53 protein-coding genes and 1 tRNA gene (2 of these 54 running past the window's edge) are annotated in these 57,671 nt (G+C 34.1%); 21 read left to right on the top strand and 33 right to left on the bottom strand.

Annotated elements, in window-relative coordinates; translation table 11 throughout:
* From ACFQ1Q_RS04505 to hemB, 6 genes are all read right to left on the bottom strand, one after another.
* Window positions 1-141, bottom strand: the 5' end (the start) of a protein-coding gene (locus ACFQ1Q_RS04505; RefSeq protein ID WP_386128415.1) for a penicillin acylase family protein. 2,280 nt of this gene lie to the left of the window's left edge; only the first 141 of its 2,421 coding nucleotides appear in the window; its start codon is at window positions 139-141; its stop codon lies beyond the left edge, outside the window.
* A 121-nt stretch (window positions 142-262) separates the two neighbouring features.
* Complete coding sequence (locus ACFQ1Q_RS04500; protein WP_386128413.1) at window positions 263-1,420, bottom strand: serine hydrolase domain-containing protein; 1,158 nt, start codon at window positions 1,418-1,420, stop codon at window positions 263-265.
* Window positions 1,421-1,428: 8 nt separating this feature from the next.
* A complete protein-coding gene (locus ACFQ1Q_RS04495; protein ID WP_386128411.1) occupies window positions 1,429-2,064 on the bottom strand; it encodes a hypothetical protein in 636 nt (211 codons plus the stop codon).
* Window positions 2,065-2,072: 8 nt separating this feature from the next.
* Window positions 2,073-2,546 (bottom strand): methylated-DNA--[protein]-cysteine S-methyltransferase, encoded by a 474-nt coding sequence (locus tag ACFQ1Q_RS04490; RefSeq protein ID WP_386128409.1) that lies wholly within the window; start codon window positions 2,544-2,546, stop codon window positions 2,073-2,075.
* The gene (locus ACFQ1Q_RS04485) at window positions 2,547-3,623 is read right to left on the bottom strand and encodes a CNNM domain-containing protein (protein WP_386128407.1); all 1,077 of its coding nucleotides are present in this window, start codon (window positions 3,621-3,623) and stop codon (window positions 2,547-2,549) included.
* A 30-nt stretch (window positions 3,624-3,653) separates the two neighbouring features.
* Window positions 3,654-4,643: a porphobilinogen synthase gene (hemB, locus tag ACFQ1Q_RS04480; protein WP_386128405.1), complete on the bottom strand. Its 990-nt coding sequence runs from the start codon at window positions 4,641-4,643 to the stop codon at window positions 3,654-3,656.
* 75 nt (window positions 4,644-4,718) lie between these two features.
* Here hemB and ACFQ1Q_RS04475 point away from each other — a divergent pair, with 75 nt between their 5' ends.
* Together ACFQ1Q_RS04475 and ACFQ1Q_RS04470 are read left to right on the top strand one after the other, a co-directional pair.
* Entirely contained in the window at window positions 4,719-7,049 is a 2,331-nt protein-coding gene (locus tag ACFQ1Q_RS04475) for a DEAD/DEAH box helicase family protein (protein WP_386128403.1), read from the top strand.
* Between the two features lie 90 nt (window positions 7,050-7,139).
* A complete protein-coding gene (locus ACFQ1Q_RS04470; RefSeq protein WP_386128401.1) occupies window positions 7,140-7,355 on the top strand; it encodes a hypothetical protein in 216 nt (71 codons plus the stop codon).
* On the opposite strand, the gene hemF is transcribed toward ACFQ1Q_RS04470, so the two are convergent.
* The 6 genes from hemF to hemA all read right to left on the bottom strand — a co-directional run bounded on the left by hemF (window position 7,356) and on the right by hemA (window position 13,664).
* Entirely contained in the window at window positions 7,356-8,258 is a 903-nt protein-coding gene (gene hemF, locus ACFQ1Q_RS04465) for an oxygen-dependent coproporphyrinogen oxidase (RefSeq protein ID WP_386128399.1), read from the bottom strand. It lies immediately after the preceding gene.
* On the bottom strand, window positions 8,248-8,790 hold the full coding sequence (locus ACFQ1Q_RS04460; protein ID WP_386128397.1) for a GNAT family N-acetyltransferase: 543 nt from the start codon (window positions 8,788-8,790) through the stop codon (window positions 8,248-8,250). The genes hemF and ACFQ1Q_RS04460 overlap by 11 nt, the downstream gene beginning before the upstream one ends.
* On the bottom strand, window positions 8,790-9,578 hold the full coding sequence (locus ACFQ1Q_RS04455; protein ID WP_386128394.1) for an EI24 domain-containing protein: 789 nt from the start codon (window positions 9,576-9,578) through the stop codon (window positions 8,790-8,792). The genes ACFQ1Q_RS04460 and ACFQ1Q_RS04455 overlap by 1 nt, the downstream gene beginning before the upstream one ends.
* Before the next feature lie 78 nt (window positions 9,579-9,656).
* Window positions 9,657-10,688, bottom strand: coding sequence for a uroporphyrinogen decarboxylase (hemE, locus tag ACFQ1Q_RS04450; RefSeq protein WP_386128392.1), 1,032 nt, complete (start codon window positions 10,686-10,688; stop codon window positions 9,657-9,659).
* 158 nt (window positions 10,689-10,846) lie between these two features.
* Entirely contained in the window at window positions 10,847-12,424 is a 1,578-nt protein-coding gene (gene hemC, locus ACFQ1Q_RS04445; protein WP_386128390.1) for a hydroxymethylbilane synthase, read from the bottom strand.
* Window positions 12,417-13,664, bottom strand: coding sequence for a glutamyl-tRNA reductase (hemA, locus tag ACFQ1Q_RS04440; protein ID WP_386128388.1), 1,248 nt, complete (start codon window positions 13,662-13,664; stop codon window positions 12,417-12,419). Before hemA ends, hemC begins: the two co-directional genes overlap by 8 nt.
* A 211-nt stretch (window positions 13,665-13,875) precedes the next feature.
* On the opposite strand from hemA, the gene ACFQ1Q_RS04435 reads away from it, so the two are divergent.
* From ACFQ1Q_RS04435 to ACFQ1Q_RS04400, 8 genes are all read left to right on the top strand, one after another.
* Window positions 13,876-14,778 (top strand): AraC family transcriptional regulator, encoded by a 903-nt coding sequence (locus ACFQ1Q_RS04435; protein WP_386128386.1) that lies wholly within the window; start codon window positions 13,876-13,878, stop codon window positions 14,776-14,778.
* A gap of 97 nt (window positions 14,779-14,875) precedes the next feature.
* Window positions 14,876-15,913 carry a ferrochelatase gene (gene hemH / locus ACFQ1Q_RS04430; RefSeq protein ID WP_132704765.1) on the top strand — a complete coding sequence of 346 codons (1,038 nt, stop codon included), beginning with the start codon at window positions 14,876-14,878 and terminating at the stop codon, window positions 15,911-15,913.
* Window positions 15,913-17,259, top strand: coding sequence for an MATE family efflux transporter (locus ACFQ1Q_RS04425; protein ID WP_386128384.1), 1,347 nt, complete (start codon window positions 15,913-15,915; stop codon window positions 17,257-17,259). The genes hemH and ACFQ1Q_RS04425 overlap by 1 nt, the downstream gene beginning before the upstream one ends.
* A gap of 54 nt (window positions 17,260-17,313) precedes the next feature.
* Window positions 17,314-20,400, top strand: coding sequence for a WD40/YVTN/BNR-like repeat-containing protein (locus ACFQ1Q_RS04420; RefSeq protein WP_386128382.1), 3,087 nt, complete (start codon window positions 17,314-17,316; stop codon window positions 20,398-20,400).
* A gap of 11 nt (window positions 20,401-20,411) precedes the next feature.
* Window positions 20,412-20,873, top strand: coding sequence for a VOC family protein (locus ACFQ1Q_RS04415; protein WP_386128380.1), 462 nt, complete (start codon window positions 20,412-20,414; stop codon window positions 20,871-20,873).
* Between the two features lie 61 nt (window positions 20,874-20,934).
* A complete protein-coding gene (locus ACFQ1Q_RS04410; RefSeq protein WP_386128378.1) occupies window positions 20,935-21,498 on the top strand; it encodes a CopD family protein in 564 nt (187 codons plus the stop codon).
* Window positions 21,499-21,541: 43 nt separating this feature from the next.
* On the top strand, window positions 21,542-22,996 hold the full coding sequence (locus ACFQ1Q_RS04405) for a sensor histidine kinase (protein WP_386128376.1): 1,455 nt from the start codon (window positions 21,542-21,544) through the stop codon (window positions 22,994-22,996).
* An 84-nt stretch (window positions 22,997-23,080) separates the two neighbouring features.
* Complete coding sequence (locus tag ACFQ1Q_RS04400) at window positions 23,081-23,863, top strand: enoyl-CoA hydratase/isomerase family protein (protein WP_386128374.1); 783 nt, start codon at window positions 23,081-23,083, stop codon at window positions 23,861-23,863.
* A 36-nt stretch (window positions 23,864-23,899) separates the two neighbouring features.
* Here ACFQ1Q_RS04400 and ACFQ1Q_RS04395 read toward each other — a convergent pair whose 3' ends face one another.
* On the bottom strand, window positions 23,900-27,865 hold the full coding sequence (locus ACFQ1Q_RS04395; RefSeq protein WP_386128372.1) for a T9SS type B sorting domain-containing protein: 3,966 nt from the start codon (window positions 27,863-27,865) through the stop codon (window positions 23,900-23,902).
* Window positions 27,866-28,014: 149 nt separating this feature from the next.
* On the opposite strand from ACFQ1Q_RS04395, the gene ACFQ1Q_RS04390 reads away from it, so the two are divergent.
* Together ACFQ1Q_RS04390 and ACFQ1Q_RS04385 are read left to right on the top strand one after the other, a co-directional pair.
* Window positions 28,015-29,325: a vanadium-dependent haloperoxidase gene (locus ACFQ1Q_RS04390; protein WP_386128370.1), complete on the top strand. Its 1,311-nt coding sequence runs from the start codon at window positions 28,015-28,017 to the stop codon at window positions 29,323-29,325.
* Between the two features lie 7 nt (window positions 29,326-29,332).
* A complete protein-coding gene (locus ACFQ1Q_RS04385; protein WP_386128367.1) occupies window positions 29,333-32,695 on the top strand; it encodes a VCBS repeat-containing protein in 3,363 nt (1,120 codons plus the stop codon).
* 2 nt (window positions 32,696-32,697) lie between these two features.
* Here ACFQ1Q_RS04385 and ACFQ1Q_RS04380 read toward each other — a convergent pair whose 3' ends face one another.
* The 3 genes from ACFQ1Q_RS04380 to ACFQ1Q_RS04370 form a co-directional block, all read right to left on the bottom strand.
* Entirely contained in the window at window positions 32,698-33,351 is a 654-nt protein-coding gene (locus ACFQ1Q_RS04380; RefSeq protein ID WP_386128365.1) for an HD domain-containing protein, read from the bottom strand.
* Window positions 33,348-34,085 (bottom strand): lysophospholipid acyltransferase family protein, encoded by a 738-nt coding sequence (locus ACFQ1Q_RS04375; protein WP_386128363.1) that lies wholly within the window; start codon window positions 34,083-34,085, stop codon window positions 33,348-33,350. Before ACFQ1Q_RS04375 ends, ACFQ1Q_RS04380 begins: the two co-directional genes overlap by 4 nt.
* A 153-nt stretch (window positions 34,086-34,238) precedes the next feature.
* Window positions 34,239-34,649, bottom strand: a complete 411-nt coding sequence (locus ACFQ1Q_RS04370; protein WP_386128361.1) for a BrxA/BrxB family bacilliredoxin — start codon at window positions 34,647-34,649, stop codon at window positions 34,239-34,241.
* Window positions 34,650-34,990: 341 nt separating this feature from the next.
* On the opposite strand from ACFQ1Q_RS04370, the gene ACFQ1Q_RS04365 reads away from it, so the two are divergent.
* Window positions 34,991-35,782, top strand: a complete 792-nt coding sequence (locus tag ACFQ1Q_RS04365; RefSeq protein WP_386128359.1) for a TerB family tellurite resistance protein — start codon at window positions 34,991-34,993, stop codon at window positions 35,780-35,782.
* A 5-nt stretch (window positions 35,783-35,787) separates the two neighbouring features.
* Here the strand turns inward: ACFQ1Q_RS04365 and ACFQ1Q_RS04360 are convergent, their stop codons facing one another.
* Genes ACFQ1Q_RS04360 through ACFQ1Q_RS04335 form a run of 6 tightly spaced genes read right to left on the bottom strand, consistent with a single transcriptional unit; the run spans window position 35,788 to window position 41,166 of the window.
* Window positions 35,788-36,948, bottom strand: a complete 1,161-nt coding sequence (locus ACFQ1Q_RS04360) for a metal ABC transporter permease (RefSeq protein ID WP_386128357.1) — start codon at window positions 36,946-36,948, stop codon at window positions 35,788-35,790.
* The gene (locus ACFQ1Q_RS04355; RefSeq protein ID WP_386128355.1) at window positions 36,941-38,068 is read right to left on the bottom strand and encodes a metal ABC transporter permease; all 1,128 of its coding nucleotides are present in this window, start codon (window positions 38,066-38,068) and stop codon (window positions 36,941-36,943) included. Before ACFQ1Q_RS04355 ends, ACFQ1Q_RS04360 begins: the two co-directional genes overlap by 8 nt.
* Window positions 38,068-38,805: a metal ABC transporter ATP-binding protein gene (locus ACFQ1Q_RS04350; RefSeq protein ID WP_386128353.1), complete on the bottom strand. Its 738-nt coding sequence runs from the start codon at window positions 38,803-38,805 to the stop codon at window positions 38,068-38,070. The genes ACFQ1Q_RS04355 and ACFQ1Q_RS04350 overlap by 1 nt, the downstream gene beginning before the upstream one ends.
* Entirely contained in the window at window positions 38,805-39,713 is a 909-nt protein-coding gene (locus ACFQ1Q_RS04345; protein ID WP_386128351.1) for a metal ABC transporter solute-binding protein, Zn/Mn family, read from the bottom strand. The genes ACFQ1Q_RS04350 and ACFQ1Q_RS04345 overlap by 1 nt, the downstream gene beginning before the upstream one ends.
* 3 nt (window positions 39,714-39,716) lie before the next feature.
* On the bottom strand, window positions 39,717-40,520 hold the full coding sequence (locus ACFQ1Q_RS04340; RefSeq protein WP_386128349.1) for a transporter: 804 nt from the start codon (window positions 40,518-40,520) through the stop codon (window positions 39,717-39,719).
* Window positions 40,507-41,166: a metal-dependent transcriptional regulator gene (locus tag ACFQ1Q_RS04335; RefSeq protein ID WP_386128347.1), complete on the bottom strand. Its 660-nt coding sequence runs from the start codon at window positions 41,164-41,166 to the stop codon at window positions 40,507-40,509. The genes ACFQ1Q_RS04340 and ACFQ1Q_RS04335 overlap by 14 nt, the downstream gene beginning before the upstream one ends.
* Window positions 41,167-41,293: 127 nt before the next feature.
* On the opposite strand from ACFQ1Q_RS04335, the gene ACFQ1Q_RS04330 reads away from it, so the two are divergent.
* Entirely contained in the window at window positions 41,294-41,710 is a 417-nt protein-coding gene (locus ACFQ1Q_RS04330) for a hypothetical protein (RefSeq protein ID WP_386128345.1), read from the top strand.
* Window positions 41,711-41,983: 273 nt separating this feature from the next.
* Here ACFQ1Q_RS04330 and feoB read toward each other — a convergent pair whose 3' ends face one another.
* From feoB to ACFQ1Q_RS04315, 3 genes are all read right to left on the bottom strand, one after another.
* The gene (gene feoB / locus ACFQ1Q_RS04325; RefSeq protein WP_386128343.1) at window positions 41,984-44,083 is read right to left on the bottom strand and encodes a ferrous iron transport protein B; all 2,100 of its coding nucleotides are present in this window, start codon (window positions 44,081-44,083) and stop codon (window positions 41,984-41,986) included.
* Window positions 44,076-44,306, bottom strand: a complete 231-nt coding sequence (locus ACFQ1Q_RS04320) for a FeoA family protein (RefSeq protein ID WP_386128341.1) — start codon at window positions 44,304-44,306, stop codon at window positions 44,076-44,078. Before ACFQ1Q_RS04320 ends, feoB begins: the two co-directional genes overlap by 8 nt.
* Window positions 44,307-44,472: 166 nt before the next feature.
* Window positions 44,473-45,153, bottom strand: a complete 681-nt coding sequence (locus tag ACFQ1Q_RS04315; protein WP_386128339.1) for an SCO family protein — start codon at window positions 45,151-45,153, stop codon at window positions 44,473-44,475.
* Between the two features lie 178 nt (window positions 45,154-45,331).
* Here ACFQ1Q_RS04315 and rseP point away from each other — a divergent pair, with 178 nt between their 5' ends.
* The 3 genes from rseP to ACFQ1Q_RS04300 all read left to right on the top strand — a co-directional run bounded on the left by rseP (window position 45,332) and on the right by ACFQ1Q_RS04300 (window position 47,392).
* A complete protein-coding gene (gene rseP / locus ACFQ1Q_RS04310; protein WP_386128337.1) occupies window positions 45,332-46,672 on the top strand; it encodes an RIP metalloprotease RseP in 1,341 nt (446 codons plus the stop codon).
* An 84-nt stretch (window positions 46,673-46,756) separates the two neighbouring features.
* Window positions 46,757-46,830, top strand: a tRNA-Asn gene (locus tag ACFQ1Q_RS04305).
* A gap of 259 nt (window positions 46,831-47,089) precedes the next feature.
* Window positions 47,090-47,392: a hypothetical protein gene (locus ACFQ1Q_RS04300; protein ID WP_386128335.1), complete on the top strand. Its 303-nt coding sequence runs from the start codon at window positions 47,090-47,092 to the stop codon at window positions 47,390-47,392.
* Window positions 47,393-47,679: 287 nt separating this feature from the next.
* Here the strand turns inward: ACFQ1Q_RS04300 and ACFQ1Q_RS04295 are convergent, their stop codons facing one another.
* Complete coding sequence (locus tag ACFQ1Q_RS04295; RefSeq protein ID WP_386128333.1) at window positions 47,680-48,651, bottom strand: NAD-dependent epimerase/dehydratase family protein; 972 nt, start codon at window positions 48,649-48,651, stop codon at window positions 47,680-47,682.
* Between the two features lie 185 nt (window positions 48,652-48,836).
* Here ACFQ1Q_RS04295 and ACFQ1Q_RS04290 point away from each other — a divergent pair, with 185 nt between their 5' ends.
* A complete protein-coding gene (locus ACFQ1Q_RS04290) occupies window positions 48,837-49,361 on the top strand; it encodes a hypothetical protein (RefSeq protein ID WP_386128331.1) in 525 nt (174 codons plus the stop codon).
* A 115-nt stretch (window positions 49,362-49,476) separates the two neighbouring features.
* On the top strand, window positions 49,477-51,540 hold the full coding sequence (locus ACFQ1Q_RS04285; protein WP_386128329.1) for a M13 family metallopeptidase: 2,064 nt from the start codon (window positions 49,477-49,479) through the stop codon (window positions 51,538-51,540).
* 64 nt (window positions 51,541-51,604) lie between these two features.
* On the opposite strand, the gene ACFQ1Q_RS04280 is transcribed toward ACFQ1Q_RS04285, so the two are convergent.
* Both ACFQ1Q_RS04280 and ACFQ1Q_RS04275 read right to left on the bottom strand, forming a co-directional pair.
* Complete coding sequence (locus ACFQ1Q_RS04280) at window positions 51,605-52,297, bottom strand: hypothetical protein (protein WP_386128327.1); 693 nt, start codon at window positions 52,295-52,297, stop codon at window positions 51,605-51,607.
* Between the two features lie 69 nt (window positions 52,298-52,366).
* Window positions 52,367-53,179 carry an NAD(P)H-binding protein gene (locus ACFQ1Q_RS04275; protein ID WP_386128325.1) on the bottom strand — a complete coding sequence of 271 codons (813 nt, stop codon included), beginning with the start codon at window positions 53,177-53,179 and terminating at the stop codon, window positions 52,367-52,369.
* A gap of 110 nt (window positions 53,180-53,289) precedes the next feature.
* Here ACFQ1Q_RS04275 and ACFQ1Q_RS04270 point away from each other — a divergent pair, with 110 nt between their 5' ends.
* Entirely contained in the window at window positions 53,290-53,769 is a 480-nt protein-coding gene (locus tag ACFQ1Q_RS04270) for a CBS domain-containing protein (protein WP_386128323.1), read from the top strand.
* Here ACFQ1Q_RS04270 and ACFQ1Q_RS04265 read toward each other — a convergent pair.
* Together ACFQ1Q_RS04265 and ACFQ1Q_RS04260 are read right to left on the bottom strand one after the other, a co-directional pair.
* Window positions 53,766-54,116, bottom strand: coding sequence for a hypothetical protein (locus ACFQ1Q_RS04265; RefSeq protein WP_386128322.1), 351 nt, complete (start codon window positions 54,114-54,116; stop codon window positions 53,766-53,768). The two genes, ACFQ1Q_RS04270 and ACFQ1Q_RS04265, sit on opposite strands and share 4 nt — an antisense overlap.
* Entirely contained in the window at window positions 54,113-54,616 is a 504-nt protein-coding gene (locus ACFQ1Q_RS04260) for a GNAT family N-acetyltransferase (protein WP_386130155.1), read from the bottom strand. Before ACFQ1Q_RS04260 ends, ACFQ1Q_RS04265 begins: the two co-directional genes overlap by 4 nt.
* 222 nt (window positions 54,617-54,838) lie before the next feature.
* On the opposite strand from ACFQ1Q_RS04260, the gene ACFQ1Q_RS04255 reads away from it, so the two are divergent.
* A complete protein-coding gene (locus ACFQ1Q_RS04255; RefSeq protein ID WP_386128320.1) occupies window positions 54,839-55,171 on the top strand; it encodes a single-stranded DNA-binding protein in 333 nt (110 codons plus the stop codon).
* Between the two features lie 308 nt (window positions 55,172-55,479).
* Here ACFQ1Q_RS04255 and ACFQ1Q_RS04250 read toward each other — a convergent pair whose 3' ends face one another.
* The 3 genes from ACFQ1Q_RS04250 to ACFQ1Q_RS04240 all read right to left on the bottom strand — a co-directional run.
* On the bottom strand, window positions 55,480-56,868 hold the full coding sequence (locus ACFQ1Q_RS04250; RefSeq protein ID WP_386128318.1) for a T9SS type A sorting domain-containing protein: 1,389 nt from the start codon (window positions 56,866-56,868) through the stop codon (window positions 55,480-55,482).
* A 120-nt stretch (window positions 56,869-56,988) separates the two neighbouring features.
* Window positions 56,989-57,378, bottom strand: a complete 390-nt coding sequence (locus ACFQ1Q_RS04245) for a cupredoxin domain-containing protein (RefSeq protein ID WP_386128316.1) — start codon at window positions 57,376-57,378, stop codon at window positions 56,989-56,991.
* Window positions 57,379-57,408: 30 nt separating this feature from the next.
* A protein-coding gene (locus ACFQ1Q_RS04240; RefSeq protein ID WP_386128314.1) for a carboxymuconolactone decarboxylase family protein crosses the window boundary here: on the bottom strand, window positions 57,409-57,671 show its 3' end. Its footprint extends 286 nt past the window's final position; 263 of the gene's 549 nt are visible here — the last part of the coding sequence; the start codon falls outside the window, past its right edge; the stop codon is at window positions 57,409-57,411.

Below are 57,671 nucleotides of genomic sequence, written 5' to 3'. Positions count from 1 at the left end.
TTCATCACCTTCGTTTTGCCAAATGCCTTGGTTGGGTGCGAGGAATTTTCCTAACGCAGGAATCTCTCCAAATTTGTTGTTGAGTCCGTAAAAAACGGCTGCGGTTATGGCTGCGATTATTAGGAGTTTTAGGTATTTCATAAGGAGCTAATTCTAATTATGCTGTAAAATACAAAAAATGCTGTCTCCTCAAGCGTACTCGAGAGGTTTTAGTAATCACAGCTTTAAGGTTTCGACTGAGCTCAACCAAAAAGAAAATCTGTTATTCCTCAAGCATTTTATAACCTTCTTCAATATACAAACTAATATCATCTGTAAAAGTTTTAGCATTGAGATTATCTGGCGATTTTTGATGGCCTAAACGTATGATAATAACATTGTCTTCCGGTTGTACAAAAACGTATTGCCCTAAGTGTCCGCGCATCATAAAAAAGTCTTTTCCTAGATGATTTTTAAGCCACCAACCGTAACCATATTCTGGACTTTCAGGAAAACGTGGTTTTACAGATTTAGCCACAAAAGCCGAATCTAATATCTGTTTGCCATTCCATTTTCCATGGTCTTTGTAGAGTTTTCCAAAACGCGCGAAGTCTTTTGCATTACTGGCTATACAACAATAGGCTTTTACCAAATCGTGGTCGTCACTATCAACTTGCCAAAGGGTTTCGTTTTCGCTGCCAAGTGGTTTCCAAAAGCTTTCTTCAAAATAATCGTATAGTTTTTTGCCTGTGGCTTTTTCAATAATCATAGCGAGCATTTGCGTATCGCCACTTGCGTATTTAAAGGCTTGTCCAGGTTGGTTTACAACTTTAAGACCGTTCATCACTTTGGCCAAATCGTCATCAAAATAAGCACGTGTTGTAATGCTTAATGGTGAATAATAGGCTTCGTCCCAATTGGTGCCAGAAGCCATACTACTTAAATCGCCAACGGTCATTTTCGCTGCTTTACCATCGCAAAATGCAGGAAGAAAATCGCAAACAGGCTGGTCTAGACTTTTTATATGACCTTCCATAATGGCTTTCCCCATTAAGCCAGACACATAACTTTTTGCCATTGAAAAGGAGTTGGATTTTGAATCTTCGTTAAACCCATCGTAATAGTTTTCAAACCAAATACTGTCATTTTTTATGATGACATAAGCAATCGTTCCCCAATCTTTATTGGCTTTTGCTAAACGGTCTGTTTCTTTAGCTGAATTATAATCAATATGATTTGGCCAAGGTTGCGGATTATTACTGGCTTCAATTTCTTGGTTATCGAAGTGTTTGTAATCTTCTAAATAAGCTGTGGTATGACCTTTTAAATAAATTGTTCTTACAGCTTTCAGTAAATAATCTGTATCAGTGATGTAGAGAATAGCTATTAACAATCCAAAGAATATGACTAGGAATTTAAGTAGCTTTTTTAGGAATTTCATATAAAAAATTAATTATAGGTTTGTTTAATTTCAGCAAAACGATTTTTGATTTCGAGCAGTTCAAAAATCAATTTAATTAATAAAAATGGAACAATAGCAACAATAGTTTTATAACTGCCAAATTCTATTGGATTGTTGCCCATTTTTCCGTTAATAATTGCCCATAGAAATACGCCTAAAATTAAAGAAACATGCAGCGTGATGAGTCCTTTAGAAAAGATAGAATGTGCTGGTGCATTAAGTGCCTTTTTGTACGATATAAAATGAAAAACTTCCCGAAGCAAAAAGCTAAACACGCATAGATTAAAAAGCGAATTTTTAAAGAAAATAATACTAAAATTTGTAATAACTGCATCTTCGGTTTTCCAATCAATCATTAAACCAAAAAACACCAAAATAAATATCAAATAAATAAATAACATAAAAAATCTCGAATGGCTGAGTTGTTTATATACTTCAGGATTTTCTATGTTTTTTCTATTGAAATAGAAGTTTATGAGGTCGAAAATGGTTTTTATAAATTCATCTATCCAAAACAAATAAATGAGATAAAACATGGTAATTTTACCATCTTTAAGTGCAATTAAAGTGATGATAGTAAAGGCTACCAAAGAGATAATTTCTGTCCATTTGTAACGTTTCATTTCCATCGTTAAAACAGCATTTGTTGTTTGTTCTGCCTTTCGTGATTAATGAGCCATTGTTTTCTATGTAAACCACCAGCATAGCCAGTTAAACTTCCGTTGCTTCCAATAACACGATGGCATGGAACTATAATCCAAAGTGGATTTTTACCATTGGCGTTAGCCACAGCTCTAATAGCCTTTGGGTCTCCTAATTGTTTTGATATATCTAAATACGAACAGGTTTTTCCAAAAGGAATCTGCTGTAAGTGTCGCCAAACTTTTTTCTGAAAATTAGTGCCTAAAGAATTTAGTTTTAAGTCAAAATGCCGCTGTTCTTCTCTAAAATAGGCTTTGAGTTGCGTTACACAATCTAACAAATCTTTTGGGATAATTTCTGAAAGTTTTTGACAGGTATCACCAATAGAAACTGAAGAAATACCATGAGCATCACCAGAAATCGTGGCATGACCTAATGGCAATTCGATGGTGCAGGTTTTCATTTATTCGTCAGTATTCTCGTCTTCAATAATGCCGAGGCGTTTGGCTCGTGTTTCCCAACTTTTCCTGGCTAACATTTGAAGGTCAGAAACGTTATCACTTTCGTCCATAATTTCAAGACCAAGAAGTGTTTCAATAACGTCTTCCATAGTTACCAAACCACTTACTGAACCGTATTCGTCAACAACTAAAGCCATGTGATTTCTACTTTCGACTAATTGTTCAAACAATTTTGGAATTGGTAATGTTCTATTAACAATAATAATATCCCGTTTTAATTCTGATAATAATTTTCCGCCATTACCAAATGCCATTTCTTTAAAAACGTCGTCTTTAAGAACTAGACCTGAAATGTTATCTGAGTTTTCTGTATATACTGGGATTCTAGAAAATCGAATGTTAGAATTAGCATTGAAAAAATCTTCAACAGTCATGACTTCATTTTCGGTTTTCATCACTGTTCGAGGCGTCATAACATCTTTAGCCTGTACATCTTTAAAGTTAAGTAAGTTTTTAATAACCTTACTTTCACTTTCTTCAAAAACCCCTTCTTCGTGAGCAATTTCTGTCATGGCAACAAAACCTTCACGACTTAAAACACTACCATGCCCTTTGCCACCAATAAGTTTTGTAGTGAGTTGCATAAGCCACAAAATGCCTGTCCATTTCAAAGGAAAAATCAATACATGCAATGCTTTGGTTGTAAAGTTTGCTAAACCTCTCCAATAGGTTGCGCCAATGGTTTTCGGGATAATTTCTGAAGCTACTAAAATTAAAAACGTCATTACCGCAGAAACGATAAAAACACCGTAGCTATCACCATCGCCATAAAGTGTTTCGGCTTGTTTACCAACCAAAATAGCACCAACAGTATGTGCAATGGTGTTTAAGGTTAGTATGGCGATTAGCGGTCTGTCAACATCCTTTTTTAAACTCTCTAAGTCTGAAGCATAGGCTTTGCCTTCATTCTTTTTTAGATTGAGAAATGTAGGTGTAATACTTAAAAGAACAGCCTCGAGAATAGAGCATAAAAATGAAAAGAAAATAGATATAAGCGCGTAAAATATGAGTAAACCCATTAATGGAATTTTGAATTAGTTAGCGCTAATTTACGAAATCAATTTAACAACATCCTTAGCAAAATAAGAAGCGATGATATCAGCGCCAGCACGCTTTATTGACGTCACTTGTTCTAGCATTACGCTATCATGGTCTAGCCAGCCTTTTTCTGAGGCTGCTTTTAGCATTGCGTACTCGCCAGAAACTTGGTAAACAGCAATTGGTACATCAAAACTATTTCTAATATCACGTACAATATCTAAGTAGCATAATCCTGGTTTTACCATAACAATATCAGCACCTTCGTTAATATCCATTTCGGTTTCTCGGATGGCTTCTTCACGATTGGCAAAATCCATTTGGTAGGTTTTTTTATCCTTTGGGATATTTTGAATATCCACAGGCGCAGAATCCAAAGCATCTCTAAATGGCCCATAAAATGAAGATGCATATTTTGCTGAGTAACTCATGATACCAACGTCGATTAAGTTAGATTGGTCCAAAGCTTCACGAATGCCCAAAATACGACCATCCATCATATCGCTTGGTGCCACAAAATCGGCACCAGCTTCGGCATGAGAAATGCTCATTTCGGCTAAAACTTCAACTGTAGCATCGTTAATTATTTTTCCATTTTCAATAATACCGTCATGCCCATAAACCGAAAATGGGTCAAGCGCCACATCGGTCATTACCAACATTTCTGGGCAAACGTCTTTAACGGTTTTTATAGCACGTTGCATTAATCCGTTAGGGTTTAGCGCTTCTGTACCTTTGTTATCTTTTAAAGCGTCTTCAACTTTTACAAAAAGTAATACCGACTTTAAACCTAAGCTCCAAAGTGTTTTTACTTCATCTTTTAGTAAATCTAGACTGTAGCGGTAATAGTTTGGCATTGATGCTATTTCTTCTTTAATGCCATTACCTTCAATAATAAAAAGCGGTACCAAAAAATCGTTTGGTGAGATAATAGTTTCTCTTACCAAACTTCTTATCACTTCATTGGTTCTTAGTCTTCGGTTTCGTCTTATTGGGAACATAGTTTTTTATAAAATAACGGTTGAATATGCTTATTTTTAGTGCTCACAAATTTAATCATTTAAACCCACAATCTATTGATAGATGCGTTCCGTGTTTTAGAGTTTCGGTTTCCATGGCGAAGCTATCAAGATAAACTTCTTCAAAATTTCTACAGTCATATTGCAGATAAGCATTTTCATGTTATTGCGCCGCCAGGTTCAGGAAAAACTATACTTGGTATTGAAATTTTAAGACGATTAGGTAAAAAAACACTGGTGCTCGCTCCGACGATTACTATTAGAAATCAGTGGCTAGATAGACTTCAGACTTTTTTTACGGACGACACGCCTTTTTTAGAGACCTCATTAGATATTAAAACGCCGAATACTATAACATTTTCGACGTATCAGTCTTTACATTCGTTTTATAAATCTTTTGAAAACAAAGATGACTTCTTAGAATTTTTCAAAAAACATAATATCGAAACCATTGTGCTTGATGAAGCACATCATTTAAAAAATGCATGGTGGACTTGCCTGATTGCCTTAAAAAAGAGCTATCCGTTTTTTATTGTGGCGTTAACCGCAACGCCGCCGTATGATAGTAGCCGACTTGAAATCAACAAATACTTTACACTATGTGGCGAAGTTGATGACGAAATTTGTGTGCCCGATTTAATTAGGGAAAATGATTTGAGTCCACATCAAGATTTTGTCTATTTCTCAAAACCTTATGATTCTGAGCTGAATTTTATAAACGATTACAGAAATAATATTGCCGAATTTAAGTCGAATCTTCTGTTGAGTGAGAATTTTATAAACTTGCTGAAAGCCTATCGGCTATATCAAAATCCGCAGGATTATCTCGACGAAATCTATTCGAATACCGCTTTCTTTTCTTCAATTTTAATTGCTCTAAATGAAGTCGGTATTCGAATTAACAAAGAGAAAATGCAAGTTTTAGGAATCGAAACGTTTGATAAAATTCGTTTACCAAAATTAGACCTGCATTGGTTTGAAATACTTTTGCAAAACCTTTTGGTTGAAGAACGTGAGAATTTGATTGAACATGAAGATTTTCTTTCAGATTTAGAAAAGAAATTAAGACGACTACACGGCTTCGAAAAAAATAAAGTCAATCTTACGGGAAACGAAACTTTATACAGGTCTTTAGCGTTTAGCCCAAGTAAATTAGAAAGCATCGTTGAAATTGTAAATGCCGAACGTTTATCGCTCCAAGACGATTTAAGTTGTGTTATTCTTACCGATTATATCAGAAAAGAATTTTTAAACACATCTGCCGAAGATGTTATGTATATTGATAAAATTGGTGTGCTACCAATATTTCATTACATCAGAACAAGTTCTATAAGTAATAAAGATTTGGCAGTGCTTACAGGCAGTTTGGTTATTATACATCATTCTAGAATTCGTGCGGTAAACGGTTTAAAAGGCGAAGAATTTTTCAACTTTTCGCCATTAAAAAGTGATGAAGATTTTGTAAAAGTAAATGTTTCTAATAGTTCAAGCAAAGCTATTGTGAGCATTATGACGCAACTCTTCGAAGAAGGAATTATTAAAGTACTAATCGGTACAAAAGCCTTATTAGGCGAAGGTTGGGATGCGCCTTCAATAAACAGTCTTATTTTGGCATCTTTTGTTGGGTCGTTTGTGTCTTCAAATCAGATGCGCGGTCGCGCGATTAGAATAGATGCAAATAATTCAAAAAAGACGAGTAACATTTGGCATTTAGCTTGTATTGACCCAACGGATATTCACGGCGGAAAAGAAGTCGAGTTATTAAAACGTCGTTTTTCTGCATTTTTAGGAATAACGAATACAACGATTCCTTTTATTAGCGATGGTTACGAGCGTTTAGGAATTCCTGAAACTATAAATTCTGAAGATGTTGATGATTTAAACGCTGAAACTTTAAATTATTCAGCACACAGAACTGAGACTTATCTTCAATGGAAACAATCTATTGGAAGAGGCACGAAATTGACCCGACAAATTCAGCTTGAAGATTATAAAGAACCAGAATTTAAAGCGCAACGCAGCGTCTTTTTCGCTAAAGCAACGCAATTGGTGGTTTTAGAAATATTCCTCATTCTGTTTATATTTTTGGCTCCAGCATTAGCAACAATTTTAGAACTTACGATCAATCAAAAGCTATCGTCTTTTATAAAGTTTATTGGCTTTATAGCTGTTCTTTATTTTGGTTATCGACTATATAAACTCGTTGTTTATTATTTGCGTCATGGGTTTTTACATACAAAAATTAAAAGAATTGGTTTAGCTATTTTACAAACCATGGACGAAATAGGAATATTTATTACAAATAAAAAAAACGTACAAGTCCATTCTGAAAAAACCTACGGTGGCGCAGTAAATTGCACACTTAAAGGCGCAACTAATTACGAATAATCTTTCTTTTTAAAAACCCTTTCTGAAGTTTTAGAAGTCCCTCAATCTCCGAGATATATTTTAGTAAATACCAATCTTTTTAAAAGAGGATTGAATGTTGAAAATTTTTATCCTGTTCCTGATGTGTTCGGAAAAAATAAAAAAGACGCAGAACGCTTTCATAGAAACTGGAATCGTTTTGTAGGCAAAAGCCAGTTGATTTTTACAAGACAACCCGAAGGGAGACGTATTCTGTTGAAAGCAAGACTATTTCATCATAGTAACGAGTTGCAAGACAATCTTAAAGACGTCACTATTTGGAATTAATTAAGCCCAATCAATTGGATTCTGCAACACATTTATCAATCGCTCTTCATCACTACCAGCTTGTGGTTGATGGTCGTAAACCCATTGCACATGTGGTGGCAAACTCATAAGAATACTTTCAATTCTTCCATTGGTTTTAAGTCCGAATAATGTGCCTTTATCGTGGACCAAATTAAATTCCACATAACGACCACGACGGATTTCTTGCCAATTGCGTTGCTCCTGACTGTAATCTAAATCTTTACGTTTTTCTACTATAGGGACATAAGCGTCCAAAAAGCTATCGCCAATTTCTGTTACAAAATTAAACCAATCTTTCATCGACATGTCGTCTGTTGCTTTACAATAATCAAAAAATAAACCGCCAATACCACGAGCTTCGTTGCGGTGTGCATTGTGGAAATACTCATCGCATCTGGCTTTATATTTTGGATAGAATTCTGGATGATGCCTATCACAAGCCGTTTTACAGGTTTGATGAAAGTGTTTGGCATCTTCATCAAATAAATAATACGGCGTTAAATCTTGACCGCCACCAAACCATTGGTCGGCTATTTCTTCGTTTGCATCATACATTTCAAAATAACGCCAATTTGCGTGAACGGTTGGCACCATTGGGTTTTTAGGATGTAAAACCAAACTTAATCCGCAAGCAAAAAAGTTTGCGTCTTTTACACCAAAATGCTGTTGCATAGTTTTAGGTAATTCGCCATGAACCGCAGAAATGTTTACACCACCTTTTTCGAAAACACGACCGTTTTCAATGACGCGCGTTCTTCCGCCACCGCCTTCAGGACGATTCCACAGGTCTTCTTTAAAGCGCGCTAAACCATCAATTTCTTCTAATCTAGACGTGATTTGGTCTTGTAGATTTTGTATGTATTCGTAAAATTTATCTTTCATATTTATACAATTCAAACAACTCCATATTTAGAGCTTTTTCGCCTGGCGGTGCATAAGATTTATTAAGCATTTTTATCCACTTAAAGTTATTTTTTTCAGCAACTTTTATACTTGCCATATTTGTTTTATGTGAAATAATTTGAAGTGTTTCCAACCCCAATTCTTCAAAAGCATATTTTGAAAGCGCTTTAATCGATTGAGAAATCAAACCTTTGCCTTTAAAATTATAGTCGATGCAATAGGCAAACTCGCCTTGTTTTTTGTCCCAATCTAATTCTTTGATGTAAATTAAACCAGCTAGTTTTCTAGTTTCAGACTGTTTTAAAGTGAAAAGAAATTCAGTTTTATTCTGAAAGGCTTTCACCTTGTTATCAACAAATATTTGAGATAAAGTAGGATTGAGATTTTGTTCTAACGTCTTTGGAAAATAGCGTTTAAAACGGTCTGCATTTGCAACGCATAAATCGCAAATTTTCCAAGCATCACCATTATGAATAGGATTAATTTCGAAACCGTTAAACGTTGCTATCATTAAGTGTTTTCTATTATTTCGAATGGTTCAAAACCGATGTGTTCACCTTCATCATCATCAAATAATAAATCGACCGCAATTACAGAAGCTGAAGTTACGCTTAAAGGAAGAACAAGTACAACACCAACAACAGGAATTAAAAGCAATAGCATAAAACCAATACCGTTGCCTATGGCTAAACCTCTGTTTTTTCTAATGAAATCTACACTTTCACGATACGTAAAATGACGCTCCAATGTATAATCCATATTCCCGAAACCTGCATAATAGGCTTGAACCAAAAACAATAATGCAGTTGAAAAAATATTTACAACAGGAATAAATTTTAAAAGTAAAATAGGTAAGGTGTAAAGCAATTCTTTAAAAAGATTTCTAGCTCCTAATCTTAGTCCACGAATGAGTTGTTTTGAAAATGTTGGATTGATTTTATTTTCTGCAGGTTTTCCAGTATAATATTCTTCAATCTTCTCTGAAACTGGACCCATAAAAGGAGATGACAAGGCAATAATAATATGTTTGAACAAGAATACGCCCAAAAAGAAAATCATGATGCCAGCAATAAATGTTGAAATCACAGTAAAAGTCGTGCTTCCAAATTCCCAAGGCCAAACGCCAGCCATCCATTCGCCAAGATTATCTGATAAACCGTAAGCCGAAACAAAGATTAGAATAAATACAACCAAACTAAGTAACATTGGAATAACAAAGTATTTCCAAAGTTTTAGTTTTGAAATTAAACTGTAAGCGCCAGAATAGACTTGTAGTCCGTTGAAGATGTCTCTAATCATAATTTTTCTACTTATTCCTTCAAAAAACAAAAGAAATAGTTAATAATTATATGACGCAAAATTAGGTAAAGTGTTACGCTATTGCGGACTTTTATATTCCTTTACTGCATCAATAAATGCCTTGGCTTTATCTAGACTAATATTTGGTAAAATACCGTGACCTAAATTTACAATGTATTTGTCTTTCCCAAACTCGTTAATCATTTGGGTGACCATTTTTTTGATTTCAGATGGAGGCGAAAATAATCGTGTTGGGTCAAAATTACCTTGAAGCGTAATGTTTCCACCCGTTAAATAACGTGCGTTTCTTGCTGAGCATGTCCAATCTATACCAAGTGCAGATGCACCTGATTTTGCCATGTCTCCAAGTGCAAACCAACAACCTTTTCCGAAAGCGATTACAGGTGTTTCGTCTTTTAAAGCATCGATAATTTGCTGAATGTATTGCCACGAAAATTCTTGATAATCTACTGGAGATAACATGCCGCCCCAAGAATCGAAAACTTGCACGGCATTAACACCGGCTTTTACTTTTTCTTTTAAATAGGCAATCGTCGTATCTGTAATTTTTTGAAGTAATCCATGCGCTGCTATTGGATTTGTAAAACAAAATTCTTTAGCTTTATCAAAATTCTTAGAACCTTGTCCTTGCACACAATAGCAAAGAATAGTCCATGGTGAGCCAGCAAAACCAATTAACGGGATTTCGTCATTTAGTTTTTCTTTTGTGGCTTTTATGGCTTGGTACACATAGTCTAGCTCTATTGTGACATCGGGGACAATTACGTTATCAACATCCTTTTGAGAGCGAATAGGATTCGGTAAATACGGCCCAAAATTAGGTTTCATTTGCACCTCTATATTCATGGCTTGCGGAATCACCAATATATCAGAAAATAAAATGGCTGCATCCATGCCGTAACGACGGATTGGTTGTACCGTAATTTCACTAGCTAATTCTGGTGTTTGGCAACGTGTAAAGAAATCGTACTTTGCTTTAATTTCCATAAATTCAGGCAAGTAACGCCCAGCTTGACGCATCATCCAAACTGGCGGACGTTCAACAGTTTCTCCTTTTAATGCTCTTAAAAATAAATCGTTTTTAATCATTCCTATCCCTAACCCTTTCCAAAGGAAAGGGAATTTATTAGTCCTTTTTAATTAAACTTTAGTATAGTTTTCGACTTTATCCAAAATCAAAAACCTTACTTTTCAAACAAGCTCATTTTCCACATCAGTTTCTTCCTTTCGGGAAGATTAAGATGGGCTTAAATATAATGTTCGTTCACCAACTCAATTACACTTTCCACAGTCGGCACCTTCGCTACGCGCACATCTTCAAAATGTTTGCGAGCAACGGTTGCTGTGGTTTCACCAATGCAAAAGGCGATACCATTTGCTTTATTTTGTTTTAAAAAACTATCAACCGTAGATGGACTGTAAAACATGATTCCATCTAAATTCTGTTCAACTTTTACAGCGTCGTATTTAGTTTGGTAAGCTTCAACTTCGTTGACCTTAATGTGATTTTCAGCTAATATACTTGGTAAATCATCCAAACGTAAATCACTACAGAAATAGGTGACTTCTGTACCATCAATAAAATCGACTAAATGTTCTGCTAATTTTTTCGCATTAGATGCCATGTGCGTGACTTTTCCAATACGTTTTTCTATCATTCGTTTGGTTCTTCGACCAACACAATAGATATTTTTGAATTGTAATTCTGGCGCTGAAAAATTGGTTAATAACGCCTCAACAGCATTTTGACTTGTGATGACCACATTCTTAATTTCGTTTCTAACAACAGTTTTCGGAATTCGGTTAAGACTAATTTTTATAGCATCATTACTCTTAGAATTCACATCATTATGAAACAATAACTTTTGGTCTTCAGTAAGTGTTTTAGTTGAATATATGTTAATGTCTTTTTCGCTGCGTTGCAATTGGTCAATAAGTGTTTTTCCGCCTTTTCCGATGACGTAATCTGCACAAAATTCGGCTAGATTATCGTGTTTTCCGAGCGGCACCACTTTAGCAACTTCAATTTTTTTCGTGCCATCTTTACTTAAGAGAATACCTTTAAAATTAACTTCTTCGTTCTTGTCGATATAGCAAATGGCGCCTATTGGTGCGGTACAACCACCTTCAAGTTTATTTAAAAATTTGCGCTCAATACCGGTGCAAATTTCTGTTTCTCTGTGGTTGATTTCTGCACAAATAGCGCGTGTCTCTTCATCTTCTTCCAATGCAGCAACCATAACGGCACCTTGTGCTGGCGCAGGAATCATCCAATGCAAATTGATAGAGTTTTCAGGTTTTATACCTAAACGTCCCAATCCTGCAGCTGCGAAAATAGCAGCATTCCAATCGTTATTTTCTAACTTCTCTAAACGGCTATTTACATTACCACGTAAATCTGTTACTGTATGTGTTGGATAGCGATTAAGCCATTGCGCACGACGACGCAAACTTCCTGTTGCAATAATTGCATCACGTTGAGACATAAACTCTTCATTCTTCTTAAAAACCAAGCAGTCGTTGATATTTCCGCGTTTTAAAACAGCAGCTTGTACAATACCTTTAGGTAAAACCGTCGGTACATCTTTAAGCGAATGCACAGCAATATCAATATCGCCGTTAAGCATTGCAATATCTAATGTTTTTGTGAAAATTCCAGTGATGCCTAACTCATACAGAGGCTTGTCTAAAACGATATCACCTGTAGATTTCACAGGCACTAGAACGGATTTATGACCGAGTTGTTCTAATTGAGATTGAACAGTTTTTGCTTGCCACATAGCGAGCTGGCTGTCGCGTGTGCCAATGCGAATAATTTTAGACATTTTGGGTGGTTTCTAACTGAAATATTTTTTTGATAAGCTCTAAACTTTCGTCCGAAGTATTTGAATCTTCTCTTAAGTGGTGTGCAAATTGATTAGTAATTTTCTGTATAAGATTGTTGGTAACCAACTCAATTTGCTGCTCGTTAAAGTTATCTAACTTTTTGCGCTGATTGTTAACTTCAAGATTTTTTATGTCCGTTAATTTGTGCTTGATGGCTTGAATAGTTGGAACAAATTTTAAAGTATCTAACCAGGCATTAAAATCTGATGTAATTTCCGCAATAATTTGCTCTGCAGCAGGTATGAATGCTTTACGTTTTTCTAAAGTATCATCGGTGATTTTTACTAAATCATCCATATGAACTAACGTAATATTGTCTAGTTCCTTAACGTCTTCGTTAACGTTTTTAGGAATTGATAAATCTAAAATCAGCAATGGCTTTTCTCTTGAAATAAGAGATTTATAAACCGTTGGATGTTGCGCGCCAGTAGCTACAACTACAATATCCGAATTGTTTATTTCAGACTGTAAATCGGTATAATCTTTTACAACTAAATTAAATTTACCTGCAATAGCTTCAGCCTTATCTTTTGTTCTGTTGATTAAAGTTATATGCGGATTTTTTGTGTGTTTTACTAAATTTTCACAAGTATTACGTCCAATTTTTCCAGTACCAAACAAAAGGATGTTTTTGTCCGAAATTTTTTCAACATTATTCATGATATATTGGACAGAAGCAAAAGAAACCGAAGTTGCTCCAGAAGATAATTCAGTTTCATTTTTAATACGTTTACTTGCTTGAATCACAGCATTCAATAAACGCTCAATGTAAGAATTTAGTAACCCATACTCTTTTGAACGGCGTGCACCAGCTTTAAGCTGACCAATGATTTCAAAATCGCCAAGAATTTGGCTATCCAAACCAGAACCAACACGAAACATGTGCGCAATAGCTTCAGAATTTTTATGAATGTAAGCAACTTGTCTAAACTCCTCAACAGTGCCTTTTGTGTTTTCGCAAAGCAATTCAATAAGTTGACAAGGACTCTCCGCAAAACCGTAAATTTCGGTACGGTTACAAGTAGAAACCAACAACAAACTCTCAATGCCAGCAGTTTTTGCTTGCTCCAAAATAGAAGTTTTGGCGGCATCACTTAAACTAAAATGACCACGAACTTCGGCATCTGCCTTCTTGTAGCTGAGACCAATAGCGTAAAAATGAGTTTGTTTTTTGTTCATGAATCTTATTCAGATTTGGAAAATTTCTTCCAAAAATCCACTTGCAAAAATAAGAGTGAATATTAACTAAAAATAACGCTTAAAGAACTTTAAATATCGTTATGGGTTTTTTAACGTTGTTTTTTAATGAAATAGCCAAAATGTCTTATTTTTGTAGGGATTAAGGGCTTTTTACAGCACTTTGTTTAGAACGAATCTAAATAGTGTAAAAATGAAAATTGAAAATAAAATTGAAAAAAGTATCGCTAAAGGTACTTTTGAAGAAGTCTTTCTCGAAGACGGGTTTTTTATACTTATTTATAAAAATGAAAGTAAAGCAATTGAACTTGCAGAACGCCAGATAGATAGTAGTTATATTCAGTTTCATTTTTGTGCAAAAGGAGAGGCTACTTTTGTGTTTAATCAAGGTAGTTACCGCTTGCCGATTCTCGGAGACACATCGCTTTTACTTTATAATCCACAACGCGATTTACCTATTCACTTGGAAGTGCAACCCAATTGTATGTTGGTGTCTTTAGTTATTTCTTTAGAGAAATTTCACCGATTATTCTCGCAAGATGCCTCTTATGTCACCTTTTTATCCGAAGACAATCGCGATAAAAAATATTACAAAGACGGAAGCATTACACCATCAATGGCGGTGGTAATTAATCAGTTGTTGAGTTTTAATTTAAACAACTCTATAAAACCATTATATTTTAAAGGAAAAGCCTACGAATTATTAAGTTTATTCTTTAATAGAAGTGAAGATGCAGATATTGAGCAATGCCCATTTTTGGTAGACGAATCTAACGTTGCCAAACTAAAACATGCCAAGGATATTATCATCGCCAACATGGCTGAGCCACCAACTTTACAAGAATTATCAGACCAAATAGATTTAAGCTTAAAGAAGCTAAAAGAAGGCTTTAAACAAATATATGGTGATACGGTTTTTGGTTTCCTCTTCGACTACAAAATGGAAGTTGCCCGTAAACTTTTAGAGTCTGGCAATTATAACGTTAACGAGGTTGGACTCAAAGTTGGTTATAGCACAGCAAGCCATTTTATCGCAGCGTTTAAAAAGAAGTTTGGAACAACGCCAAAGAAATATATTATGGAGATGAATGGTTAGATAAATTATATGGCTCAATAATTAAATACAATACTCAACTCAAAAATCCTTTCCCAAAAGCATCGTATCTTTACATTCTGAAAAAGAAAATTAATATATGAAAGGCATATTATTAGTAAATCTCGGTTCGCCAGATACACCAAATCCTAAAGACGTAAAACGCTATTTGGGAGAGTTTTTAATGGATGAGCGCGTCATAGACGTACCACTTTGGGCACGTACACTTTTGGTTAAAGGAATTATTTTAAATACGCGACCAAAAGCTTCGGCAAAAGCTTATAAAAAAATCTGGTGGGATGAAGGTTCGCCATTAATTGTACTGTCCGAACGTTTGCAAGAAAAAGTGCAGAACAAAGTCGATTATCCTGTCGCTTTAGCCATGCGCTACGGAAGTATGACACTTAAAAATGGCTTGCAAGAGTTAGTTGATAAGGGTTGTACTGAGATTAAAACCATTCCGCTATATCCACAGTTTGCCATGGCAACAACGGAAACGATTGATGTGAAAATTGATGAGTTGGTTGCAGAGCATTTCCCACAAGTAAAAATCACAAGAACACCAGCATTTTATAAGCGCGAAGATTACATTAATGCGCTTTCTGCAAGTATAGGTGAAGTTCTTAACGGACTGGATTATGAGCATATCTTATTCAGCTATCACGGTGTTCCAGAACGCCACATTCGTAAAAGTGACGTCACTAACGGTAATTGCAAAATGGATGGTAAATGCTGTTTCAAAAAAGGAAGTCCGCAACACGAATTTTGTTACCGTCACCAATGCGAAATCACTACTATAAACGTTGCTAAAAAATTAGGTTTAAAAAACGGAACGTATTCCACAACCTTTCAATCGCGTTTAGGATTTGACCCATGGTTAAAGCCATACACAGACCGAACGATTGAACGTATGGGAAAAGAAGGCATTAAAAAAATGGCTATTGTAACACCAGCTTTTGTAAGTGATTGTCTTGAAACTTTAGAAGAGATAGCTATGGAAGGCGAAGAAATTTTTCACGAAGTCGGCGGAGAAGAATTTACTGTGATTCCATGCCTCAATGAACGTGATGATTTCGCTCAAGTGTTAACCAATATTATTGAAGAATGGGCGAAGACGCCTGAAAATGCCATGGTTTAATGGCTAAAGTATCTTCACAAGACTTAGTGTATGAACCTATTGGTAAACTCCTGATAAAGCAAGCCGTACCAGCATCTATTGGTATTCTGGTGATGTCCTTAAACATTCTTGTAGATACTATTTTTGTTGGTAATTGGATTGGATCAACAGCAATTGCAGCCATTAACGTTGTGTTGCCAGTATCTTTTTTTATTGCTGCTTTAGGTATGGCCATTGGTGTTGGTGGCTCATCAATAATTTCTAGAGCTTTGGGCGCGAATAATACCGAAAAAGCCTTAAAGGTATTTGGAAATCAAATCACGCTAACCTTTTTATTCACTGTAACCTTTGCGATTTTTGGGTTGTATTTTGTAGATACTTTGATTCCTGCTTTTGGAGGAAAAGGAAACATCTTCGCTCCAGCAAAAATTTATTACGAAATTATACTTTACGGTGTTCCTATTTTAGGATTCGTCATGATGGGAAACAACGTCATCCGTGCTGAAGGAAAACCAAAATTTGCTATGTATGCGATGTTAATTCCTTCTGTCGGAAATTTATTGTTCGATTATATTTTCATTAACATTTTTGACTACGGAATGGCAGGTGCGGCTTGGGCAACAACAGGTTCTTATATCGTATCATTTTTGTTTATTCTCTGGTATTTTTTATCTGAACATTCTGAATTAAAAATAGATCGTTCGCATTTTGGGTTGGACAAACCAATTGTTTCAGAAATTGGTGCTTTAGGTTTTGTAACATTGTCTCGTCAAGCGGTTGTAAGTGTTACCTTTCTTTTAGTCAATAATGCTTTATATGGCTTTGGTGGAGAAACATCGGTTACGGCTTATGCCATTGTTGGTCGTATGAGCATGTTTGCGCTCTTTCCAGTTTTTGGAATAACACAAGGATTTATTCCTATTGCAGGTTATAATTATGGAGCCGAAAAGTTTAACCGTGTAAAAGAGGTCATTTTTACAGCCATAAAATATGCAACTGTTTTGGCTATAATTGTTTTTGCAATACTAATGATTTTTCCTGAAGTCATTACAAAATTGTTTACAACTGATGCAGACGTTTTGGCCATTACACCAACCAATATGCGATGGGCGTTTGCTGCTATTCCTATTTTGGCTCTGCAATTAATAGGTGCAGCCTATTTTCAAGCCATCGGTAAAGCATTGCCAGCACTTATATTAACATTAACACGTCAAGCAATTTTCTTTATTCCGTTAATGTACATTTTGCCACTGTTTTTTGGCGAATTGGGAATTTGGATAGCATTTCCTATTTCAGATTTACTTTCAACTATAGTAACTTATTATTTTTTGCGTCGCGAGATTAGGTTAAAGTTAGATATTGCTTAAAAGCTTATCGATTTAATTCTTATTTTTAAATTTCGAAAACTAACTTACAATTCCATGCGATTATCTATCACTATTGTAGCAGTTCTGCTATCGTTATTCACATTAAATCTTAACGCCCAAAACTTCGACGAATCCCATTATTCAGGATTAGAATACCGTCTTGTCGGACCTTTCCGTGGCGGAAGAAGTGCCGCCGTAACTGGTGTGCCTAACCAACCTAACCTTTATTATTTTGGTGCTACCGGTGGTGGCATTTGGAAGACCATGAATGGTGGTCGCCAATGGGAAAACATTTCTGATGGTTTTTTTGGAGGAAGTATTGGCGCAATAGCAGTTTCAAAAAGCGACCCTAATGTCATCTATGTTGGTGGTGGTGAGAAAACGGTTCGTGGTAATGTGTCCTCAGGCTATGGCATGTGGAAGAGTGTTGATGCAGGTAAAACGTGGATATCTGCCGGTTTACCAAAATCGCGTCATATTCCGCGTATTGCTATTCATCCAACAGACCACAATATCGTTTATGCAGGTGTTATGGGTAATTTGTACAAACCTACCGAGGAGCGTGGTGTTTACAAAAGTACCGATGGTGGAAAAACATGGAAAAAAACTTTATTTGCCAATGCAAATGCTGGTGTTGTCGATTTAATTATCGACCCTACGAATCCAAGACACTTATATGCATCTACATGGCGAATAAATCGCACACCTTACAGTTTAAATTCTGGTGGCGAAGGTTCAGCATTATGGAAAAGTACCGATAGCGGCGAAACTTGGACAGAAATTTCTAAAATGAAAGGTTTTCCTGAAGGCACTTTGGGCATCATTGGTGTAACGGTTTCGCCATTAAATAACCAGCGTGTTTGGGCAATTGTAGAAAATAAAGATAAAGGTGGTTTGTTTCGAAGTGATGATGGTGGCGAAAGCTGGACGCAAGTCAATAGTGAACGTAAACTTAGACAACGCGCATGGTATTATACTCGTGTTTATGCAGATACCAAAGACATTAACACAGTTTATGTGTTGAATGTAAGTTATCATAAAAGTACAGATGGTGGAAAAACATTCGGAAATTATCGCGCACCTCATGGTGACCATCATGATTTATGGATTGCACCAGAAGACCCTAATCGTATGATTATTGGAGATGATGGAGGCGCGCAAGTCACTTACGATGGTGGCGAAACTTGGAGCACCTATTACAATCAGCCAACCTCACAATTTTATCGTGTGACTACGGATAATGCATTTCCTTACCGAATTTACGCAGCACAACAAGACAATTCTACAATTAGAATTCCGCACAGAACAGACGGAAGAGCTATTACTGAAGATGACTGGGAAAGTACAGCAGGTGGCGAATCGGCACATATTGCTGTTGATCCAGAAGACAATGACATTGTTTACGGCGGAAGTTATGACGGTTTCTTAACCCGATTAAACCATAAAACAGGAACAGTTAGAGCTATTAATGTTTGGCCAGACAACCCAATGGGTCATGGTGCTGAAGGTATGAAATACCGTTTTCAGTGGAATTTCCCGATTATATTTTCGAAGCATAATCCAAATAGAATGTACACCTTCTCACAGCATGTACATGTGACTGAAAATGAAGGTCAATCTTGGGACATTATCAGTCCAGATTTAACACGTAATGACCCAGAAAAACTAAAATCTTCAGGTGGACCAATTACGCAAGATAATACGTCGGTAGAATATTATTGTACCATTTTCGCGGCACAAGAATCGCCATTAAAAGAAGGTTTACTTTGGGTTGGAAGTGATGATGGATTGGTGCACGTGTCTAAAGATGGTGGAAAAAACTGGGATAATGTCACGCCAAAAGGAATGCCAGAATGGATGATGATAAATAGTATTGAGCCAAGTGCTTTTGATGAAGGTACCTGCTACATCGCAGGAACAAAATACAAAACAGGTGATTTTACACCATATCTATACAAAACAACTGATTACGGAAAAAACTGGACAAAAATTACAAACGGCATCAATAACGAGCATTTTACAAGAGTGCTTCGCGAAGACCCAAAACAAAAAGGATTGCTATATGCAGGTACAGAAACAGGAATGTATATTTCTTTTAATGATGGTAAAAACTGGAAACCATTTCAGCTGAATTTACCGATAGTACCAATTACAGATTTAACCATAAAAGACAATAATCTTATTGTAGCGACTCAAGGTCGAAGCCTTTGGATGATTGATGATTTAACGCTTATTCATCAGTTGTACAATGCCGATTTGAATAAAAATATATTATTCAAACCAAAAGACACTTACAGAATGCGTGGCGGAAGTCGTAAAGGAAGCAAAACAGCAGGCACCAATCATCCAAATGGTGTTATTACGTATTTCAATTTGAAAAATTTAAAGGACGATGATAAAGTGTCTTTGACGTATTTTGATAAAAAAGGTGATACAATAAAAACTTATTCTAACAAAGACAAGAAGAATAAACTTACGGTAAAAAAAGGTGCAAATCAGTTTGTTTGGGATATGACCTACGATGGAGCAGAACGTTTGCCGGGCATGATTTTATGGTGGGCAAGTTTAGAAGGTCCAAGAGCAACACCAGGTAAGTATAAGGTGAGTTTAAATGTCAATGGTGAAGAATTATCGCAGCCTTTCACAATTCTTGCTGACCCAAGAGCAGAAAGCACTTTAGCAGATATGGAAGCACAATTCAAGTTTATTGAAGATGTAAACGCAACAATGGATGAAGCGCACAAATCCATTAAAAAGATTAGAAATATCAATAAGCAATTAGGCGCTTTCCAAAGCCAATACAAAGGTGATGAGAATGTGAAAGACTTGGTTGAAAAAGCTAAAGTACTTCAAGAAAAACTAGGTGATATTGAAAAAGCATTATACCAAACTAAAAATAGAAGTGGGCAAGACCCGTTAAATTTCCCAATTCGTTTAACCAATAAATTGGGGCATCTTAATTCTTTAGTTCGTATGGGCGATTTTGCACCAACGGCTCAAGATATTGCGGTAAAGAACGAGTTGACAGGCAAAATTGAAACGCAGCTATCCGCTTTTAATACCATTTTGAGCGATGAGGTAAAAGCGTTTAATGCCGCCTTTAATTCGAAACAGTTGAATTATTTATTCGTAGAGGATTAATAAAGATTCAGATGATAAAAGGACTCTATGAAACGCATTTATTTGTTGAAAATCTTGAACGCTCTATTGATTTTTATAAGAATACGCTTGGTTTAATACAATGCCGTTTTAATAATGACAGACGCACTTCCTTTTTCTGGATTGGAGATGACAAGCAGTATATGCTTGGTCTTTGGGAAAAACCAAAAGACCAAATTGATGTTAGACATTTCGCCTTTAAGTGTGAGCCAGATTGGATTTTAAATGAGTCAATCGATTTTTTAAAATCTCGAAATATTGAATACTGGAATTTTTTAAATGACGGAACAAATGGCCCTATGGTTTTTGTTTGGATGCCAGCTATTTCCATATATTTTTGCGACCCTAATGGACATTATCTCGAATTTATTGGTATTCTGCCGGGCAAGCCAAAATCCAATAGTGAAAAGCGAGTGGTCACGTATGAAGAATGGCTTAAAATAAAAGACGAATAACTATTAAATAGCATTTCATTTAATAGAACTTATATAAAATCTGAAATAGGTAAGATTACATATGGAAAACATTTTAGCAGAATATTACAATTACATAAAATCACTACATATCATTTTTGTAGTCACTTGGTTTGCAGGTTTATTCTATATCCCAAGATTGTTTGTTTACCAGATTGAAGCGTTTCATAAACCATCTCCAGAAAAAGAAATCTTAGGAAAGCAATTAAAACTAATGGCAAAACGCTTATGGTTTATTATCACGTGGCCTTCAAGTATTTTAGCAATTTTATTTGGTATTTTGTTGGTTTGGTCAAGACTATTTTACTTAACAGACGCTTGGATGCAAGTGAAACTAGGCTTTGTGTTATTGCTCATTATTTATCAAATACAAACCCACGTGTATTACAAGCAACTTCAAAAAGATATCGTAAAAAAGTCTTCGAGTTTTATGCGTATTTGGAATGAAGGTGCCACCTTCATTTTATTTGCTGTAGTCTTCCTTGTGGTATTAAAAAACGCACTAAATTGGGTGTTTGGAGTTATAGGAATTGTCGTTTTAGGGATTTTGATTATGCTTGGTTTTAAGATTTATAAAAACATTAGAGCAAAAAATCCAGACGCATAGTTGGCGTGATTATTGCTATATTTAACAGAACTTAAAATTCTGCATGGCTTTAAAAAAATTATCTCTTCGCGCGCGCATATTTATTGCTATGATACTTTTAGTATTATTGGCTTCGATATTAATCGCGGTGGTTACCATTCATCAATACAATGAAGAGGCAAGAGAGTATCATGACGACCGTTTAGAGCGCAAAGAAGCTGCAATACGAAGAAGTATAGATTTAGTTATTAATGAAACTTCTTTTCCTGTTATCACAGAAAAACTACCTTTTATTTTTAAAGACGAAATTTTTAATATTGCCAGTGTACATGGTTTACAAATTAACCTTTATGATTTAGAAGGGCAATTGCTAAAATCATCTAAAGCTTCACTTCAAAAAAATACGGTAAACCAATGTTTAAGTGCCGAAGTTCTTAATCAATTATCAGGTACGGCCGAACACCGTCATGTTGTCAAAAATGAAATTAATGGTAAGGTTTTTCAGTCTTCCTATTCATACATTACGGATAAAAAATTTAAGAATATTGCTATTTTAAATATCCCTTATTTAGAAGATGACGATATTTTTAATAGAGAGCTTAACGAGTTTTTAACTCGAATCGGTTACGCCTATTTAATTATGATTTTGGCAGCTATTGTAATGGCCTATTTTGTTTCTAAATACATAACACGTTCTCTAAAAACTATTAGCGATAAAATGAATGCTACGCGTTTAGAAAAACGCAACACAAAAATAGATATAGAGACTTCTAGTGAAGAAATTGAAACACTTGTAAAATCGTATAATAGTATGATAGACGAACTTGAAGCATCTGCAGTGCAGCTGGCAACAAGTGAGCGCGAACAAGCCTGGCGAGAAATGGCAAAGCAAGTTGCCCACGAGATAAAAAACCCGTTGACACCAATGCGATTAAGTGTTCAAAGTTTTCAAAGAAAATTTGACCCCAATGATGAAAATATTCAGCAAAAGGTTTCAGAATATAGCAATACGTTAATACAGCAAATAGACACTATGAGTTCTATTGCATCTGCATTCTCCAACTTCGCAAAAATGCCTGCACAACAGAAAGAAGAATTAGATGTTGTGCACGTGGTAAAGCTAGCGTTAGATATTTTTAATGAAAATTACATTCATTTTCTTCCAGAGGAAAAAGAAATAATTGCCAATTTTGACAGAACCCAACTCATTAGAGTAGTCACTAATTTGGTAAAAAACAGTATCCAGGCCATTCCTGATGACACCGAAAATCCTAAAATTGAAGTTCGGGTATTTACAGACACAAACAATGTAAACATTACTGTACAAGACAATGGTGTTGGTATAAGTGAAGAAAACCAATTAAAGGTGTTCGAACCAAAGTTTACCACAAAAACCAGTGGAATGGGACTTGGGTTGGCTATGGTAAAAAAGATAGTCGAAACTTATAATGGTTCTATTACTTTTACAACTGAATTTGGAAAAGGCACTATCTTTACGGTAACATTTCCTAAGAAATAAAACTAATTTAAATTTGAGCAGCAGTCAAGAAATTTTAAAGTTGAACTTATATTAATTCATTTTTAAGTCTATAAATAACAAACTATGAGCTACCAAAACATACTTTCAGAATCATCAAACGGTATTACAACTATTACCATTAATCGTCCAAAGAAATTAAACGCATTAAATAGAGAAACCATAAAAGAACTGCATGATGCATTTGCTGAAGCAGACCAATCAGCAGATACTAAAGTTATAATTTTAACAGGAAGTGGCGAAAAAGCTTTTGTAGCAGGAGCAGATATAAGTGAATTTGCAAATTTTAGCGTAGCCGAAGGCGGAAAATTAGCTGCAAAAGGGCAAGAGTTATTGTTTGATTTTGTAGAAAATTTAAGTACGCCAGTTATTGCAGCTGTTAATGGGTTTGCTCTTGGTGGTGGACTAGAACTGGCAATGGCTTGTCATTTTAGAGTAGCAAGTACAAACGCAAAAATGGGTTTACCAGAGGTTTCACTGGGCGTAATTCCTGGTTACGGTGGTACGCAACGTTTACCGCAATTGGTCGGTAAAGGTCGCGCTATGGAAATGGTAATGACAGCTGGTATGATTGAATCTAATCAGGCTCTAGAATATGGTTTAGTAAATCATGTTACATCACTTGAAGAGTTAATTCCACTTGCCGAAAAGTTAGCTGGTAAAATAATGAGAAATTCATCAGTTGCAATCGCAGAAGCCATAAGAGCAATTAATGCAAACTATAAAGATGGTGTTGATGGTTATAAAGCCGAAATTGAGGCTTTTGGTAATTGTTTTGGTACCGAAGATTTTAAAGAAGGCACAACTGCATTTTTAGAAAAAAGAAAGGCAGATTTTCCTGGAAAATAGTATTTATATATAAAAGATTGTTGATTCTAAAACTTATTATCGTTTTAGTGTAAAATGTGATTTAAAAACGCGCTTAATTCCATCTAAAGGTTCGGTATATTCAACAGAAAACCAATAATCACTCGTTGGCATATTATTGCCATTGTAGGTACCATCCCAACCTGCTCCAGTTGGACTTAATTGTTTTAATAACTTTCCATAACGGTCAAAAATATAAATCTTGGCATCTGGTTGATTTGCAATACTTTTTATATTCCAAGTATCATGGTTGCCATCGTTATTGGGTGTAAAATATAGAGGATAGTCTATGATACTTTTTGTAACAGAAATTATTTCACAATTATATAAATCTCTAACAAAAATTTCGTGTAAACCTCCAGCAACATTTGTAAAAGTCCCTGAAGCTTGATAAGGTCCATTGTCTAAACTAAATTCATAATCGCCATTACCAATTACCGAAGCTTGTAAAGTGTTATTTCCAGAAAATGCAGCGCTAATAAGCTCTATCGAAATTTCTTCAGGTGGATAAGATGCAGCAACATTTGTCGTAGCAGAAATTGTACAACCAGTTGCGTTATTTGTTGCTATAATAGTATAGTTTCCTTCTTGAACAGGACTAAATGTTGGACCAGTTGCTCCTGAAATTAAAATTTCTGCTGGATTATCTATAGTTTCTTGCTCTGTACCAGAGTACCATTGAAAAGTATACTCTGCAGAATTTAACATGGTATCAATTGGGGGATTTGGTAATACCGTAGTATCACTATCAACTACCATTTCGGTATTAGATAAACAAATAACGTAATTATCTTCTATAGCAATTTCTGGAACAGGGTTCACAATAATCACAAAAGGGATAACAACAAAACACTGTTGATTTAAAGGGTCAATAGGTGTGACTCTTACGTACAAATTTTGGCTTACAGGTATATTGTTTGTAAATGAAAGCGGATTATTTATGGCAGCAGAGGTGTTTTCTGGATTTGCAGATGCTAATGCTTCAAATTCATAGTAAGTAAATATATAGTCGTTAGCGTCAAGGTCATTAGAAGGGTTGTTGTCTAATAAGTTCATTATATCAGGAACTATGCGTGTAATATCAAAATTATCAAAACCGTCATTATCAACTTCACATTCTTCTATAGGGTTTGGTGTAAAGTTGTATTCGTCAAAAATGATGGTATTTAGCGTTAGGGTTTCAATTGAAAAACAACTATTACCTGCCGTAGCTAATACTATTAGATCAGATGTTAATTGTGTATGTATATAATTTTCTGGATTTGGAATTGGAGTGTTATTTTCAAAATCTGTCTGATTTTCATAATAAGTTATTGATATGCTATCATCGTTTCCAGTAATTTCATCTTCTCTTATTGTTAAGTTATATAAGGTATTTATTTCTGTAGAGCAAATATCGATTGAAGTTGGAGAAAAAATTGTTGGATTTTCTAAAACGACCAAATCAAAAGACATGTCTATAGCATTAAAGCATTCTTCAGCATCTGGGACGCCATTATCATTTGTATCAAAAGTAGCTCTCACAAAAATGGTTTGTCCTGCACTTGTAAAAGCAGTTGGTACAGCAATAGGTATATCGTTTTCAGCATTTTCAAGCGATGTATAATATCTTACAATTATAGTTCTAGTCTGTGTGCCTATTACCTCGTTATTTTTTGAGGTTAAATCAAATTCCGCTTCGCCTGTGCTGCTACACAATTCGTAAGGAGCAATTGCATTATTAATTGGAACACTATCAACATTTAAAATAATGTGAGGTCCTAAGCCTTGACAGCCGTTAATATCAGTATTATCTACCCTAACCCAAATTGTCTGAGAATTTGGAGATAATTGATTTCTAAAATTTGTAATATCTGTTATTGAATTTAATTCTTGTAACGCATCATTTTCACTTAAATAATAAGTGGTTTCAAGATTTTGTCCACTTGCAAATAAACTTTCAATTTGAGCTGTTGCGTCACTAAAATCAAAATTACTAATTCCATCTGTGTTTGACCCTAGAATAGTATCATCACAAGATTCATAGATTAGTTGAAAATCTTGAGGAATCTGCGTTGCCTCAACAGCTAAATTTATTTCCGAAATTTTATAACAGTTGTTTTCGTTTTCTATTCTAGCATAAATAACATCATTTAAAGGTGTAACATTTTCATACGAGGTAAAATTTAATATTTCGTCTGTTGCATTTTCTGTTTCTGCGCTATTCAAAGATGTATAGTATGAAAAATTGTAAGTTGAATTATTACTTATTAAAATATTTGCTTCGTTAAGGTTAAAGATTGTTATTCCATCTTGGTCAGTATCACATTGCTCTAAATTTACGGCAAGAATTACTGCTGGCAAATCAAAAACTTCTAACTCAATAGAAATTAGGCCAAAACATGTAACTGATTGTGTACTCTGTCCACGCGCCCAAACAAAACCACTTGCAGATTCGTAGTTACTGCTCGTAGTTATTTGATTTGTTAGATTATTGGCGTCATTTTCTGTAGGGTAAAAAGTAACATCAATATTAGATTGAGAACCAATGATTTGTGGTGTCAGCGCATCTAAATCAAAAAACGACAAACCATTATCATTTGCACATTGACTTATAGTATCAATAGTGTTTATCTGTACATTACCAACGCTGATAGTAATGGGTGCACTTTGCGTACAATCTGCTATAGACTCAATTAATAAACGGTATTGACCACTATTTTCAAGATTGTTTGGGAGCGAAATAGAAATACTATTATCCGTGTTGGTTGTAATTTGGCCAACTGTTGTTCCATTTGTAAAATTTCCAAACTCATCACTTAAAACCGCTGTAAACAAAGTGTCAGGTGCAAATGTTCCGCTTAAGGTAAAGGGAAGGTTGAAATTCGTTCCTGCGCAGGTATCTATAGCTGGGTTTGGTTCAGTAATTTCAATTCCTTTTAATAAATCTGTATAAATGGTAGAAAACACTTGACCATTTTTACTGTAAGTAACAACAATGTCATTAAATGTAGTATTACGACTTATGTTATGGCTATCGCCATCAGATATAACTATTGGGGTTTCAAAATCTTCACCTTGATTAAAACTAACACTCATCACTAAGTTACTATTAAAATCTCTGTAACCATCTATAATTGTACCTTGATTGTCAGAAAACAATGTTCTACCCTGTGCCGTTGTATTAGTACCAAAGGTTATCTGTTCTGCAATACCAGTTGAGGTGTCTATTTTATAACCAATACTACCTTCTCCAGCTACAAAAAGAAAAGTTCCGCAAGGACCATCACTTATAGAATAACTGGAAAAGAACACATCACCATCTCCTGTAAGCGGAATTTGATTAAAAATTTGCCCATCATCAGTGCTATCGTATAATTCTAATGACGGATTGTCTCTAGGTGCAAATACAACACCATTTTGATCTGTAAGTATGTCCGCATACACATAGGTTGGTAAATTTACAGTTGTAAAAGTTCCATTTCCGTTGTTGTTATTTACAAATACATTAGCACCTGATTGGTCAACGATATAAACGTTACTATCAAAAGTTGTCATATGGCAGCTTATTGAAAATACATTAGTTGCACTTACTGCATTTGGTGTTGAAAAAGACACACCACTATCGGTACTAATACTTAAGGTTACAGCACTGTTTTCTATCCAAGCCACAAAAATGTCTCCATTTGAATTGATGGCAATTTCAGGTTCAACAAATGTCGATAAACTACTAATTTGTACACTCGGTAGAAAACTAGCACCTCTATCTTCACTTTTTGACACTCTAATTCCTTCGCTTCCGGCAAAAGCAATATAAATATTACCAATATTGTCAACAGCAATGTTTCGACTAGTATTTGCAGAGCCAATATTATTAGAAGTACCAACGTCACTTACTAAAATATCTGAGAAGAGTACAGTTTGAGAATACGAAAGAAAAAATACTGATAGTATACTTAATGTTGAAAAAAGAAACTTTAAGATATTTAAAGATTGATGCTGCATGGTAATATTATTGAAAGGCAATTTATAATTTTATTGCTTAGTAAGAAAAGTAACAGCATTTTTTATTTAAAAAGCACTAAATATAGGGTTAAAATAATCTTCTGGTTTATTATGATTTATTGGTTATATTTATTTTAGAATTTATACGCATGACATTTAGATTTTTACCCTTATTTATTCTCTTTCTTTTGGTCTCTTGTGAAAAAGAAACCGATGCCAATATTCAAATTTTTCAAGCTTCAGATGTAAATAACGCTAATACAGTTTTGTTAGAGGCAGTAATGGAAGATGCCTTTACACCACCAGTTGCTAGCCGAATATATGCTTACTCACATTTAGCACACTATATTACATTACAAAGCTTAAGAAAAGACAGCTTAGTAGAGATTACCTCAAAAATTAATGGTTTAGCTGATTTAAAATTTCCAAAATCTAAAGACGTAAATCCAGAATTAGCTTCGCTGTTAGCGTTTTCAAACGTTGGAAAAAAACTTATTTATTCCGAACATTTTTTTGATGATTTAACCGACAGTTTAAAAACTAAATCTTTGCGTTTAGGGCTTTCGGAGGCAATTATTAAAAACTCAGAAGACTATGCTTTAAGTATTTCAAATCATATAGGATTATGGATTGATAAAGATAATTACAATCATACAAGAACATTATCTCGTTTTACAAGTACAAAAAAACCCGAAAATTGGCGCGAAACACCTCCAGATTATGCTACAGGATTAGAACCACATTGGGATAAAATTAGAACAATGGCTATAGATAGCGCCAATGTATTTAGATATAAACCTTTACCAGAATATAGTACAGAAAAAAATTCTGAATTTTATAATATGGTAATAGAGGTCTATAATGCTGTAAAAAATAAAACCGAAGCTACAGAGAAAACCGCTTGGTTTTGGGATTGTAATCCAATCATGACAGTTCATAAAGGACATATGGTAACAACCATCCACAAATTTACGCCACCAGGTCATTGGCTTAATATTGTTAATCAAGTATCAACCAAAGAAAAATCAGATTATTTTACTACGACAAAAGCTTATACGCTTACTTCAATGGCTATGTTTGATGCAATTATTGCGGCATGGCATGTTAAATATAAAACGGATTTAGTAAGGCCAGTTACTTATATTCAAGAAAATATTGATACTGATTGGAGTCCTGTTTTGCAAACGCCACCGTTTCCAGAATATACAAGCGGACATAGTGCAACATCGGCTTCTGCAGCAGAGATATTATCTTCAATTTATGGAGATAATTATGCATTTACTGATAACACGCAGTTACGTTTTGGTTTAGAAGATAGAAGTTTTAAATCATTTAGAGAGGCAGCAAACCAAGTAAATTTAAGCCGATTTTATGGTGGTATACATTATAAACAAGGTGTTGAAGAAGGCGCAAGGCAAGGTCGCGAAATCGCCAATTTAATTTTAAAAAAATTACAATAATATTTAGATGAGGTTTATAAAATATTTTAGTGTTATCGCTTTTTATTTCATATGTTTTTCATGCAAAGATGAATCCATAACCCAAACTACAAAATCTCAAAAATCAGTAACAGAAACACCTAAATATGAAGGTCCTCAGTTATTTTCATATCTAGAGCCTTCACAAACAAATATAAATTTTAAAAATATTGTTGAAGAAACGGAGTCTTTCAACTTTATACTATACGCTTACTTGTATAATGGTGGTGGAGTTGCCATTGGAGATATTAATAACGATGGTTTAGAGGATTTGTATTTTACAGGTAATACAATAAGTGATAAACTTTATTTAAATCAGGGTAATTTTAAGTTTAAAGATATTACAGAATCTGCTAAAGTCGGACGTGGAAAAGGGTATAAAACAGGTGTCACTATGGCCGATGTAAATAACGATGGGTTTTTAGATATCTACGTTTGTAAATCTGCAGTAAACAATGATGTTCTCAGAAAAAACAGACTATATATTAACAATGGAGATTTAACATTTACCGAAAAATCTGAAGAATACGGTTTAGACGATTCAGGATATTCCGTACAAGCTTATTTTTTTGATTCTGATGGTGATAATGATTTAGATGTGTATGTTTTAAATCATTCAGATAATATGCTTGAAGCCAATCAAATAAAAGTTTCTAAAAACGACAAAGGAGAATTAGTCGTAGCTCAATTAGATGATTATACAGGTAGAACAGACCGCTTTTACGTTAACGAAAACGGGAAGTATATAGATAAATCCAAATCTGCTGGTGTTTTAGGAGATGCATTTGGACTGAGTGCAGTCATAGGAGATTTTAATAACGATTTTAAGCCAGATATATATGTATGTAATGATTATGCCATGCCAGATAGGTTATTTATAAATCAGGGTAACAATACGTTTAAGGATGAGTTGTACAATTATTTTAGTAACACCTCTTTTTCCTCAATGGGCTCAGATTATGCCGATGTAAATAATGATGGTAATATTGATATTATGACTTTAGATATGTCACCACAAAAAAACGATAGGCGTAAAATGATGATGATGCCACAAAATTATAATAAGTACGAAAAAATGGTAAAGTATGGTTTTGGAGCACAGTTTACAGCAAATGCATTACAAATAAATACAGGAACAAATACGTTTTCTAATATTGCATTTAAAGACAACTTAGCACAAACCGAATGGAGTTGGAGTGTGCTTTTAGCCGATTTTGATAATGATGGACTTAAGGACATACATATTACAAATGGCTACTTAAGAGACGTTACTGATAACGACTATTCGAGATATAAAATGGATGAACTTCAAAAGAAGCTCAATACTAAACAAATTACACTAAAACAATGGATTGAAGAAATACCGAGTGTTGCGGTTCCTTCAGTTTTATATAAAAATGAAGGAGAAAATAGTTTTAAAGATGTTTCTAAAATTTGGAACAGTGGAAAACCTGCTTTTTCTAACGGTTCTGCTTATGCCGATTTAAATAATGACGGTTATCTCGATGTCGTTGTAAGTAATATCAATGACGTACCATTTATCATGAAGAATAATGGCAAGTTACAACTCAACAATAATTTTATTTCAGTAAATTTTAGTCACAATAGTGCTATAAATCCAATAGGTACAATAGCCAAATTAGAGTTGTCTAACGGTACAATTTTAACTGAAAATTATAGTCCAACGCGCGGCTTTTTATCTTCTTCTCAACACAGACTTCATTTTGGAATTCCTAAAGGAGAAACAGCTAAAAATTTAACCATTATTTGGCCAAACCAAAAAATACAGGTTGTTGAAGTTCCAAAATTAAATCAAAAAATTACTATTGATTATAAGCCTACTTCTACTTTCAAGGCTGAAGAAAATGAGTCCTTATATTTTATAGACAACACAAAACTATTGAGCAATAATTTTACTCATAAAGAAAATGATTTTACAGATTTTAAAAGAGAACCATTATTGCATCATAAATTAAGCGAAGAAGGTCCGGCAGTTGCTATTGCAGACGTAAATGGAGATGGATTAGAAGATGTATATCTTGGAGGTGCTAAAGATTACAAGGGTAAATTATTATTACAGACCGAAAGCGGAATTTTTATAGAAAAGGAAATTTTAGCTTTTGAAGTCGACAAAACTCATGAAGATACAGATGCTATTTTCTTTGATGCTAATGGAGATAGTCACTTAGATTTGTACGTTGTTTCTGGCGGAAATGAAAGTAAAGCAAATACACAAAACTATCTAGATCGATTGTACTTTGGCAACGGCAAAGGTGATTTTAGTAGAATTAGAAATGTGTTACCAAATATTTACGAGAGCGGTTCTGTAGTAAAAATTCACGATATAGATGGAGATGGACAAAAAGATATTTTTGTTGGCTCTAGAAGTGTTCCTGGTCAGTATCCTTTAGCTCCAAAAAGTATTTTATTAAAAAATGAAAATGGAAGTTTTAAAGATGTAAGTACGCAATGGGCTCAGGAAGTTTTAGATATTGGAATGATAACTGATGCCGAGTTTGCAGACTTAGATAATGATGGAACAAATGAGTTAATTGTAGCTGGTGAATGGATGCCAGTATCAGTTTTTAAATGGGAAAATAATAAGTATAAAAATGTTACCTCGACATATGGTTTAGAGACCAAAACAGGTTGGTGGAATTCAATCACTATTGCAGATGTAAATAACGATGGTTTTAAAGATATTATTGGAGGAAATCTTGGAATTAATACAATATTTAAGGCTACAGAAAGTCAACCAGTTGAGTTGTACTATAAAGATTTTGATGGTAACGGAAGTATCGACCCTGTAATAACTACATATAACGAAGGCGTTAGTTATCCGCTTCATAATCGAGACAGAATTTTAGACCAAATGCCCTTTTTAAAAAAGCGTTTTACACGATATGCACCATATGCCAATGCAAAAATTACTGATGTTTTTCAACCTAATGAATTAAATAATGCTAAAGTTTTAAAGGCAAATCATTTACGGCACACACTATTTATAAATAATGGAGGAAAAAGTTTTACGTCTCAAGATTTGCCAAACGAAACACAGATTTCCGTACTTAATGACGCTGTTGTTAGAGATCTAAATGGCGACGAACGTTTAGATATTATTACAGGTGGAAATTTCTACGGAACAGATGCTGAATATGGTAGATATGACGCTTCAATAGGAGCAACGTTAATCAATAAGGGTAATGCTAATTTTGAAGCTGTAAAACCAACAAAGAGTGGTTTAAAAATTGAAGGTAATGTTCAGCATATAAAAGAGATTATGATTAAAGGAAAACCTCATCTTTTGATTATAAGAAACAATGCTGAAGCCAGTCTAATAGAAATAAAATAATATTACAATTTGCCATTCCATTCGGCATAAAATTGCTTTAGAAATTTTTCCATGTAACTATGACGTTCAGCAGCTATTTTTTGGCCAGTTTTGGTATTCATTTTATCTTTTAAAAGCAATAGTTTTTCATAAAAATGATTGATGGTTGGTGCCGAAGAATTTTTATATTCCTCTTTAGTCATATTCAAGTTTGGAGCAATTTCAGGATTGTAAAGCGCTCTATTTTTAAAGCCACCATAATTAAAACAACGTGCAATTCCAATGGCACCAATAGCATCTAAACGGTCGGCATCTTGGACAACTTCTAATTCTTTAGATGTAAATTTTTCACCTTCTTCAAATGTATTTTTAAAAGACATGTTTTCTATAATTGCAACAACATGTTCTATGACCTTACTATCTACATTTTGTTCAAACAAAAATTTTCGTGCTATTTTTGGGCCAACAGTTTCGTCGCCATCATGAAATTTTGGGTCTGCAATATCATGAAGTAGAGCAGCGAGTGATACAACTTCTATATCAACATCTTCATGTTTAGCAATATTCAAAGTGTTTTTATACACGCGCTCAATATGAAACCAATCATGACCACCTTCAGCATTTGCTAACTCGCTTTTTACAAATGTAATTGTTGCTTCTATTAATGCATTTATCATTTTATAATTGCGGTTGTGATGGTGGTTTCAAGTTGTTGAATTAAATCGTCATGATTTTTAAAATCATTTAAATCTAAAGGCTCATGTACCTTAAATTTTATGTGTGCACCTATACCCATCGGAAATTTTCCATAACGCAAAGTTTTCCAAGAGTTGTTTATAGTAATTGGAGCAATTAATGCATTTGGCGTATTTTCAAACATGGTTTTTAACCCTTTTGTTTTAAAAGGTTTTGGCGCACCTGTTCGGCTACGCGTGCCCTCAGGAAATATAACAGCGGCCCAATTATGTTTTGCAATACGATGGGCAAAAGTTTTTATTGCGGCAAGAGATTCTACGGGTTTTCTTCTATCAATTAAAACAGAACCACCATGACGTAAATTATAGGATACGCTTGGTATGCCTTTGCCTAATTCTTTTTTGCTAACAAATTTTACATGGTGTTTGCGCATGTACCAAATTATTGGAGGAATATCATAAGTACTTTGATGGTTAGCAACAATAATTAGCGGTCTATCTGTTGGGATGTTATGCGGATTATTAAACGTAAAACGCGTACCTAAAATATTAAGACAGCGCATTAAAAAAAATTGAAGCACGTCCACACTTTTTTTATGTGCTTTATAACCAAACATATTAAAACAAATCCACTGAATTGGGTGAAACACAATTAATGATAACGCAAAAAAGAAAAAGTAGATAATTGTAATTGGATATGCGAGTAGTTTCATCATGCCGTAAAAATATAAAAAGTAGGCAAAAAAAAACTGTCATTTTGAGCGTAGTTAAAAACAATCTTTAAAAGTTTCAATACTACTCAAAATGACAGTAAACGTATTTCAAAAGTCAAAAGCACTTAATCATTTTGCTCCAGACTTCCTGCTTTTCTAACAATGTTCGTTGTAAGCGTCTTTGAGATTTTCTGCAATTAACTCTGCAGGACGACCTTCAATATGGTGACGCTCTAGCATGTGCACCAATTCGCCATCTTTAAATAATGCCATACTTGGCGAGCTTGGCGGAAACGGAACCATATGCGCTCTTGCTTGCTGCGTCGCTTCTCTATCTACACCTGCAAAAACAGTTACTAAATTTGTTGGGCGTTTTGAGTTTTCTAGACTCATACGTGCGCCTGGTCTGGCGTTTGCTGCGGCACAACCACAAACCGAATTTACAACCACAAGTGTCGTACCTTCTTTTTTTATAGCATTATCAACAGCTTCTGTAGTATGTAATTCTTCAAAACCGACGTTGGTTAAATCCTCACGCATTGGTTTTACTAATTCTGGTGGATACATATTTTTTCTTTTTTAGAATCAATTTTAAAATACAAAGATAAGCAAAATACCACCAAATAATATACGATATCAGTAGTCAGTTTGTATGAAACTATAGATTTAGGCTATTCTTTATTGGGCGTTTTCTCCTAAGCTTTAAGCTTTTGTAGCTGAGCTATTTTATCAAAGTTGACAAAGCTTAGGAGAACCAGGCTCTCGCTAGTCGCTCTCTTTGAGGAGCTCCAACAATAGCTCCATCCTTAACGCAGGCAAATTTACTTAAGCTCATCAGTGTAACAAAAGCCTATAAATTTCAACTAACAATAGTATCTTTAACCTTTAAAAAAAATAAGAATACACGAATGAGTTTTGTAAAATGGATAGGTGCAGCAATAGGCTGGTCTTTTGGCGGACCAATAGGCGCAATAATTGGCATAGCACTAGGAAGTATTGTTGATAACGCAACAGATTCGTCTCCACTTTTAGGCGAGCGTCAAGCTGGCAAAAAATGGCGTCGCAACCCGCATCAGCGAACCACATACCAAAGACAACGTACGCAACGACCACAAACGCGTTCTGGAGATTTTGAAGTGAGTCTTTTAATTTTAGCTTCAGTCGTTATAAAAGCGGACGGTAAACAAGACCAGCGTGAGCTCGATTTTGTGCGTCAGCAGTTTACCAATATGTATGGTAAAGAACGTGCAAATATGGCGTTTCGTTTGTTTAAAGGTATAACCAAGCAAAATATTTCTACACGTCAAGTCTGTATGCAAATAAAGCAGATGATGGACCACGCATCACGTTTACAATTGCTTCATTTTTTATTTGGTATTGCAAAAGCAGATGGATTAGTGACTCAAGACGAAATTAAACAGATTTACACCATTGCAGGTTATTTGGGAATTAGTAGTCGTGATTATGAAAGCATAAAAGCCATGTTTTATAATAGCACTAATAATGCTTATAAGATTTTAGAAATTGAAAAAACAGTTTCTGACGATGAGGTAAAGCGTGCCTACCGTAAGATGGCAAAAAAATACCATCCAGACCGTTTAAGTCATTTGGGAGAAGAACACCGTGAAGGCGCCGAAGAAAAGTTTAGGCAAGTGCAAGAAGCTTACGAGCATATACAGAAAGAGCGCGGGTTTAAGTAAACCCGTTATCCTCGGAACAAAAAGAAGTCATCCTTCATATCTTCAATTTGTGCATCTTTATTAGTGATAATATAGTCGATAGCTTTAGACGTAAAGGTTTCACCTTTTTCCGTGAGGGACACGACATCATTTTCAATATGAATCATGTTATTTTTTTGGGCTAGTTCTAATACTTTTGTTGCTCTTACTTTTTGCCAATTGATATGTTCTCGAAGGTGATTCACATGGCGTTCTTCAACTTCATTATGATTTTGAAGGTGCAGTAAAAATGTTATTAAAGACACTTCTGCACGTTGTTGTTTTTCGCGATACATCACGGCAATTATACCTTTGCTTGGTGCAAATAAATAGACCATTAAAAATAACAAGCCTAAAGTTGTGGTTATAGAACCAGCGATGGAAGCATCTAACCAATGCGCAACCCAATAACCCAAAATGGCACTAAATACACCAAAACAAACTGAGAGCATAAGCATTTTCTTTAAATCTGTTGTCAATAAATAGGCAGCTGCGGCAGGCGCAATCATCAAGGCTACAACTAAAATAGCACCTACAGCATCAAACGCGCCAACCGTTGTTACCGATGAAACTGACATTAATCCATAATGAATAATCGCTGGAGAAAAACCTAAAGATGTTGCTAAGCCTTTATCAAACGTGCTGACTTTTAATTCCTTAAAAAACGCAAATAAAAGTATTAAAGTAATGAGTAAGATTACACCGATAATCCATAAAGATTTTGGTCCAACGTCCATGCCATTGATAATCAGTCTGTCGAATGGAGCAAATGCCAATTCGCCCAGCAAAACGGCATCAACATCAAGATGGACATCGTTGGCGTTTTTGGCAATCATAATAACGCCGACACTAAACAACGCAGGAAAAACGAGACCAATCGCCGTATCTTCTTTTACCAACCCTGTTTTCTGAATATATTCTACTAAAACTACAGTTAATATTCCTGAGAGCGCAGCCAAAACAATCAGTAAAGGCGAATTTAAATCGTGCGTTATAAAAAAACCTATTACTATTCCTGGCAAGATGGAATGACTTATAGCATCACTAATCATGGCCATTTTTCGGAGAACTAAAAACGTTCCTGGAATAGCACATGCAATGGCCACTAAGCTTGCAATGAGTTGTATTTCGAGTTGAGCGCTATTCATCGTCGTTTGTTTGCTGGTTATATAAATTTGAAGCTGTATTAAAACCTTTTTCGGTTAAGCTCCACATATTTCCGTGCAATTCTACAAAGTCTTTATCTACTAATTTTTGCAAAGTACTTTTGGTATAACCTCTAAAATTATTCAGTATTTTTATAGCATGTGGATGCGAAATATCTTCATGGGTTTCCGCAATTTGATGCATAAAAGCTAAGGTTTTATTCAATTCTAAATCACGTCTGTTTTTTATAAATCGAATTTGTTTAAATAGTAGCCCACGACTTGGTGAAAAGACAAAAGATATAATAACAAATACGGCGGCAACCAAAACAATAACAGGTCCGGTTGATAGATTATTCTGACTCGCACTAACTGCCGTTCCAAATACACCAGAAAACGCACCAAAAATGGCAGCCAGAAACACCATTTTTGCCAAGCTATTTGTCCATTGTCGAGCTGCAGCAGCAGGTGCTAAAAGCATGGCACTCATCAACACAACACCAACAGTTTGCAATCCTAAAACAATAGCTAAAACAATAAAACTGGTAATTAATATATCGATGGTTTTGGTATTAAAACCAAGTGTTTTTGTGTAATCTGCATCAAATAATAGAATTTTGAATTCTTTCCAGAATAATAATAAAACAATAACACAAAGTCCAGTAACCATGGTCATGAGCCAAACATCACTTTCTACCAAAGTGGCCGCTTGCCCAAATAAATATTTGTCTAATCCTGCTTGATTGGCATTGGGTTGCTTTTGAATGAATGTGAGTAACAACATTCCAAACCCAAAAAACAACGAGAGAATTAACCCTAAAGCAGTATCAGATTTTAAATGTGTTTTTTTGATTATACCACGTATCCAGAATGTGCCAATTAAACCACTTACTAAGGCACCCAACAGTAACGTATTGGTGTCTTTTGCTCCAGTGATTAAAAACGCAATTGCAATTCCCGGTAACGCTGCGTGAGAAATAGCGTCACCTAATAAACTTTGTTTTCTAAGTACGGCAAAGCTACCAAGCATTCCAGTTACAGCACCGAGAATGGCTGTTCCGAGCGTAATTGTTCTCAAAGTGTAGTCGGTGAAAACGAGTTTTATGTATTCTAGTATATCCATTATTCTTGGATACTCACTTTATAATTAATACCGTAGGTTTTGGTTAAATTATCATCATTAAAAATATCCTTAACTGGTCCAGTGGCGATTTTCTTTACGTTTAAAAACGTTACCCAATCGAAATATTCGGGTACGGTCTGTAAATCATGATGAACGACAATTACTGTTTTTCCTGCTTTTCGTAATTCTTTTAGAATGTTTATTATGGCGATTTCCGTTGTGGCATCGACACCTTGAAACGGTTCATCCATAAAATAAATCGATGCATTTTGAACTAAAGCACGTGCTAAAAATATACGCTGTTGTTGTCCACCAGAAAGCTGGCTGATTTGTCGGCCTTTAAAAGATAACATACCTACTTTTTCTAAAGCTTCAAGTGCCGCCTTTTTCTGTTTTTGCCCTGGTCGTCTTATCCAGCCTAAGCTCCCGTAAGTACCCATCATCACAACATCCAGTGCTGTGGTTGGAAAATCCCAATCTACACTTCCTTTTTGAGGCACATAGGCTACAAGTTGACGTTGCTTTTCGTATGGTTTGTCGTAGATACTTACACTACCTGCAATGGGTTTTAAAATACCTAGAATGGATTTAATTAATGTGGACTTTCCTGCGCCATTAGGGCCAACTATAGCCATAAGTACGCCTTCAGGGATTTCTAAATCGATATCCCATAATACAGGTTTGTAGTTATAAGCTACAGTAAGGTCGTCTATTTTTACAGCTATTTTTTGTTCCATTATTTCAATGCATTAACAATCGTATTTACGTTGTATTTAAACATGCCAATGTAAGTGCCTTCTAAAGTTCCAGCATTTCCTAAAGCATCGCTGTAAAGTGTACCTCCAATTTCAACGTCGTGGTCTTTTGCTTTTACAGCTGCCACTAAAGCTTCAATCGTTCGTTTTGGCACAGAACTTTCAATAAAAATAGCTTTGATTTTATTTTCTATTATGAATTCTGCTAACTTTCTTACATCTTTTACACCAGCTTCTGTTGCTGTGGATAAACCCTGTAAGCCAACCACTTCGAAATTGTAATTTTTCCCAAAATAATTGAAGGCATCATGTGCTGTTACCAAGATGCGTTTTTCTTTTGGAAGTGTATTTATAATTGATGAAACTTCAGATTCTAAAGCCGATAATTTGGCTAAATAGTTCTTTTCGTTTTCAATATAATTCACTGCGTTTTTTGGGTCTTTTTCAGACAATGTTTTAGTGACTTGTTTTGCAAATTGCTTAAAGAATTCAATATTAAACCAAACATGTGGATCGTAATTAGAGGCAAAATAATCGGAACCAATTAATTGAGATTTGTCTAGATTTTCGCCTAAGGCTACTTGAGTTTTATTGCTGCGCTCCATCTTTTCGAACACTTCAACAAGCTTTCCTTCGAGATGTAAACCGTTGTAAAAAATGATATTTGCATTAACTAATTTAGTAACATCACCTTCACTGGCTTTATATAAATGCGGGTCAACACCGCTTCCCATTAATCCTTCAACTTCTATAAAATCGCCACCAATATTTTTTACCAAATCGGTAATCATTGTAGTTGTTGTCACAACTTTTAATTTCCCATTGGTTTGGGTATCGTTTTTGCATCCAAAAACGAGAGCTATAGCTAAAATATATATTAATTTTTTCATTGTTTATTGCTTTGGTCTTATGCGGTAACTTAATCCTAATCCTAATAATATATCCTGACCTTCTGTAATACTTGTGCCAACATATACATCAAACTGTAAATCATTGTTTGCTAAATAGGTAAAACCAGCATCCCAATAATGGTTTGCCTTGCTATCTTCGGGGAAGTCGCCGTAAACTTCGGCATACATTCCCCATTTATCTGATAAACTATAGCCGTAAGCTAAAGTGTAGATGGCGGAAGCTTCTGGCGAATCGTCACCCCATTGCGCACCGATGTTATAGCCAAGACTCGATTTTTCGTTTAACGTATGTGATAAGGATAATCTAAAATCAACGCCTGTAGTTTCGGGTCTGTAGTCTGCGCCAGCACTAAAAACAGGAAATACATGTCCGATCAGAGCAATTTCGGGCATAGCGCCATTTTCTTCAGCGATATCTAATTTAAGACCTAATAATAATGGAGAAAGCCCACTTGTAACATTATCTAATTTATTGCCATTTACGGAGGTAATACCTTCAACAAAATCCCAGCCAACTCGAAGCTCAAGATTATCTAAAAGTCCGTAACGTATAAGCATCGTATTGTAAGTGTATGTTTCATTTTTGACATTATTTTGCTCAAAAGATTCGTAAAGTCCACCAGTTTCAAATTGTAGTACGCCTTTACCTACCGTTGATGACGCTTCAGTCGCATCTGGTCTGTCAGTAACTAAAGGATTACTGAATCTGTCTTCTTGTTCTTGGGAAAAAGATTGAATGGTGAATAGAACTATAAGTCCTTGTACTATGTGTTTAGTTAATTTCATTTACGTATATGATTTGAGTAAAATCCTCGTTAAGGACTATGGTGTTAGTATAAATTTTGATTTGTGTCATTTTAGAGCTTTGAAATTGTTTTTTTACTGTAAGTGTATTACCGTATTTAATTCCGTTAAGTGCGCAAAATTCAAAGAATTCTTTGTCTGTACTTATTAATCTAGAAACTTTATATTCTGTATTTTCTTTTGCTAGAGAAAGCGGAATTGAAGTGTCGTTATTGGTGATTTCTCCTTTAGCATTTGGAATTGGATCACCATGTGGGTCAAATTTTGGATGACCTAAGTATTCACTAATTTTTTCAGCAAGAAAATCTGAAGTTTCATGTTCCAACAATTCAGCTTCGCGATGGATTTCGTGCAAAGACATGTCAAACGTTTTATGTAAAAAAGCTTCCCACAAACGGTGCTTTCTTATGACATTCAATGCCATCTTTTCACCATTTTTTGTAAGACGAAGTGCTTTGTATTTTTCGTAATTAAGTAAGCCTTTGCCATCTAATTTTTTTGCCATATCTGTAGCAGCAGCGTTAGATATACCTAATTTTGAAGCAATATTACCAGGTTTAGTATTGGTAATATCTTGTTTTTCGTTATTGTAAATGGCTTTTACAAAGTTTTCTATGGCTACAGACATTTTTAAATACTTTAATTAATATTTAAGCTTACTTAAATATTTTTCAAAATTAACTAAAAAATTAAACTTAGCATAGTCTTTGTATTTATTTGTCACAATTAAACTAATTTGAAGTCTTTAAAAGGATATGAAAAAAATCATACTTATTATTTTCTTGCTTCATGGAATTACAGGAAACAGCCAGCAGCCTGAAAAGATTATAGAATTTCACGAATTATCAATAAATGATAGTTTTGAATTTGATGATTATGAAATTAAATTTGTGGATGTTTTATCTGATAATAGATGCCCTAAAGCTGTTATGTGTATTGTTGCGGGAGAAGCTAAAGTAGCTTTTGAAGTTTATAAATCAGGGAAAATACTAAGTAAACAAATTTTAAGATTTACACCAACGGTTTATTTACCTAATAGTCAAGGAAATATCTATAATTCAGATTTAATAAAAATCACTGGAGTTGAATTGACTCCATACCCAGTTTTAGATAATAGTATTTTAAAAAGTGATTATAGATTGAAGTTGGTTTTTGAGGAAATTTTACAATAGATTTTCCTAAATAATCTTTCCGAATCCAATTCTTTATTTTGGATTGAACCCAAATTTCCTAAAAGGAAAGGAATTCATTTTAATTATTTTTGAAGCGTTTGGAGTTTAATGACATCCACAACTTTCATTTCCACAAGCTTTTGCTATTTTCTTTTTAGGTTTCAAAATAAATTTTCGGACTAAAAACAGCAAAGCAAACCCTAAGGTTATAAAGACTAATATGTTTTGAAGTATGTCGTTCATATTATTTTAGTAGTAAAAATTATATGTTCCTTACTTTAATAATTGATATGCTATTAGTGCCACAATATATGCAAATGCACTCATTACTGTAAGTTGTAATATAGGCCATTTCCAGCTATTGGTTTCTTTTTTTACAATAGCTAATGTACTCATACACTGCATAGCAAAAGCATAAAAAAGTAAAAGCGAAATACCTGAAGCTAAATTAAATAATGGTCCGCCAAGTATTGGATTTACTTCAGCTGCCATACGGTTTTTTATGGTCACTTCCTCGTCACTCCCAACACTATAAATTGTTGCTAATGTACCTACAAATACTTCTCGTGCTGCGAAAGAACTTACGATGGCAATACCAATTTTCCAATCGTAACCTAATGGTCTAATAGCAGGCTCAATTGCGTGGCCAGCAATACCTATAAACGAATGTTCTAATTTATGAGAGGCTATTTTTTGTTCTAATTCGTCCACCGATAAATTTGCTTCAGCATATTGCTCTTTAACAATTTTCTCGGCATTATTAAACTGTTCTCCTGGGCCATAAGATGCCAAAAACCAAAGCACGATAGAAATGGCGAGAATGATTTTCCCGGCACCAAATATGAAAGATTTTGTTTTTTCTAAAACCGTTAATCCCACATTTTTAAGTAATGGTAATTTGTAGTTTGGCATTTCTACAACGAAGAACGATTTCGACTTTATCTTCATAAATTTATTTAGCAAATATGCTGAACCAACTGCTGCTCCAAATCCTAAAAGATATAATAGCATTAAAGTTAAAGCTTGATAGCTTAAACCTAGAAATCGACCTTCGGGAATTACTAATGAAATGATTATTAAATATACTGGTAATCTAGCGGAGCATGTTGTAAAAGGGGTTACAAGAATAGTTATAAGACGTTCTTTCCAACTTTCAATATTTCGGGTTGCCATAATGGCTGGTATGGCACAAGCTGTTCCTGAAATTAAAGGCACAACACTTTTTCCGCTAAGTCCAAAACGCCTCATGATGCGGTCCATTAAAAATACAACACGACTCATATAGCCGCTTTCTTCGAGAACGGAAATAAATAAAAATAGAAATGCAATTTGAGGTATAAAAATGACGATTCCGCCTAATCCTGCAATAATACCTTCGGCTAATAAATTGGTAAATGCACCTTCTGGAAGTGTTGTTTTAACCCATTCACTTAATGAGGCAAACGCACCATCTATGAAGTCCATTGGTACACTAGACCAATCGTAAATGGCTTGAAAAATAACTAATAAAATGGCAAAGAAAATTAAGTAACCGTAAACTTTATGCGTTAAAATTCGGTCTAATTTTATACGCAAATCTTTAGCGGTTGCTAAGTCAATCGTTTTTCCTTTTTCAAGAACATTATTAATAAACTGATAACGTTTTATAGTTTCTTTTTGTTGAAGTTTTTTAAGGTCTACAGTCGATTTTGTTTTAAACGCAGAAGCATCTTTTATGGTGTTTCTATCAATTTTTCCAAAGTTAACATCTTGTGTAATTACGAGCCATAATTTATAAAGAGATTGTTTAGGGAAAGCTCTTCTTAACCCTTCAAAATAATCTGTATCTATAGTACTTGTTTGCAAACATGGCTCGTTTGATATAGTTTTATAGTTTGCTATTAAATCTTTTAAGTTATCGACACCTTGATTTTTACGTGTGCTAACAACGGCAATTTTAGTTTTGAGTTGTTCTTCAAGGTGTTCAATATCTAACGAAATGCCTTTGTAAGCCATTCGGTCTGCCATATTAATGACCAAGATTGTTGGAATTTCGAGGTCTTTAATTTGAGTGTAAATAAGAAGATTTCGCTTTAAGTTTTCAACATCTGTTATTACAACAGCAACATCTGGATAGTCTTTATCGTTTTTATTAAGCAATAGTTCTATAACAACACTTTCATCTAAAGACGAAGCGTTAAGGCTGTATGTACCTGGTAAATCGATGACGTGTGCTTTAACGCCACGAGGTAGTTTGCAGATACCTTCTTTTTTTTCTACGGTAATGCCAGGATAATTTCCAACTTTTTGATTTAAGCCTGTAAGTGCGTTAAAAACTGAAGTTTTGCCAGTATTCGGATTTCCTATTAAAGCTACATTTATTTGTTTACTCATGTGATGTAGTTTCAATTAGGATATGACTTGCTGTTTCTTTTCTTATTGCTAAATGTGTTCCGTTAATATTGAGATACATTGGGTCTGCAAAAGGTGCAAGTTGAAGTAATGTCACAGTATTTCCTGGTAAACAACCCATTTCTAATAGTTTTAACGGAATGTCTTTTGATGAAACATCCTTTATTATAGCGTTTTGTCCGCGTTTAAGTTCAGCTAGAGTCAATAGTTTTTATTTTAATTTTTAAAGTTTCCAATTTCCATTGGAATAATTGTAATCGACAAATTTCTTTGCACTACACTGCCAAAATTTGCACTCCCTTTATTTAGACTAATTTTAAAGAAGCAAAAATAAAAGAAAAATTAGTGTTAGATAAAGACTTTACACAATTTTATGAACCTCCAAAATATTTTAAGGTTTCGATATCTTTAAGAAGTCTTTCGATTTCTTCGGGTTGTGTACCATCGTAATAGCCTCTAATTCGTCTTTTTTTGTCGATAAGCATAAAATTTTCTGTATGAATCATATCATAAATATCGCCATTGCCATCGGTTTTTACTGCTAAGTAGCTTTTTCGGGCTAAGTTGTAGATTTGTTTTTTATCGCCTGTAACTAAATTCCATTTATTATCCAGCACACCTTTTTCTTCGGCGTAAGCCTTTAATACAGGAACACTATCTTTTACAGGAGTTACAGAATGCGAAAGTAACATGACCTCGTTGTCTCTAGCAATTTCTTTTTGTATTTGATACATGTGATCCGTCATTATTGGGCAAATAGTTTGGCATGTCGTAAAAAAGAAATCAGCAACGTAAATTTTATCCTTGTAATCGTCTTGCGTAATGGTTTTTCCGTTTTGGTTGGTTAAACTAAAATCTGCAATAGTATGGTATTTGGCAACATGTCTAATGCTTTCATCTACCATTTCGGCATTCACACTTTCGGGATTCCAAATTGGTAAAGGTTTTTTTTGATTGTAAACATTGTAAATAATCGTGATGATGATTAGGCACAATATTGTAAAGAAAAAAGCAAATTTTCTATACTCTTTAAAAAATGAAATTAACGACATAAGGTCTATACATTTTGGTTTTGCAAAGATACAATTGCCCTATCTCTTTGTAAAGAAAATAGTTGTAAAAAGCGTTAAAATTGGGTTGTTGTTAAAATAATGTTGAATAGAAAGACGATAGTTTTCTATATCTCTTTAAAAGATTACTTTTGTCAATCGAAATTTTGAAAAAAACCACATGGAATTTGTCATAAAAGTATCTCAATTTTTACTCAGTTTATCCTTGCTTATTGTCTTGCACGAGCTTGGACATTTTATACCAGCAAAATTATTTAAAACCAAGGTCGAAAAGTTCTATCTCTTTTTTGATGTAAAATTTTCTCTTTTTAAAAAGAAAATCGGCGAAACCGTTTATGGCATAGGTTGGTTGCCTCTTGGTGGTTACGTAAAAATTGCCGGAATGATTGATGAAAGTATGGATAAGGAGCAAATGGCATTACCACCAAAACCTTGGGAGTTTCGTTCTAAGCCAGCATGGCAACGACTTATTATTATGCTTGGTGGTGTTACAGTGAATTTTATTTTGGCGTATGTAATTTATTTTTTCATCTCATTTGGTTACGGTGATGCTGACGTAAAGGTAGATAGTCTTAAAGATGGCTATTGGATTGAACATCCTATTTTAAATGAAGCAGGATTACAGACTGGTGATAAGGTTTTAAAAATTAATGATAATGCTATTGTCAATGATTCAGATATCGGACAATTTTTAATTGAAGCTGAAACGATTACTATTGATAGAAATGGTGAAATCAAAACTTTTGATTTACCAGAAGATTTTCTTGGACAGTTGTCGTCAAGCGGAAATAAAGATTTGTTTGAATATCGCGTGCCTTTTATGGTAGCCAATATTGCTGATAGTTCTGCAAATAAAACAAAAGAGCTTAAAAAAGGTGATATAATAAAATCAATAAACGGAAAGGAATTAGTTTATTTTGATCAATTAGAAGAAACCCTTAATGGATTAAAAAACACAACAGTTAATACTGAAATTTTAAGAGAAGGAAAGATTTTGAATAAAGAGCTTGTACTTAACGAAGATGGCGCTTTCGGAATTCAGCCTTATAGAGTACATCCAGACTTTGAAAAATTAGGATATTACGAAGTGTTTAGAAGAGAATATACATTTGGTGAAAGCTTTGCGGCTGGCGGAGAGAAATTTAAAAACACTATTACAAATTATTTTAGTCAGTTAAGAGCTATTTTTAGTCCTAAAACAGGAGCTTATAAAGGGCTTGGTGGATTTAAGGCCATTTATGATGTATTTCCTGATGTTTGGAGTTGGTATTCATTTTGGAAATTAACCGCTTTCTTGTCAATTATGTTAGCCATATTAAACTTATTGCCAATACCTGCATTAGATGGTGGACATGTTATGTTTTTATTATACGAAATGATATCTGGACGTGCACCTAGCGAGAAGTTTTTAGAGCGTGCGCAGATGATAGGCTTCTTTATTTTAATAGCTTTAGTATTGTTTGCTAACGGTAATGATATTTTTAAAATGATAACAAATTAAAAAAATGAAGATTTTTTTAATTTTCTTTTGGTAGAGAATAAAAATTTAATTTATATTTGCGCTCGCTAAAAGCGAAAAACACCTTCCTCTTTAGCTCAGTTGGTTAGAGCATCTGACTGTTAATCAGAGGGTCCTTGGTTCGAGCCCAAGAAGAGGAGCAAACAAAGCCATTACGAAAGTAGTGGCTTTTTTGTTTTCTATAAAATCCTTTGTTTGTAGGCTTTCTTCAATTTTATATTTTCTTTGGTTAGATACAATTTTTAAAAATTAGACTAAAAAAATGTATACATAAAGACACCCAAAAATTTTAATTTTTAGTTTCAAGCACCTTTTAATATTGTAAGTTGTTTAAAGAATTATATAATAATTAATCTTTCTATTCATTTTAATTTTGATTAGATACAATAACGGATAATTATGAAAACCCTTATTACAACTATAGTTATTATTTCAACACTAATGCTAAATTCAAATTTTAAAGTTAAAAGAGCGAATGTAAATGAAATTAAAAGTACAAAAGCAACCTTTGATGGTGCAGAAGGGAACTTTTTGTTTTTTACCGATATAAATAATAAACCACTTCAGTTTGATAACATTGACGAATCTGTAAATAAAGTCTATCAATTAAAGAAAAATAAGCATATAGGTGATGTTTTTTTAGTTGAATTTAGAGAAAGTAAGTTACTAGGCTTAAAGCTACCTAAAACATCAAAGCAATAAAATGAAATTTTTTAATCACATACTTATATTTTGTGTCCTAGTTTTTGGATTATTTGGTTCAATAATAACACATCAAGGTTTTTCAAAATTATTTATGGTAATTGCTTTGTTATGTCTATTATTCAGAATCATGCGATTTGTTGCTTTTGAATTTAACAAAGAGAAAGACAATTATAAAAATCTTGAAGAAAAAACTTAAAAACATAATAATCAGATTATATATAATTTAAATCACAAACGCCCGAAAGTAATTTCGGGCGTTTGTGGTTTTTTTTTTTAAATAGATATTATCTTGGGTTAAAGTCTACTCTACACACTTGCTTTTGTAAATTCTCTATCATTTCTTCTGTCATTTTATCAAGGTCAAAATCGTGTTGCCAATTCCACTCTTTTCTGGCAATACTGTCGTCTATAGATGATGGCCAACTGTCTGCTATGGCTTGTCTAAAATCGGGTTTGTATGATATTGTAAATTCTGGAATATGTTTTTTAATACTTTCATATACTTGTTTTGGTGTAAATGAAATTGCCGAAAGATTATAAGCTGAACGAATGTTGATTTTTTTAGCATCCGCTTGCATTAAATCGGTTGTAGCTTTTATAGCGTCATCCATAAACATCATCGGCAACTCTGTATTTTCAGAAAGAAAACATTCATATTCGCCCTCTTTTATAGCTTTATGATAAATTTCAACGGCATAATCTGTTGTGCCACCACCAGGCATTGCTTTATGACTAATAATTCCTGGATACCTTATGCTACGCACATCAACTCCATATTTTTTGTGATAATACTCGCACCAGCGTTCGCCAACTTGCTTAGTAATGCCGTAAACGGTTGTTGGTTCGCAAACCGTATGTTGTGGGGTATTTTGTTTTGGTGTTGTTGGTCCAAAAACGGCAATACTACTTGGCCAAAATATCTTTTTTATGGTGCCTCCCTTTGCAAGATTTAGGACGTGAAATAAAGAATTCATATTTAAATCCCAAGCTTCCATTGGATATTTTTCGCCCGTAGCACTTAATAAAGCCGCCATTAAATAGACTGTATCTATTTGGTGGTTTTTACAGCAATCTTTGATGGCGTTAAAGTTTTTAGCATCAATAATTTCAAAAGGTCCAGCGTTGACTAAATCTAAATTTCTAGTATTTATATCACTGGCTACTACATTTTCTGTGCCGTGTATTTCCCTAAGTTTTGTAGTAAGTTCTGTGCCTATTTGGCCACAAGCACCTATAATTAATATTTTTGAAGACATTGTATCAATTTTATTATCTTCAAAAATACTAAGAATTAAACTTCAGATTTTAATAAAAAATCACAAAAATTGTTTTCTATTGCGAATTTCATATTTCAATCTTTTTAAAATCAATTTTTAAAATAATATTAGCAAGTCATCAGTTTATTTAACTTTACATTGCGTTAAAATTCAATTTTTTTAAAATGAAATTATTAAAACTTAGCATTCTTCTCATGTTGGTAATTAATTGCGATGGTAAAACTAAAACCGAAGAAAAGGCAGTAGATAATAACAAACAAAAGAAAAAAGAAATTACAGCAAAGGCTATTGAGCAATTTAAGTATAACGATTATGTGCTAAGTTCAGATGGAGAAAAAGCTGTAAGAGATTGGTCTTTGTTTCAAGAGCTTTCTACGCAAACTTCATATTTAAAAAGTGCAGACATCACCTTTTTTACAGACAAAAAAGATACGCTCAAAGTTTTTTTAGATAGCTTAAAATCTACAGTTCCCTCTGTAATAAATACCGAACCTGTAAATGCACGTTTGTCAGCTTTAGAAACAAAACTTTTAAAATTAAATAATGACTTGGTTTTAGATAATTATTCTACTGAAAGCAAACTAACGAGTATCAAGGAATACTTAGTTGCCAATTCTAATCTCATTTTTGTAATTAACAAAAAAATTGAGTTCGATAAAAACGATGTCGGCCGTCCAGAAGACGAGTAATCAATTGAATGTGAGATTTTTTGGGATTAAAAGTTTGTTAATTTGTAACAATGGTTGAGCTTTTCAGTCTAAATAATAAGTACTTTTAATCAATCTAATTAAATAACCACAAATCATGAAAAATAATTTTAATCGCCTTTTGGCGATAACGGTATTTGGAGCAGCAACTTTATTTGCATGCAAAGAAGATACCACAAAAGAGATTTCTATGTCTGAAGAGATTCCAGGAATAAATCTCGAAAACATGGATCCTAATGTTAAACCAAACGATGATTTTTACAATTATGTTAATGGTAACTGGATGAAAACGACTACGATTCCTGATGACGAGTCACGTTGGGGCGGATTTGGTGTTTTGCGTAAATCTACACGAAATGATGTTTTAGAAATTTTAAATACATCAAAAGAATTAGGCACCTATAAAGAAGGCTCTGACCAAAAAAAGGCATTATTAATTTTTGAATCTGAATTAGATACTGTTTCAAGAAACGAAGCCGGCATTAAACCTATAGAACCACTTTTAGACAAAATCAACGGCATTTCTAACCTTAGAGAAATGCAAACAGTATATGCGACTACTCTAGGAGTTGGTGCGCCATTTGTAGGTATCGGCGCTAATCCAGATTTAAATAATAGTACCATGAATACCGCTTGGGTTTTTCCTGGTGGCTTAGGCTTACAACGCGATTACTACCTTGATCAAGATGCAAAAACTAAAGAAATTAGAGGTAAATATGTAGATCACATCACACGTATGCTTCAGTTTATTAACTATTCTGAGTCTGATGCTCGTCAAGCTGCTGAACGTATTTTAGAATTAGAAACCAAATTGGCTGAGCCAAGATTAGATAAAGTAGCTAGTAGAGATATCAGAAATTTTAATAATCCAACCGCACTTAACGATTTACAAGCTATGGTGCCATCTATTGACTGGAAAAAACTGATGGACGACATGGGAATTGAGAAAAAAGTAGACACACTTTTAGTGATGCAACCAAAATACATGAAAGCTATGGATGCATTTTTAAAAAACACACCTATTGAAGATATTAAAACCTTAATGACGTGGAATACTTTAGACAATTCTGCAGGATTTTTAACTACAGAAATTGAACGCGCCAATTGGGAGTTTTATGGTAAAACACTAAGCGGAGCTAAAAAGCAAAGAACTGCTGAAGAAAGAGCACTTGGTACAGTAAATGGTAGTGTTGGAGAAGCTATTGGGAAATTATATGTGGATTCAAAATTTCCGCCAGAAGCTAAAGAAAAAGCTGAAAAAATGATTGCAAATGTAATTACAGCCTTTCAAAACAGAATCCAAAAACTAGATTGGATGACAGAAGAAACAAAGCAAAAAGCAGTTGAAAAACTAGATAAATTTACTGTAAAAATTGCATATCCAGATGAATGGGAAGACTACTCTTCAATGCAGGTAAAAGAAGGTAATACTTATGCAGAGAATATGTTGGCTGTTGGCGAATGGTCTCAGAAGAAAAACTTATCTGAAATTAATGAGCCTGTTGACAAGAAAAAATGGGGTATGGCACCACAGACGGTTAATGCATACTTTAATCCTTTAAATAATGAAATTGTTTTTCCTGCAGCAATTTTACAACCACCATTTTATAACTACAAGGCTGATGAAGCAGTAAATTATGGCGGCATCGGCGCTGTGATAGGTCATGAAATTTCGCATGCCTTTGACGATTCCGGAGCAAGATTTGATGGTGATGGTAACGTAAATAATTGGTGGACACCAGAAGATTTAGCTGAGTTCGAAAAAAGAGGAAAAGCATTAGCTGATCAATATTCTGCTATCGAAGTTTTAGACAGTGTCAATGTAAATGGCCCTTTTACTTTAGGTGAAAATATTGGTGATTTAGGTGGAGTTCTTGGTGCTTATGATGGCTTACAATTGTTTTACGAAGAAAATGGACGACCAGAAAAGATTGATGGCTTTACGCCAGAGCAACGTTTCTTTATGTCTTGGGCAACTGTTTGGAGAACATTAATTAGAGAGGATGCTTTACGTACCCAAATTAAAACAGATCCACATTCTCCAGGGAATATTAGAGCTACACAGCCTCTTAAAAATATTGATGCGTTTTATGAAGCTTTTAATATTAAAGAAGGTGATGCCATGTATTTAGCACCAGAAAAACGTGTTAGGATTTGGTAGTGTTCTGTAAATAGATAAAAAAATGCAGCCCAATAGGCTGCATTTTTTTTAGGTGTTGTTAAACTTAATTTTTAGGAGCTGCTTTTTTAGCTTCTAAAGCTTCGCGTGTACGCTTTGCCATATTAAAGTTAGGGTCAATTGTCAACGCTTCGTTTATCAATTTTAAAGAAGCATCTAAATTAGCAGTTTGGTTTTCTTTAAATAAGTTAAGTGCTTTTAAATATAGTAATGCCGCTTTTAAAGGTGTTTCATATGGACGTTGCGTTTCGTAAAAAGCACGTTTCATATCATCAGTTACACTATTAAGGCCATACTCAATTTTAGCCTTCGCAGCAGCATCTTGGTTGTCTTGCATCATTAAATCTGCAATCTCATAAGCTAAAACTGCATTTGGTTGTTTCGCAAATAATCTTTCGTATTGTTCAATAGAACGTTTTATTTCATTCAAATTTTTAAGCGAAATTGCTTTAACTTCAATGTTAATATCGGAATCATCAGGATTTTTTTCAACGCCAACCACGTTTAAAGCTTGTAAATATCTACCTTCGGTTAAATACAAGTATGCCAAAGTGTCTCTACGCTGTTGAGATGGCGCTAAAACTTCTAAATGCGTCATGGCATTAATAATACCTTGAACATCGGCCTGAGCCTTCATTTGATTATAATACGCTTCGTAATGCGCTTTTAAGTCGGCATTGTTTTGAGCAAAACTAAAAACAGAAACAAGTAATAGTAATGCAACGGTAATCTTTTTCATTTTTATAAAATTTTGTGCGCCAAATCTAAGAAAATTAAGTGTAATAGGTCTTAAAAACTTCCTAATTTCCTAAAGGCTAAGTTCGTACTCATAAGTCAAGAGTTGTGCCAAATAAGAACCATCAATTATTTTTCCTTTTGAGGGTATGCTATGATTGAAGGTCGGCAACGGTAAATCATGCGTTTTACAGTAGTCAACATAAAACGTTTCTTTTGATGGATGTTTTGGGAAAGTGGCGTTTAAGGTGATATTCCAATGATGATTTTGTATAATTTTTGAAATAATTTGAACGCAATCTTGTCTATGAATCAAATTTATAGGTGCATCAGGATTTGAAACATTATCTTGGCCAGAAAGAAATTTTCCGGGATGACGCTCATCACCAAATAAGCCTGAAAATCTTAAAATTGTAGTTTTAAAGTTTGAATTATTTTGTAGTAAATTTTCTATTTCTATCAATTGTTTTGCTGAGTTTGAAGTTGCGTTGGGTTTAACCTCAGAAGCAATCAGAGGAAAAGAAACCTCATTCTTAAACACCGATGTAGAACTTACAAAAAGTACATTTTCAATAGAGGATTTTTCAATTTGAAGGATTAATTGTTCAATTTCGGCGACGTGGTTTTTATTAGGATTTTTTCGTAATCCTGGTGGAATATTTATAATTAAAGTATCAGATTTATCTAAAAAATCTGAAATGTTACCTTCAATTTTATTTTCTTCAAGTTGAATTAAAAACGAGTAAATACCTTCATATTCTAATACTTTCAATTTTGATTGCGTCGTGGTGGAACCTTTAACATGATGACCAATTTTAAGCAAATGTTTAGCTAAAGATAGACCTAACCAACCGCAACCAAGAATACTAATTTTATTGTTTTTCAACCTTTAAATAATAAAAATTATACGTCTGCAAATATAAGATTGAAAACCACACATTTTGTTTAACTCATTAATTTTAAGTAACTTTAGTATTCACCAAAAATTTAAAAGTCATGGGTATTAAAAGTTTTCAAGGCGCACGCAAGCAGCAAACTAATGCACAGGGCAATGTGCTTAAAGTAAGAGATTATATGAGTACAAATCTCATAACATTTAGACCAGACGAAAAAATACATTCGGTTGTTGAGGCCATTATAAAAAACAAAATTTCTGGTGGACCAGTCGTTAACGATAAAAATGAATTGGTTGGTATTATATCAGAAGGCGATTGTCTAAAACAACTTAGTGATAGCCGTTATTACAATATGCCTTTAGAAGAAGATTTGGTAGAAAAACGCATGGCAAAGGATGTCGAAACTATTGACGGAAATATGGATATTTTTGATGCGGCAAATAAGTTTTTAAATTCAAAATTAAGACGTTTTCCTATTGTAGAAAACGGAAAACTTATTGGGCAAATTAGCCAAAAAGACATTCTTAAAGCATCTTTAGAACTAAAATCTGAAAACTGGAATAATAAAATTAAAGGTTAATCGTCTCGTTTTACTAAAGCAAAATAATCAGCTTCTAGCGGTAAATAGCCTTGGTCGTAAACGAAATAATAAATTGTGCCAGCTTTTGTGGTGTAAATGCTAGTGAAATAATTAAAATCAAAACCTTTTTCTATGAGTTTTGCTCTAGAGGTTTTGGTTTTTTTGTTTGGATTAAGTTCTTCTAAAATCCGGTAATTTTTACGAAGACGATTATTAGTGTTTCTAATGAGATTTTTAGAATCTTTATTTATGCGATTATTAAAGGCATTTCTGCAACCATCACTACAGAATTTTTTATCCACACGACCAATTATTTTATCTCCACATTCTGGACAAGTTTTACTCATATTATTAGGTTTTTAATGTTATACCAACGCAGTGTGCTGTCATTTGTGTGTTTAAAGTCTTCGATATAATTTAATCCAATTTTTAATAATGCCTTGTGAGACGCTATATTGCCCGTTTCTGTAATCCCGTAAATGGTTTTGAGATTTAGCGTATTAAATCCATAATTCACAGATGCTTTTCCTGCTTCAGTGGCGTAACCTTTATTCCAAAATTCTGGTAGTAAACGGTAACCAACATCGTAGAAATTAGTGTGATTATTAAATGTATAATCGTCAATAAAACGCAAGCCAGACCAACCGATAAATTTGCCACTTCTTTTTTCCAAAGTGGCAAGTCTGCAAATGCCTTGAGTTTTGTATTTGGAAATGCAATTTTCAATATATTTTATAGATTCGGCTTTGTCTTTTACAGGATTATTGCCCAAATACTCATGTACAATTGGGTTAGAGTCTAGCTGGAATAGTGCATCTGCATCATCAAGATTAAATTCTCTTAGAATGAGACGCTCGGTTTCTATATGGATTATTTCTTTCTTAATTTTCTGATGTGTTTTTGTATCTATGCAATATACAAATTATCCAAGTACAAACGACTACAAATATTTACAAACGAATTTAAATACGTAACTACCGACTAAAATTTGCAAGCCGCCATAGATTTGCAGTGTCGAAACATAGGAACTCGATAGTATTAACTGTTTAACATTAAAATTTTAGAACACATGAACACATTAAGAAACAAAGTACAGTTGATTGGTAATCTTGGTAATGATCCAGAAATTATTAATCTTGAGTCTGGCAAAACGCTAGCAAAATTTTCTATCGCCACAAACGAGAGCTACAAAAACGCTCAGGGTGAAAAAATAACCGATACGCAATGGCACAACATTGTAGCTTGGGGGAAAACAGCTCAGATTGTAGAAAAATATGTTGGTAAAGGCAAAGAAGTTGCTATTGAAGGTAAACTCACTTCTCGTAGTTGGGAAGATAAGGATGGTATAAAACGTTATATTACTGAGGTAGTTTGTAGTGAACTTTTAATGTTGGGGAAATAATTGTTTAACTGTTTAAATCAAAAAAGGAGACTTTACAGTCTCCTTTTTTTTTTGCTATTAATCCTGTCTTAAAAAATTGGGGGTTTTCGTTAAGACTTTGCAAAGGTGCATAATATTTGTGATTTGAAAAAAAAGATTTTCTTAAGATTTTGTTTAAATTTTAAACAGAATTATTTGATAATCAGCGTTTAGTATTTAGTACTGAAAAAATAATAGTCAAATAAAAAAGAACTTACTTTATTTTATAGAGTAAGTTCTTAAATATTAATTTCAAAAATTTAAAATAAAACTTAGAAATAGAATAGAAGTTATTTTTTAATAAGCTTTTTTGTAATTTTTAAATCTGAAGTACTGCTTTCAATGGTTAAAAAATATAAAGCATTTTTTAGATTAGCTAAATTAGATAATTCGATTTCTCCGTTATTTAAACTTTCCGTAGTTTCAGAAATGAGTCTACCATTAATATCAACTATTGAAAGTTTAAACTCTTGGTTGTTTAAGGTAAGTGGAATTTTTACGATTATATTGTTATCGAATGGATTTGGACTAACATTTATCGCTTCAGCTAAAATAGCACTTGAAGTACTAAGTGTTCTACCACATAAAGCCCATCCCATTTCTTCCATAAAACCAAGTACTATGTCACCAGGATCATGGTTTGCCTCACCATTGGCTGAAAATGGAGTCATTAGTGCATGAGGCGTATTGTTAAAAGTATTTTCGTCAAGGTGGCTATAGCTAGAACCGCCATTAAAATTTGCTGGAGCATAAGTTTTTGGTTGTTCTCCACCATTTTGATTTATTGCAATCGGACTGTTTATAGTTAAATTATCTGATTCAAATTGAACTTCCAAATCATCATTTGTTGGTGTTGATGGATCAGGATACATTGACTCATCAATAATTAAGGGCGTATCAGGATTTAAAGGGTCACCAAAATTAAATTCAAAACCATCGATATATGTATCCCAAATACTTACGTGAGTTGATGAAGCTGAAATACTGAATCCACTTGCATCTCGTCTAATTGCTACTTCACCATTGTTTAATTGTGTTCCGAAACCAGCAACACCTAATCCGTGTCCTATTTCATGCAGTACTACAGTAACAAAATCAAATTCATCGTTAGGTGGATTAGCATCTGTTCCAAAATACCAATCATTTCTATTACTATTAAAATTACAAACAATATCGAAAGAAGTGCCAGATGGGCCATCTCTATCTTCACCAATTAGTTTTTCGTATAGAGCAGAGGGATACAATATAGGATCGTTAAAAGGACTAGTCGGTCCACCTGGTAAAATATTATAATTCGAAGGTCTTGCCGAGCCTAAATTTGTAGCCGCAGCAGGTGCAAAATTTGCATCGATTCTAATTGGAACTGGAGAGTCGATTAGATTTGCCCAAATATCTACTGCGTACTGGAATGCTATTTGTTCTTGACCAATATTTCCGAAAAAATCGGTTGGAAAACCATTATAAGTTACAATGAAATCTGCGCAGGGCATCATCGAAGAATTATTTTCCATGCGTTGTTGTACTGACTCCCTTATGCCATTTTTAAAATCATTTATATCCTCAACAGCAGGTATTTCACATACAGGTTTATCAATAAAAATAACTTCTTGCGAGTTTACAGATAGCAAACTGCCAAATACAAGAGTTAGAATGATAGCTAAATTGTATTTTATCTTCATAATTTAAATTTTTCATTTTCAGACGCAAAAATAACCAAACACTAACATTTACAATGATTATTTAACAAAAAAAGGAAGCTTTCCATAAAAAGCTTCCTTAAAAATATTTAAAAATTAATCCTATTTAACAGTCAATGTATATTGAGGTGTGGGATTCATTGGGCAAAAATAAATGTATTCGCCTTTTACTAATTTAGTGACGTTTGTCTTTTCTTTTGTATTGTTATTTACAACCTTGGTTACATATGCCGTTTTTATATGATTTTCCGGCTTGCTAGCATCTTTTCCTTTTTGTACTAATACAAACCCTACATCTGAACCAACGTTGTTATTAGAAATTTCAAAAACATAAGAACCTTCAGAAAGTGTTAGTTTTTTCTGAGTAAACTGTCCTTTGGTTTGTTCTAGAGAAACAGTTTTTACTGCCTCTTCTTTTGACATACTTTCTTGTGCATTAGAAGTCATTGTAAATGTTAATGCAATTACTAAAATTGAAATTATTTTTTTCATCTTTTCTTGTTTTTTAATTATTAATTATTGTTATACAGTTTCTAATTCTAAGGGTTGGGCTACAGGAAAATCAACAGGCACTTTTGTAGTGTTATGGATATAGTTAGATATGGTTTTATCGCCAACTAATGATATAGTGTCTATTAAATTTGCTTTCGTGTAGCCAGCATTAAAGAAATTTTCTAAAATATTATCGTTAGTTTTGCCTCTGTTTTCTGTTACATTTTTAGCCAACTTTGCCAAGGCGTCTAGTTTGTTGTTTATACTAGAATATCCTGCTCTGAGTTCTAATA

Origin of the sequence: Winogradskyella litorisediminis (assembly GCF_042675765.1) — a bacterium.
In the GTDB taxonomy this organism is placed as follows: Bacteria; Bacteroidota; Bacteroidia; order Flavobacteriales; family Flavobacteriaceae; genus Winogradskyella; species Winogradskyella litorisediminis.
Note: the sequence above shows the minus strand (reverse complement) of the source record. Positions and strands in the feature narration are given on the sequence as shown.

Excerpts from the sequence above, each read along its gene's own strand:
- ACFQ1Q_RS04500 (WP_386128413.1), bottom strand. The coding sequence starts at position 1,420 with ATGAAATTCCTAAAAAAGCTACTTAAATTCCTAGTCATATTCTTTGGA.
- ACFQ1Q_RS04495 (WP_386128411.1), bottom strand. The coding sequence starts at position 2,064 with ATGAAACGTTACAAATGGACAGAAATTATCTCTTTGGTAGCCTTTACT.
- ACFQ1Q_RS04490 (WP_386128409.1), bottom strand. The coding sequence starts at position 2,546 with ATGAAAACCTGCACCATCGAATTGCCATTAGGTCATGCCACGATTTCT.
- ACFQ1Q_RS04485 (WP_386128407.1), bottom strand. The coding sequence starts at position 3,623 with ATGGGTTTACTCATATTTTACGCGCTTATATCTATTTTCTTTTCATTT.
- hemB (WP_386128405.1), bottom strand. The coding sequence starts at position 4,643 with ATGTTCCCAATAAGACGAAACCGAAGACTAAGAACCAATGAAGTGATA.
- hemF (WP_386128399.1), bottom strand. The coding sequence starts at position 8,258 with ATGAAAGATAAATTTTACGAATACATACAAAATCTACAAGACCAAATC.
- ACFQ1Q_RS04460 (WP_386128397.1), bottom strand. The coding sequence starts at position 8,790 with ATGATAGCAACGTTTAACGGTTTCGAAATTAATCCTATTCATAATGGT.
- ACFQ1Q_RS04455 (WP_386128394.1), bottom strand. The coding sequence starts at position 9,578 with ATGATTAGAGACATCTTCAACGGACTACAAGTCTATTCTGGCGCTTAC.
- hemE (WP_386128392.1), bottom strand. The coding sequence starts at position 10,688 with ATGATTAAAAACGATTTATTTTTAAGAGCATTAAAAGGAGAAACTGTT.
- hemC (WP_386128390.1), bottom strand. The coding sequence starts at position 12,424 with ATGTCTAAAATTATTCGCATTGGCACACGCGACAGCCAGCTCGCTATG.
- hemA (WP_386128388.1), bottom strand. The coding sequence starts at position 13,664 with ATGAACAAAAAACAAACTCATTTTTACGCTATTGGTCTCAGCTACAAG.
- ACFQ1Q_RS04435 (WP_386128386.1), top strand. The coding sequence starts at position 13,876 with ATGAAAATTGAAAATAAAATTGAAAAAAGTATCGCTAAAGGTACTTTT.
- hemH (WP_132704765.1), top strand. The coding sequence starts at position 14,876 with ATGAAAGGCATATTATTAGTAAATCTCGGTTCGCCAGATACACCAAAT.
- ACFQ1Q_RS04425 (WP_386128384.1), top strand. The coding sequence starts at position 15,913 with ATGGCTAAAGTATCTTCACAAGACTTAGTGTATGAACCTATTGGTAAA.
- ACFQ1Q_RS04420 (WP_386128382.1), top strand. The coding sequence starts at position 17,314 with ATGCGATTATCTATCACTATTGTAGCAGTTCTGCTATCGTTATTCACA.
- ACFQ1Q_RS04415 (WP_386128380.1), top strand. The coding sequence starts at position 20,412 with ATGATAAAAGGACTCTATGAAACGCATTTATTTGTTGAAAATCTTGAA.
- ACFQ1Q_RS04410 (WP_386128378.1), top strand. The coding sequence starts at position 20,935 with ATGGAAAACATTTTAGCAGAATATTACAATTACATAAAATCACTACAT.
- ACFQ1Q_RS04405 (WP_386128376.1), top strand. The coding sequence starts at position 21,542 with ATGGCTTTAAAAAAATTATCTCTTCGCGCGCGCATATTTATTGCTATG.
- ACFQ1Q_RS04400 (WP_386128374.1), top strand. The coding sequence starts at position 23,081 with ATGAGCTACCAAAACATACTTTCAGAATCATCAAACGGTATTACAACT.
- ACFQ1Q_RS04395 (WP_386128372.1), bottom strand. The coding sequence starts at position 27,865 with ATGCAGCATCAATCTTTAAATATCTTAAAGTTTCTTTTTTCAACATTA.
- ACFQ1Q_RS04390 (WP_386128370.1), top strand. The coding sequence starts at position 28,015 with ATGACATTTAGATTTTTACCCTTATTTATTCTCTTTCTTTTGGTCTCT.
- ACFQ1Q_RS04385 (WP_386128367.1), top strand. The coding sequence starts at position 29,333 with ATGAGGTTTATAAAATATTTTAGTGTTATCGCTTTTTATTTCATATGT.
- ACFQ1Q_RS04380 (WP_386128365.1), bottom strand. The coding sequence starts at position 33,351 with ATGATAAATGCATTAATAGAAGCAACAATTACATTTGTAAAAAGCGAG.
- ACFQ1Q_RS04375 (WP_386128363.1), bottom strand. The coding sequence starts at position 34,085 with ATGATGAAACTACTCGCATATCCAATTACAATTATCTACTTTTTCTTT.
- ACFQ1Q_RS04370 (WP_386128361.1), bottom strand. The coding sequence starts at position 34,649 with ATGTATCCACCAGAATTAGTAAAACCAATGCGTGAGGATTTAACCAAC.
- ACFQ1Q_RS04365 (WP_386128359.1), top strand. The coding sequence starts at position 34,991 with ATGAGTTTTGTAAAATGGATAGGTGCAGCAATAGGCTGGTCTTTTGGC.
- ACFQ1Q_RS04360 (WP_386128357.1), bottom strand. The coding sequence starts at position 36,948 with ATGAATAGCGCTCAACTCGAAATACAACTCATTGCAAGCTTAGTGGCC.
- ACFQ1Q_RS04355 (WP_386128355.1), bottom strand. The coding sequence starts at position 38,068 with ATGGATATACTAGAATACATAAAACTCGTTTTCACCGACTACACTTTG.
- ACFQ1Q_RS04350 (WP_386128353.1), bottom strand. The coding sequence starts at position 38,805 with ATGGAACAAAAAATAGCTGTAAAAATAGACGACCTTACTGTAGCTTAT.
- ACFQ1Q_RS04345 (WP_386128351.1), bottom strand. The coding sequence starts at position 39,713 with ATGAAAAAATTAATATATATTTTAGCTATAGCTCTCGTTTTTGGATGC.
- ACFQ1Q_RS04340 (WP_386128349.1), bottom strand. The coding sequence starts at position 40,520 with ATGAAATTAACTAAACACATAGTACAAGGACTTATAGTTCTATTCACC.
- ACFQ1Q_RS04335 (WP_386128347.1), bottom strand. The coding sequence starts at position 41,166 with ATGTCTGTAGCCATAGAAAACTTTGTAAAAGCCATTTACAATAACGAA.
- ACFQ1Q_RS04330 (WP_386128345.1), top strand. The coding sequence starts at position 41,294 with ATGAAAAAAATCATACTTATTATTTTCTTGCTTCATGGAATTACAGGA.
- feoB (WP_386128343.1), bottom strand. The coding sequence starts at position 44,083 with ATGAGTAAACAAATAAATGTAGCTTTAATAGGAAATCCGAATACTGGC.
- ACFQ1Q_RS04315 (WP_386128339.1), bottom strand. The coding sequence starts at position 45,153 with ATGTCGTTAATTTCATTTTTTAAAGAGTATAGAAAATTTGCTTTTTTC.
- rseP (WP_386128337.1), top strand. The coding sequence starts at position 45,332 with ATGGAATTTGTCATAAAAGTATCTCAATTTTTACTCAGTTTATCCTTG.
- ACFQ1Q_RS04300 (WP_386128335.1), top strand. The coding sequence starts at position 47,090 with ATGAAAACCCTTATTACAACTATAGTTATTATTTCAACACTAATGCTA.
- ACFQ1Q_RS04295 (WP_386128333.1), bottom strand. The coding sequence starts at position 48,651 with ATGTCTTCAAAAATATTAATTATAGGTGCTTGTGGCCAAATAGGCACA.
- ACFQ1Q_RS04290 (WP_386128331.1), top strand. The coding sequence starts at position 48,837 with ATGAAATTATTAAAACTTAGCATTCTTCTCATGTTGGTAATTAATTGC.
- ACFQ1Q_RS04285 (WP_386128329.1), top strand. The coding sequence starts at position 49,477 with ATGAAAAATAATTTTAATCGCCTTTTGGCGATAACGGTATTTGGAGCA.
- ACFQ1Q_RS04280 (WP_386128327.1), bottom strand. The coding sequence starts at position 52,297 with ATGAAAAAGATTACCGTTGCATTACTATTACTTGTTTCTGTTTTTAGT.
- ACFQ1Q_RS04270 (WP_386128323.1), top strand. The coding sequence starts at position 53,290 with ATGGGTATTAAAAGTTTTCAAGGCGCACGCAAGCAGCAAACTAATGCA.
- ACFQ1Q_RS04265 (WP_386128322.1), bottom strand. The coding sequence starts at position 54,116 with ATGAGTAAAACTTGTCCAGAATGTGGAGATAAAATAATTGGTCGTGTG.
- ACFQ1Q_RS04255 (WP_386128320.1), top strand. The coding sequence starts at position 54,839 with ATGAACACATTAAGAAACAAAGTACAGTTGATTGGTAATCTTGGTAAT.
- ACFQ1Q_RS04250 (WP_386128318.1), bottom strand. The coding sequence starts at position 56,868 with ATGAAGATAAAATACAATTTAGCTATCATTCTAACTCTTGTATTTGGC.
- ACFQ1Q_RS04245 (WP_386128316.1), bottom strand. The coding sequence starts at position 57,378 with ATGAAAAAAATAATTTCAATTTTAGTAATTGCATTAACATTTACAATG.